Below are 56,115 nucleotides of genomic sequence, written 5' to 3'. Positions count from 1 at the left end.
ACGGGTACCGCCCCACCACCTGAGCGGACCGGGCAGGAACACCACCGACAGCGCCGAGATGATCGACACCACGATCAGGTAGGCGGCGATCGAATTGCTGGTCGAAGTCGAGTTGTACAGCGCCACTGCGATCGTCGGCGCGAAGGCCGCGCCCAACACCTGCGACAGGGTGTAGCCGACCGACACCGCGGTGTAGCGGACGTCGGTGTCGAACACCAACGCGAACAGTGATCCGGTGACGCCCGCGGCCGGTGCCATCGCCAGGCCGAACACCAGCACCAGGGCCACCAGGAACCAGACCGCCTCGCCCGTGTTGATCAGGGCGAAGGTCGGCAGCGTGGCCATCCCCATCGCCAGCACGCCCATGAGGAACACCGGCTTGCGCCCGATCCGGTCGGCAAGGGATCCGAACAGCGGGTAGGTGCACACCGCGACGACGGCCGCCACGAAGACGCCGAACAACGCGTCGGCGCGGTCGATCCCAGCGACGCTGGTGGCGTACGACACCAGGTAGGCCACGCAGATGTAGGCGAACACCCCCTGGGACAGGTACGCGCCGGCCACCAGCAGGATCTGCCTCCAGTGCCTGCGGAAGGCCTCGGTGAAGGGAACCCGCACCACCGCCGAGTGCTGTTGCACTGCAGTGAATTCTGGGCTCTCGGTCAGGGAAAGTCGGATCACCAGACCGATCGCGATGAGCGCGACGCTGGCCAGAAACGGGATGCGCCACCCCCAGCTGAGGAACGCCGCGTCGTCGAGCAGGGACACCGCGTAGAACGCGAGCGTGGCGAGTGCGGTCCCAGCGGGCGCACCCATCTGCGGGAAGGCGCCGTAGAACCCCTTGCGACCCGACGGGGCGTGCTCGACGGCCATCAGGGTGGCACCGCCCCATTCACCACCCACCGCGAAGCCCTGAAGGAGGCGCAGCGCGGTCAGCAGAAGCGGTGCCGCGAGGCCGATCTGGGCGTAGGTGGGCAGCAGTCCCATCGCGACCGTGGAGCCACCCATCAGCAGCAGCGAGTACACCAACATGCGTTTGCGGCCGACGCGGTCGCCGAAGTGCCCGAACACAATCCCGCCCAAGGGTCGGGCGACGAAGCCGACGCCGAAGGTCGCGAACGACAGCAGCATTCCCGTGGTGGGGGAAGTCCCGGGGAAGAACAGCTTCGGGAAGACCAGTGCCGCGGCGGTGCCATAGATGAGGAAGTCGTAGAACTCGACCGTCGTGCCGACGAAGCTCGCGACCGCGGCCCGGCGCGGTGTCACATGCGTGGCGATGCCTGCCTCCTCACGAGATGGTCACCCGTTCTGGCAGAGCTTAGCGGTGCGCGGACCACTGAATGTGCTTGCTCGCGAACAACTGCGGCCCTCCTGCCGAGGGCAGGGAGGGTCACAGTTGTCACGTAATTCTTGTCGCCCAGGCGGGGCATGTAAGTCCATACGGGGCCATTCCGGGTCCAATTGAAGTCCCTCGCTATTGACGTCAAATCGATATTTGGCGTACCTTGTCCTGGACATGAAAACGCGTTCCTATGTCATGCGGGAGCGTCAGCGGGCCAAGGACGCCACGCGCGACGCGATCCTGAGGGCTGCGATCGACATATTCATGGCGGAACGGTCGTTCGAGATCACCCTGCCCGCGGTCGCTCAACGCGCAGGCGTGACCGTCAAGACCGTGCTGCGGCATTTCGGTACCCGTGAGGCGCTGATCGATGCGGCGTGGGCTCAGGTATGCGACGAGGTGATGGCCGAGCGGACGCCACCGCCAGGTGACCCCTCGGCCGCACTGCGCGTATTGATCGCGCACTACGAGCGCAGGGGGGACATGGTCTTGGCGGCGCTGGCACAGGAGGCGGACCCGCGGGCCGAGCGCATGACCAGCGCCGGTCGGCGGGCGCACCGTGAGTGGGTCGAAGACGTCTTCGGCAACGCGCTGCCCGACGACGTGGCGGTCCGTGAACATCTGCTGGACGCGCTGGTGGTCGTCACGGACGTGTACTGCTGGAAGCTGCTCCGCCGCGATCGTGGACTGAGCGACGAGGAGGTCTTCGACCGGATGTCGTTGATGACCGAGGCACTGACCGGGACGACCTGATGAGAGCGCTGTTCGCGATGTTCGACGGCGGCGGCAACGTGCCGCCGCAGTTGGCGGTGGCGGCCGCGCTCCGGCGTCGCGGGGGCGACGTCGCTGTGATCGGCCATCGCGGACTCGGTGAGCGCGTCGAGGCCGCTGGCTTCCCGTTCGAACCATTCACCGCGGGAGGGCATTTCGACCCGACAGTGCGACGACCGTTGGCGGCGATGATGGCCGACTTCGTCCGGGTGGCCGCCGACCGCCAGATCGGGGGATGCGTCATTGACGCCGCGCGCCGTCACGGTGCCGACGTCGTGGTGGTCGACACGGTGCTGGTGGCCGCCACCGCCGACGTCATCGAATCGGGTCTTCGCACAGTGATTTTCGTGCACTGTTTCTATCGTGCGATGCAGGATCTGGCCGCCGGTCCGGCCGGATGGGCGCTGCGGATGCGGGGTGTCGATCCGTTGGCCGCACAACACCACGATGTCCTGCAGATAGTCTCGGCGCGTGCCGATCTGGACCCGGTGCGAGGAGCGCCGTCGTTGTGTCACACCGGCGTCGTGTGGCAGGGGCAGCCCCGAGAGTCGACACCATCGGTCCGGCCCCATGTGCTGATCAGCCTGAGCACCAACGCTTTCGCGGGGCAGGAGCGGATGTTGCAGCGCATCCTGGATGCCGTGGCGCCGCTACCGCTGGACGCCACGGTGACGGTCGGGCCCAGCATCGACGCGCGGGGGATCCGGGTGCCGGCCAACGCCGACCTCCACTCCTGGCTCGACCACGACGAGGTGCTGTCCACGGCATCGCTGGTGATCGGGCACGGAGGGCACAGCACCGCGATGCGAGCGCTGTCCTTCTCGGTCCCGCAGATCGTGCTTCCGGCCAATCCGTTCATCGATCAGAAGACCGTGGGCGCGGCACTGCGCGATGCCGGCGCGGGCCTGCTGCTGGGCAAACACGCTGGGGTGAAGCGCATCCGGTCCGCGGTGGAAACGGTGCTCGGAGACGGCAGTTATCGGCGTGCCGCAGAGCGTCTCGGAGACGACATCCGCCGTCGCGACGGGGCCGAGGTCGCGGCGTCCCTCTTATGAACGAGATCGGCGCGGTTCCCGGCGCTCACCGCCGGCAACCGCGCCGAAATCTGAAGAACTACTCGCCGAGGTGTCCGTTACGCTCCGGGCTCGTTCGCGCAAGCGCTCACTCGCCGTCGCGCACCTTGGCCATCGCGAGCACGTCGAGGCGCTTGTCCAACTCGGCCTCGGACAGCTTGTCGCCGATCAGCCCGCGGTCGATGACCGTCTGACGGATGGTCTTCTTCTCGGCCAGCGCCTGCTTGGCCACCTTGGCGGCCTCCTCGTAGCCGATCGCCGAGTTCAGCGGCGTCACGATCGACGGCGAGGACTCGGCCAGCTCGCGCAGGTGCTCCTCGTTGGCCACCAGGCCGTCGATGCACTTGGCCGCGAACAGCTTCGACACGTTGGCCAGCAGCGTGAACGACTCGAGCACATTGCGGGCCATCATCGGGATGTAGACGTTGAGCTCGAAGGCGCCGGACAGGCCGCCGACCGCGACGGCGGCGTCATTCCCGATCACCTGCGCGGCGACCTGAGTGACGGCCTCCGGGATCACCGGGTTGACCTTGCCGGGCATGATCGAGCTGCCGGGCTGCAGGTCGGGCAGCTGGATCTCGCCCAGGCCGGTCAGCGGGCCCGACCCCATCCAGCGGATGTCGTTGGCGATCTTGGTCAGCGACACCGCGATGGTCTTGAGCGCACCGGACGCCTCGACCAGGCCGTCGCGGGCCGCCTGGGCCTCGAACGAGTCGACCGCGGTCTGCAGTTCAGCAACGCCGGTCTGCGCCTTGAGCACCTCGACGACCTTGGGGCCGAACCCGTCGGGCGCGTTGAGGCCCGTACCGACGGCCGTGCCGCCGATCGCGAGTTCGCCCAGACGGGGCAGGGTCGCACGCACCCGCTCGATGCCGGCCTCGATCTGACGGGCGTAGCCGCCGAACTCCTGGCCCAGCGTCACCGGCACGGCGTCCATCAGGTGGGTCCGGCCGGACTTGACGACGGTCTTCCACTGCCGGGCCTTGGCGGCCAGCGACTCGTGCAGCACCTCGAGGGCCGGGATCAGCTGGCGCACGGCGGCTTCGGTGGCGGCGATGTGGGTCGCCGTCGGGAAGGTGTCGTTCGACGACTGCGACATGTTCACGTCGTCGTTGGGGTGCACGGTCACACCGTTGGCCGCCGCGATCGACGCGATGACCTCGTTGGTGTTCATGTTCGAGCTGGTGCCCGAACCGGTCTGGAAGACGTCGATCGGGAACTGGTCGTCGTGCTTGCCGTCGGCGATCTCGGCGGCCGCGGCGATGATCGCGTCGGCCTTCTCAGCGGACAGCAGACCGAGGTCCTTGTTGACCTGCGCGCACGCGCCCTTCAGCAGGCCGAGGGCCCGGATCTGGGTGCGCTCCAAGCCGCGGCCCGAGATCGGGAAGTTCTCCACGGCGCGCTGGGTCTGCGCCCGCCACAGCGCGTTCTTGGGCACCCGGACCTCGCCCATGGTGTCGTGCTCGATGCGGTATTCGACCTCGTTGTCGGCCATTGGCTTCCTCTTCGTTGGTGTGCGGGGTGGTTACGGCAGGGGATAGGCGGCCGAGCTGTCGCCGGTGAAGTTCACCGCCGAGTACTCGTTCAGCTTGGACAGCCGGTGGTAGGCCTCGATCATCCGGACCGTGCCGGACTTCGACCGCATCACGATCGACTGGGTGGTGCAGCCGCCGCCGAAGTAGCGGACCCCCTTGAGCAGGTCGCCGTCGGTGACGCCGGTGGCGCAGAAGAACACGTTCTCACCGGACACCAGGTCCTTGGTGGTCAGCACCCGATCCAGGTCGTAGCCGCGGTCGATGGCGCGCTGGCGCTCGTCGTCGTCGGTGGGCGCCAGGGTCGCCTGGATCTCGCCGCCCATACAGCGGATGGCGGCCGCGGCGATGATGCCCTCGGGGGTCCCGCCGATGCCGACCAGCAGATCGGTGCCGGACTCGGGCCGGCACGCCGAGATGGCGCCGGCGACGTCACCGTCGGAGATCAGCCGGATGCGGGCGCCGGCCGAGCGCACCTCTTCCATCAGCTTCGCGTGGCGGGGGCGATCGAGGATGCAGACCGTCACATCCGAGACCGAGGCCTTGCGGACCTTGGCGATGCGCTGGATGTTCGCCGCGATCGGCGAGGTGATGTCGATGAAGTCCGCGACGTCGGGTCCGCCGGCGATCTTGTTCATGTAGAACACTGCCGAGGGGTCGAACATGGCGCCGCGCTCGGCGACGGCCAGCACCGAGATGGCGTTGGGCATGCCCTTGCTCATCAGGGTGGTGCCGTCCACCGGGTCGACGGCGAAGTCGCATTCCGGACCGTCGCCGTTGCCGACCTCTTCGCCGTTGTAGAGCATCGGGGCGTTGTCCTTCTCGCCCTCGCCGATGACGACGACACCCTTCATCGACACCGAGTTCACCAGTTCGCGCATGGCGTCGACGGCGGCGCCATCGCCACCCTCTTTGTCGCCACGACCGACCCAGCGGCCGGCGGCCATGGCGCCGGCCTCGGTGACTCGAACGAGTTCGAGAGCCAGGTTGCGGTCAGGGGCCTCGCGGCGCTTGGTCTGGGCAGGGTCGACGACACCGTCACTCATGTGCAGGATTGTCCCAGAAGCGGGTCGGTCATCGGCAGCTGGGATACTGGTCTGGTGAGCACGCAGTCGCAGGAGCCGTCCGACCACCCGCCCGTCGCGGCCTCCAGCGAAGGACCGGCGCCCAAACCGGCAAAGCCCCGGGTGCTGCAGGACGGCCGGGACATGTTCTGGTCCATCGCCCCGCTGATCGCGGCGTGCATCGTCTTGGCCGGGCTGGTCGGCATGTGCTCGTTCCAGCCCAACGGACCCAAGGCCGGGCAGGTGCCCAGCTACGACGCGGTCGGCGCGCTGGGCTCCGATGCCGAGACGCTGGGCTTCCCGATCCGGCTGCCTGCCGTCCCCGACGACTGGCAGGCCAACTCGGGTCGCCGCGACGGGCTCGACGGCGCCCGCACCGATCCCGCGACGGGGCAGCCGACGCGGGCCCTGGTCTCGACGGTCGGCTACATCACCGGCAGCGGCATGTACCTGAGCCTGACCCAGAGCAACGCCGACGAGGACAAGCTCGTCCGCTCGATCCACCCCGACGTCGCTCCCACCGGTGTCGAGGACGTCGACGGCGTCCGCTGGGTCGTCTACGACGGCGGTGAGCGCGACGAACCGGTCTGGACCACCAGAATCGGTGAGACCCAATTGGCCATCACAGGTGCCGGAAGCACCGACGAGTTCCGTACGCTGGCCAGAGCGACACAGTCCCAGGAGCCGCTTCCGGCCAAGCGGTCCTGACCTGACGAGGGGGAAACGTGGGCGAAGCTCCGGAGGCGGACCTGACCGGGTGGACGTGTGAATCGTTCACCGGCGGCGGCTATACGCACGACGTGTACCGCAGGAGCCCGGAGGTTCCCGGCCCCGGCGTCGTCCTGATCCCGGAGATGCCCGGCATCCATCCCGGTGTCCTGGCGCTCGGCAATCACCTGGTCGACAACGGCTTCACGGTGGTGTCACCGTCGCTGTACGGGACGCCGGGGGCGGCGATCGGCCCGTCCGCGGTCGCCACCCTGGCACGGGGCTGCGTGGCCAAGGAGTTCGCCGCGTTCGCCACCAACAAGAAGCGTCCGGTCGCCGATTTCCTGCGGGCCCTGGCGCGCGACCTCAACGACAGGACACCCGGGAAGGGCGTCGGGGTGATCGGGCAGTGTTTCTCCGGCGGGTTCGCGCTGGCGGCCGCGGTCGACGACGCGGTGCTCGCGCCGGTGCTCAGCCAACCGTCGCTGCCGTTGCCCCTGACCCCGGCGCAGCGCCGTGATCCGGGGGTCTCCGACGAGGAGCTCCGGATCGTCGAGAAGCGTGCCGCCGACGAGGGGCTGTGCGCCCTGGGTCTGCGTTTCAGTGCGGACCCGATGTCTCCCTGCGCGCGGTTCGCCACCCTCAAACAGCGCCTCGGTGACGCATTCGAAGTCATCGAGATCAATTCGGGCCCCGGCAACCCCGACGGCTTCAACCGGATGGCGCACTCGGTGCTCACCGATCAGGTCAGAGAAGTCGACGGGCACCCCGCCTACGAGGCCCGCAAGCGGGTCGTGGAGTTCCTCAGGTCTGCGCTGGCTGTTCAGTAGGGTCCGGGCTGGTCGGCGTCGTCGCCGACTGTTTGACCCGCTGCCAGGGCCAGCGCCACTTCGCCTTCTTGGGCTCGTCGGCGGGATCCGGGCCGACCAGGGAGTCCAGTGGAGCGTCCTTGTAGACCGCCAGGTACACGCTGATGGTCGTCACGATGATGATCATCAGGACCGGGCCCAACACGATGCCCCAGAAGCCGAACATGCCCAACCCGGCGAACACCGCCAAAAGCATCAGCGCCGGGTTCAGGTGCGCGCTCTTGGGCACCAGGAACGGCCGCAGCACGTTGTCGATGCTGGTGACCACGATGACGTGGAACGCCACCACGAAGACGCCGCCGACCACGTTGCCGAACAGGGCCATCCCGATGCCCAGGGGGATCGTCACGATGCCGCTGCCCAGTGGGATGAACGACAGCGCGGTCAGGAAGATCACGAACATGAAGAACGCGTCGTGGATGCCCCCGATGTAGATCGACACCGCCCCCGCCACGCCCTGGCACACCGCGATGATGAACTGACCCCGCACCGTCGCACCCACCATCGCGCCGACCTTGGCGAGGTAGATGTCGGAAACCTCGTGCCCCAACGGATTCAGATCCCGAAACAGTTCCAGAACCTTCGGGCCGTTGACGATCAGCGCCAGGAACACGTACAGGAAGATGATGGCCGAGGTGACGATCGTCGCGATGCTGCCGACTGAGTCGCGCGCGACGTGCAGTGCGAACTCGCCCGCACTCTGGCCGACCTTGGCGATGGTCTCGCGCACCGACTGTGGCGTCAGTGTGGTGTCCACGAACGGAACACGGGACAGCAGGTCGTTGACCGAGGCCAGCAGGCGATGGCCGAGTGCGGTCAGATCGGTGTTCTGCACCCAGTGACTGATCCCGGTGACCATCTGACTGATCTGCAGCACCGCGAGAAAGACCACGCCGGACAACGGAATTGCCACGGTCGCGATCGCGGCCAGCAGTGTCACGGTGGCCGACAGGCCGACGTTCAACTTGGTGCGCACGCGGTTGTACAGCGGGGTGAACAGATAGGCCAGCACCGCGGCGACCGCGATCAGGATCAGATAGGTGCGCAGAAAATACGCACCGAACGCCAGCGCGATGATCGTCAGGACGGCCAGCGCGCGCTTCTGGGTCGGCGTGAATTCTGCGAGCATGGTGGCCGATCCTAGGGGTTGGTCATGTCTCGGCGAGCTTCATGATGTGGGTCTGAATGTCGGGGTAGCGCTTGAGATGTGCGCCGCCGTTGATGTCGAGGACCTCGCCCGTCATCCAGGACGACTTCGGCGAGCACAGGAAGGACACGGCGTCGGCGATGTCCTGGGGAGTTCCCGTGCGGCCCAGGACGGTGTTCTCGACGTATTCCTCGACGACCCCGGGCACCAGTGCGGCACCCTCGGTCAGCGGGGTGTGCACGAACCCGGGGGACACGGCGTTGACGCGAATGCCGCGCGACCCCAATTCCAGTGCCGCGACCTGAGTCAGCATCGCGAGACCGGCCTTGGCCGCGCAGTAGGCGCTCATCCCGATCGCCGGTTGGCGGGCGTTGAGCGACGCCAGCGACACGATGACGCTGCCCTCGCTCAGATACGGCGTGGCATGTTTGATGACAACGAAACCGCCCGTCAGACAGACGTCGACGACACTGCGGAAATCGGCCACCGCCAGATCGCTGATCACGCCGTACCCGCTGAACCCCGCGCAGTTCACCACGGCGGCCAGGCCGTCGCTGCCCGCGGCGTCGGCGAAAAGTCGCTGCACCGACTCCTCGTCGGTCACTTCGACCGCGGCCGCGGTGTGCGGGCCGCCCAGCTTCTCGGCGCCCGCCTGCGCCCCCTCGAGATTGCGGTCGGCCAACACCACGTCGAAGCCGTCCTCGGCGAGCGTGGTCGCGATGGCGGCACCCAGGCCTGAGGCGGCCCCGATGACCACCGCCCGCGCGCTCACAGGTCTTCCGCCTCTGGCCGCGGGTCAGCCCATTTCTCGGCGATCGCCCCCCACGGATCGGCGTAGATCCTCCCGGTCCCGTGATAGGGCGCCCGGCGGGTGAGCAGTTGATGTGCCAGCGGTGCGGCGGCCCGCAGCAGGTGTCGCTTCCAGCCCATCTTCTCGGCGGTCTCGGTCAGCATGTCCGGCCACGAATAGTGCTGGTGGCCAAGCACTTCCTGGGCGCGGCTGGAATCCATCCAGTCGGTGTTGAACCAGTCGTCGTCGCTGGCGGGGTTGCCCTTCAGGCCGGCCGGCACACCACCGACCAGACCCATGGCAGCGGCCATGGCCGACGCGACATCACCCTGCACGTGCCGGTGCGTGTCGTCACCGCCGATCAGCAGGGTCTCGCCGACCACCGGGGCCGTCGTCGCCGCACCGAACGCCCAGGCGACATCGCGGACGTCGACGGTCTGCAGCCGCCCGTCGGTGGGCAGCAGGCCCTCGAAATAGGCGTTGTCGAGTTTGAGGTAGGCGCCGAGGTCAATGGTCAGGACACCACCGAGGCGCAGGATCACCCAGTCCAGATCGGCGTCTCGGACCAACTTCTCGGCCTTGACCTTGTTGGCGCCGTAGATGTCGGCAGGATTGGTCGGCGTGTCGGGCGTGAGGACCCCTTCGACGGTGTGGGGATTGCGCGACCCGTACACCGCGATGCTGGAGGCCAATACGAACCGGGGTGGGGTGGACTGCTTCTCGGCGGCGCGCAGCAGGTTGGCCGTGCCGTCCACGTTGACCCTGCGGGCCAGGGGTTTGTTCATGTAGATGAAGGGCGGGATGACCGCCGCCAGGTGAACGATGGCCTCGGGTTTGACCGCGGTCACGAGGTTGTCGACGGCGGCCGCGTCGGTCAGGTCGGCGTACCGCGCCTCGACGCCTGCGGGCAGAGCCGCCGCGGCCTTGCGGTTGGCCGGGACGTCCAAGTCGGTCGCCACCACCGTGCGCCCGTCGGCGGCCAGGCGCTTCACCGTCGCCGAACCGACCAGCCCGAAAGCCCCCGTGACCAGTACCGTCATACGTCTCCCCTGTGGGTGTAAGTGGAACGTGTTCTAGGCATCTTGGCGTACCGGACGCGCAGACACCAGAGTTCCCCGGATGCGCGGGGCTCCGCCCCGCCGCGCCGAGATCGGCGTATCGGCGGGAGTCACTCGATCTTGGTCGCCGAAACGTTCGTTTGGGCGAGCAGGGGACGGGCCCTACCAGTGCTGCGCGCGGCAGCCGGCCGCCAGGTTGTGGCAGTGCTGACCGTTCTTGCAGCGACTGCAGTTGCACCGGCACTGGTGATCGGACTGGCCGCGGGATTGTGATCGCATGCCTCTCATCCTCCGCCGAGATCGACGGAATGGCGGCATTCACTCGCACTTTCTCACCCAAACGTTGTTATGGGCGAGAACCGAGGCGTGGTCAGGCGGGGACGGCCTTCATCTTCTCGAACAGCGACCTGTAGTAGGGCAGGCTCTCCTGCAGCGCCTGTTCGGTGGTGAACAGCGGTTGGTAGCCGAGGTCGCGGCGAGCCTTGTCGATCGAGAAGAAGTTGTTGCGGGTGATCCGTTCCACGCCCAGCGGTTCCAGCAGCGGCTTGGGCAGGCCGAACTTGAAGTGCAGCCACTGCCACACCGTCATCGCGACCCACACCAGGCGGCCGGGCACCCGGAACTTGGGCCACGGCTGACCGCATGCCTGGATCACGGGTCGGGCGAACTCGAACATGTTGATCGGTTCGCCGTCGTTGATGAAGTAGGCCTGACCGGGCGCCGTCCCGCCCGGCACCAGATGCTCGGCGGCCAGGATGAATCCGTGAATCAGGTTGTGCACGTAGGAGTTGTCGAGCTTGACCTTGCGGCTGCCCACCAGCACCTTGAGGTGGCCTGCGTGCACGCTCTCAAAGACCTTGCGGAACATCGTCTGATCGCCTTTCCCCCAGATGCCCGACGGCCGGATCGAACACGTCAGGACCCCGTGCTCTCCGTTCTGCCCGAGGACGAACTTCTCGGCGATCACCTTGGTTTCGGTGTAGAGGTCGTTGAATCGCTCTGTGTAGGGCAGGGTTTCATCACCGCCCACGATCTGCTGACCACCCATCACGACGCTGTTGGATGCGGTGTAGACGAAGCGGGCGACGCCGGCGGCCTGGGCCGCGTACAGCAGGTTCTTGGTCCCGTCGACGTTGACCGCGTAGCTGCGCTGGCGGTACTCCTCGGTGACCGACGCGCCGCCCATCAGGTCGATGATCGCCGCGGTGTGGAAGATCGTGTCGATGCCGTCGACCACGGTGGCCAACTGGTCGGTGTCGGTGATGTCGCCGACGACCGTCTCCAGCAGTGGATGGTCGGGCAGTGGCGAGGGGGCGCGGTCGAAGGAGCGCACCCGATGGCCCCGGTCGAGCAGTTCGGTCACCAGGTTGGCGCCGACGAAGCCGGAACCGCCCGTGACCAGCACGTGGCCCAGTTCAGTGGTCAGCGTTGAGTCACCCATGCTGGGCCACGCTACCTGAAACGTGTTCTAGTTTGAACCGCCGAAGCAGAATTCGGTGGCCGCCGGATCCGGTCAGTCCTCTTCGGCGGCCAGTGCGTCCTCGACGCGCTTGCGGGCGCCAGCTAAGTGCTCTTCGCAGCGTTTCGCCAGTCTCTCGCCGTATTCCCAGAGGTTCAGCGACGCATCGAGGTCGAGTCCGCCCTGCTCGAGGAGTTGCACCACGGTGATCAGCTCGTCGCGGCAGTCCTCATAGCCCACAGAACTAACATCTCTAGTCGGATCGATTCCATCAACGTCAGTCACTTGTACCTCCCTGACTTACAGCCGTCACAGCGCCGTCGGCGACCCGGATCCGCAGTTCGGTGCCCGCCGGAGCATCGGCCACCGTCCGCAGCACCCGCGAGCCGGCCTGGACCACCGCATAGCCGCGCGCCAACGTCGCGGCTGGACCCAGCGTCGAAAGCCGGGCCCGCAGATGTCCGATCCGGTCGGTCTCGCCGGTGATCAACCGGGTTATGTCGCGGCGGATCGCCGCCCGCGCGCGCGTCACCTCATCGGTGCGCGCGGTCAGCATTCGCATCGGCTCGGCGAGGACCGGGCGGCTGCGCAACTGCGTCAGGTGACGCTCCTCGCGGGACACCCAGTTGCGCAGCGCGCGGGCGCTGCGCTGCCGCAGGTCGTCCACGAGCGCCTGTTCGGCGCCGGTGTCGGGCACGACGCGCTTGGCCGCATCGGTGGGAGTGGCGGCACGCAGATCGGCGACCAGGTCGCACAGCGGATTGTCCGGTTCGTGACCGACCGCGCTGACCACGGGGGTCGTGCACGCCGCGATCGCCCGGCACAGCGTCTCGTCGGAGAACGGCAGCAGGTCCTCGACACTGCCGCCGCCGCGGGCCAGCACGATGACGTCGACGTCGGGGTCGGCGTCGAGTCCACGCAGTGCCTCGACGATCTGCGCCACCGCGTTGGGTCCCTGCACCGCGGTGTTGCGGATGGCGAACCGAACCGCGGGCCAGCGCGCCGCGGCCACCGAGGTGACGTCGTGTTCGGCCGCGCTCGCGCGTCCGGTGATCAGACCGACGGTGTTGGGCAGGAAGGGCAGCGGACGTTTGAGCCGGGGATGGAACAGCCCCTCGGCCTCCAGCAGGCGGCGCAGGCGCTCGATGCGGGCCAGCAGCTCGCCGACGCCGACCGCGCGAATCTCGTTGACCCGCAACGAGAACGTCCCACGACCGGTGTAGAAGTTCGGTTTGCCGAGCACCACCACCTGGGTGCCCTCGGTGAGCTTCACCGGCGCCGAGGCGACCAGGTCACGCGGACATGTCAGCGTCAGCGACATGTCGGCGGCCGGGTCGCGCAGCACCATGAACACCGTCGACGAACCCGAGCGGATGTTCATCTGCGCGATCTGACCCTCGACCCAGACCATGCCGAGTTTGTCGATCCACCCCGCGACCCGGATGGCCACGGCACGCACCGGGTAGGGGTTCTCCGGCGACTGGCCCTGCGCTGCCTGCGCCGGCTCGCTCACTTGGCGCTGGCGCGGGTGATCCTGTTGGCCAGCAGCGTCTGGAACGGTGCCCGGGCCTTCGTGGCCTCCTCGTAGGCCAACAACTCGCCGAGCTCGTCGACGGACAGCGACTGCAGCCGGGCCCGCAGCTGGGCCAGCGTCAGCGAGCCGTAGTCGATCCGGTCCGCCACGGCGGGCGCGCTCAGCTCGGAGCCGTTGTGAGCTTCGTCGCCACCGGCAGGCGCCGAGGCGGCCTCGATGTCCTCGCTGTCCACGGAGTACAGAGCGAAGCGGCCTTCGGTCATCCGCTCGCCGCTGCCCGCGTCGCCCCCCGCCGCGTCGGCTTCGTCCTCGTCGAAGGTCGCCCACTCGGGTTGTTCGTCCTTGGGCGGGAAGAGCGTCTCCAACGTCGCGTCACCCTTGATCACCAGGTCGGCGACGTCCTGCTGCATCTTCATCACCAGATGCGCGACCTGGCTGGCCACGGTCATCGGGTACATCATGATCGTCTGGGGCAGCTTTCGGGTCTCCTCGACCGCCGTCGCGGCCACCCCCACCAGCAACCGGACACCGTACGGAGCACTAGACATGGCTGCCAGACTACTTCCGGCTCGCGCATTCGCCGCAGGTTGCCCGAGAAAGTAACCTGATGTCATGCCGCCAACTGTCAACATGGGCATTCCCGGAACCACCAGCGCGGTGGTCGCGCCCCCGACGGGCAGGCGAGTGCTGCTGGCCGAGCCCCGCGGATACTGCGCCGGCGTCGATCGTGCGGTGGAAACCGTGGAGCGGGCCCTCGAGAAGCACGGCGCGCCGGTGTACGTGCGGCACGAGATCGTGCACAACCGCCACGTCGTCGAGACGCTGGCCAAGGCCGGCGCCATCTTCGTCGACGAGACCGACCAGGTGCCCGAGGGCGCGATCGTGGTGTTCTCCGCGCACGGCGTCGCACCGACGGTGCACCAGTCCGCCGCTGAGCGCGACCTCAAGGTCATCGACGCGACGTGCCCGCTGGTCACCAAGGTGCACAACGAGGCCAAGCGCTTCGCGCGCGACGACTACGACATCCTGCTCATCGGTCACGAGGGCCACGAGGAGGTGGTCGGCACCGCCGGCGAGGCGCCCGATCACGTGCAGCTGGTCGACGGCCCCGACGCGGTGGACGACGTCGTGGTGCGCGATCTGGACAAGGTGATCTGGCTGTCTCAGACCACTCTGAGCGTCGACGAGACCATGGAGACGGTCCGCCGCCTGCGTGAGCGCTTCCCGACGCTGCAGGATCCGCCCAGTGACGACATCTGCTATGCCACCCAGAACCGTCAGGTCGCGGTCAAGGCCATGGCGCCCGAGTGTGAACTGGTGATCGTCGTCGGGTCGCGCAACTCGTCGAACTCGGTGCGGTTGGTCGAGGTCGCGCTGAACGCGGGTTCGGATGCGTCGTACCTGGTGGACTACGCCGAGGACATCGACCCGACATGGCTCGACGGCGTCACCACTGTCGGCGTCACCTCTGGTGCCTCGGTGCCCGAGATTCTGGTCCGTGGAGTGCTCGAGCGGCTCGCCGACTTCGGGTTCGACACCGTTCAGCCCGTGACCACCGCCAACGAGACGTTGGTGTTCGCGCTGCCGCGCGAGATCCGGCCCGCGCGGCGCTAGTCCGCACGGGGCGGCGGGCGCCGCACCGGTGGCCTTTGAACAATGAAATCGCGCGTATCGTGCGCCACTCCCCTTACTGTGTGGAAGTGCCTGAGATCAATCGCCGCAGTGTGATGTTCATGATGGGCCTGGGGGTGGCAGCGACAGCACTGCCTGCCGGGATGGCCAGTGCCGAACCAGAAGTCCCGCCCGGGCCTCCCGGGTCGGCGTCCGGAGGGCCGACGCCGCCGTCGGCCGCCGCCACGCCGGCGTTCATCTTCCAGGACGAGTTCAACGGTCCGGCCGGCGCACCGCCGGACCCGGCATGGTGGCACATCGTGCCGGCGCGTGAGCTCATCCGGAATCCGAACGAGTGGGACAAGCCGTTCAACATGGGCCGGTACGTCACGGATCAGGACCATGTGTTCCAGGACGGCAACGGGAATCTGGTCATCCGGGCCACGCGGGGGCCGGGCACCACAATCCAGGAGAAGTACGCCAGCGGCAAGGTCGTCGGCCTGTGGCGAGGCGGGATCGGCACCACCTGGGAGGCGCGGATCAAGCTCAACTGCCTGACAGATGGAGCGTGGCCCGCGTTCTGGCTGCTCAACGACGATCCGGTCCGCGGCGGCGAGATCGACCTGGTGGAGTGGTACGGCAACCGAGACTGGCCGTCGGGCACGACGGTGCACGCCCGGCTCGACGGGGAGTCGTTCGCCACCAACCCACACCCAATCGACAGCGCATGGCACCGGTGGCGGATGACGTGGACGCCGGCGGGGATGTACTTCTGGAAGGACTACCAGCCCGGCATGGAGCCCTTCTTTGAGGTTCCGGCCAACTCCCTGCAGGACTGGCCGTTCAACGATCCGGGTTACACCCTGGTGCCGGTGTTCAACATCGCGATCGGCGGTTCCGGTGGCCGTGAGCCGGCCGGGGGCAGCTACCCCGCCGAGATGTTGATCGACTGGATCCGGGTCTTCCAGGGCTGAGATCCCCGACCCGGTGCGATGTCCCGGCCGGAGCAGCTGAGTCCTCTCGGCGGCGGGGCGCCCTGTCCTCCTGGCCGGGGCGCCTAGTCCTGGGCGTGGCGACGCGGTGCGCGCCGGTACTGCCGGTGCGCGTCGTCGTCCTCGGCTGACGGGCCGCGATAGCGAACGTTCGAGTACGGCAGATGGGTGCTGCCACCGGTCGCCGGTGGCCGGCGGCGCGGCGGAGGGCCGTAGTCGTAGGAGTCGCGTGGATACGGCTCGTCCAGGGGCGGATACCGGTCGGGCCGCGGACGGGGCCGGTCATACCGGTCATACGAATCTCGGGGCTCATACGGCGGCCGCGGCTGACGCGGTTCGCGGCGGCTTTCCGGCGGCGGGGGAGTGCGCCGTCCCGGTTCGCGCGGCGCCCGCCGGCGCGGGGCGGGGCCACCGTCGAGGTCGTCGGTCTCGCGGGCATGGGTCGGACGCCGACGCGACGGGCGCGCGGGTTCGGAGCCGTCGACCGCGGGCGGACGCACGTGCCGAGACTTCGACGGTGGCGTTCGCCTTGCGGCTGGGCGGCGGCGGGGCGGTTCGGCGACGGTGTCGCGGTCGATGGCGTGCTTGCGCGGTTCGGCGTCGGCGGCGCGTGCGGCCGCGAAGGAGGCGACCCGGGCCTTGAGCGCGGCCACCACCCCGAGCAGGCCCGCGCCGGCGGCGACCTTGGCGGCCACCGGGGCCTTCGCGTCGGGCGTGCGGTCGGCGGTGGTGGCGGCCTTGGCCGCCGCGCCGAAGTACCACCGGGCCATGCCGATCAGCAGCACGATCACCGACGTGGTGAACATCAGGAGGAATCGCTCGATCAGCGGATAACCGCAGTTGATCAGGATGTCCTTGAGGCCGTCGATGTTGGCGTGGTGGAACAGGTAGTACGTGGTGGGAACGGACACGAACAGGATCAGCGGCGGCTGGACCACCGCGGTGAACAGGCCGTCCTGGCGTACCGCGAGCACGGCGGCCACACAGCCGATCACGTACATCGCGGCGAACACGCCGCCGAGTTCCCGATTGCCCGACCCCGCGTCGAAGGCAAAGCCTATGGCGGTGCCCACGACGGCAATGACGACAGCCCCCCACCACGGCACACCGGCGATGTTCGGGTGCGCCGAGCGTTGTTCGGCGGGTACCGACGACCTCGCCCGCTGCGCTGACACACGTAGACCGTACCGGCTGATGCTGGACTGGCGCTGATGGCGGGCACCGCCCGCATGTTGTCCCGATCACTGAGTGGGAGTGTTTCGGCGAAGGCCACTGCCGTGCGGCCGGCTCACGTACCGGAATGGTCGCTGGTGGCAGTCGCGGGCTGTGCGGCGCCTAGACTTGTCATCCCGTGAGCCTCAACCTGGGAATCGTCGGTCTGCCCAACGTCGGAAAGTCGACGCTGTTCAACGCGTTGACGCACAATGACGTGCTGGCGGCCAACTATCCGTTCGCGACCATCGAACCCAACGAGGGCGTCGTCCCGCTGCCCGATCCCCGGCTCGACAAGCTGGCGGAGATCTTCGGGTCGGAGAAGACCGTGCCCGCGCCGGTGACGTTCGTCGACATCGCCGGCATCGTCAAGGGCGCCTCCGAGGGTGCCGGGCTGGGCAACAAGTTCCTGGCCAACATCCGGGAGTGCGACGCCATCTGTCAGGTGGTCCGGGCCTTCGCCGACGACGACGTCGTGCACGTCGACGGCCGGGTTGATCCCCGCGCGGACATCGAGGTCATCGAGACCGAATTGATCCTGGCCGACATGCAGACCTTGGAGAAGGCGCTGCCGCGGCTGGAGAAAGAGGCGCGCAACAACAAGGAGCGCAAGCCGGTTCTGGACGCGGCGGTGGCGGCGCAGGCCGTGCTCGACAGCGGCCGGACGCTGTTCTCGGCGGGCTCGGAGGTGCCCGACGCCGCGCTGCTCAAAGAGCTCAACCTGATGACCACCAAACCGTTCCTGTACGTCTTCAACGCCGACGAGTCAGTGCTGACCGACGAGGCGAAGAAGGCCGAACTGCGTGAGCTGGTGGCGCCGGCCGACGCGGTGTTCCTGGACGCCAAGATCGAGGCCGAGCTGCAGGAGCTCGACGACGAGTCGGCCGCCGAGCTGCTGGAGTCCATCGGGCAGACCGAGCGCGGCCTGGATGCGTTGGCGCGCGCCGGTTTCCACACCCTGAAGCTGCAGACCTACCTGACCGCTGGGCCCAAGGAGGCGCGGGCGTGGACGATCCACCAGGGCGACACAGCGCCCAAGGCGGCTGGGGTGATCCACACCGACTTCGAGAAGGGCTTCATCAAGGCCGAGATCGTCTCGTTCGATGATCTGGTCGAGGCCGGGTCGATGGCCGCGGCCAAGGCCGCGGGCAAGGTTCGGATGGAGGGCAAGGACTACGTCATGGCCGACGGGGACGTGGTGGAGTTCCGCTTCAACGTGTAGGCGGGTCCCGTTTGGACGTCCCTCGGTGGCGGCGAAGGCCGCGGTGGTGACTTCACGGTATCGGTGGCATTATGAAACGCATCATTGATGCGTACGGAGGTGCCACGTGCGGACGACTGTGACCATCGACGACGCGCTGCTTGCGAAGGCGGCAGAACTGACTGGGGTGACCGAGAGTGTGGCGTTGCTCCGCCAGGGATTGCAGACGTTGATCCGAGTGGAGAGTGGTCGTCGCCTCGCGGCTCTGGGCGGAACCGACCCGCACGCAACTGGCGCTCCTCGGAGGAGGGCGTCTGCCGGTGATTCTCGTTGACACGTCGATATGGATCGATCACCTGCACAACGCGGAGCCACGTCTTGTCAGGCTGTTGACAGAGGATGAGATCGGCTGCCACCACTTGGTGATCGAGGAGCTGGCCCTCGGTTCGATGAAACAACGGGACGTCGTACTCGATTTACTGTCCAATCTTCACCAGTTCCCGACAGTGACACACTCGGAGATACTTCATCTTGTCGAACGTCGTGGGCTGTGGGGAAAAGGACTCAGCGCTGTCGACGTCCATCTGCTCGGAGCTGTCACGCTGGTGGACGGTGCGCAGCTCTGGACGCGGGACAAGCGGCTGAAGTCTGTTTGCGCCGAAATCGGTGTTCCGCTTGCCGAGGAATGATGCCGTTGTTCGGGGGATCGTCGCCGGGTGGTCGTGGACGCATTCCCGACGCGTCGTCTCCGCCGAGGCTTAAACGTCTGCGAGACGGACCGGCGTGTCGTTGCGGAGGTTTAAGTGTCGCGGTGGCGGTGGCGTGTTCGCCGCGCATCGCACGGACTCAGTCAGCCCGCGGGCGCACCCGACCGCATCGAACCGGAGAAGTCGGGCGCGATCAGGCCGTCACCGGCCAGAGTTGACCGCGAAGGGAGCCCCGATGATCGAAGCGCTCAACCGTCTTGTCGATGAGATCGAATCCCACCTGGGCGACGACCTGGACATCGACGCGCTCGCCGCGACGGTGGGCACGACGGGTTATCACCTGCGCCGGATGTTCTCGTCCCTGGCGGGGATGCCGGTGTCGGAGTACGTGCGCCGGCGGCGGATGTCTGTCGCGGCGGCCGACGTGATCGGCGGCGAGGACTTCCTCACCATCGCGGTCCGGTACGGATACGGGTCCACCGAGGCGTTCGGACGGGCGTTCAAGGCTGTCCACGGTGTGAGCCACGGGCAGGTGCGACGCGATGGCGGCCCCCTTCGCAGCCAACCGCAACTCAGGTTCCGCCTGACCGTCGAAGGGAGCGCCCCAGTGGACGCCCGCATCGTTGACCGCCCCGACTTCCGCCTGATCGGCCACGCCGCGCGGGTACCGCTGATCCACGAGGGCATCAATCCGCACATCCAGGCGCACATCGCGGCGCTGCCGGCCGAGGAACATCAACGGCTCAAGCAGCTCAGCAATACGGACCCGGCCGGTCTGCTGCAGGTGAGCGCCGACGTCGACCCCGACTACCGCGAGGGCAGCGAGCTCACGTACCTGCACGGCGTCGCCGTCACGACGGACACGGCGGTGCCCGACGGTCTCGACGCCATCGACGTGCCGGCCGGGTCGTGGGTGGTGTTCCGCACCGCCGGCGCCCATCCCGCCGCCCTGCAGTCGGCGTATGCGGCGTCGGCGACGGAGTGGTTTCCGGCCAACCCCTGGCGGCTGCGCCCGGGTCCGTCGATCGTCGCGGTGCTCGACCGTGCACCGGACTTCAGCACCGCGACCTGCGACCTGTGGGTGCCCGTGGAACATGGCTGACACAATCATGGGTCAGCGGGGGCCACTCGAATCACTCCTGAAAGGTTCGACGACACTTGACGTTCCGCATCCGGCGCGCGACCGTTTCCGATCTGGACGGTGCGGTGCAGACCCTCGTCGCGGCATTCGACTCCTACGCTTGGACGCGGTGGTCGATCCCGCAGGACGACTACCGGAACCGGCTGGCGCGGTTACAGCGGATGTATCTGGGCTACGCGATTGACGAAGGTGTCGTCCTGGTCGACGACGAACTCCGTGGAGTGCTCGCCCTGCTGCCTCCGGACGTGTCCGCGCCGGACTTCGGGGACCAGGTCGCGCAACTGCACGGATCGCGATTGGAAGCGATTGCGGCCGTGGACATTCCGGCCCATCCCGACGGCGCCTGGAATCTGGCGACCGTCGGCGTGCACCCAGGCAGTCAGGGCCACGGTCTCGGTGCGGCGCTGGTGCACGCGGCGCTTGAGGTGGATCCAGCCGCCGGTGTGGCACTGGAGACATCCGATGAACGCAACGTGCGACTCTACGAGCGCGCGGGATTCGCCGTCACCGCCACGACATCCATACCGGACGGTCCGATGGTCTACTCGATGTACGCCGATCCCCGGCGGCCGCGGTGAGTGACCGAAAGGGACACGGTGCGGGAACCGGTTCTCGGCGGGGCCGTGTTCGCCCGACGACTCACCTCGCCGACACCTGAGGGTCGAACGCCGCCCGCAGCGATGTCGGCCAGGCCGCGACGAAGGTGCCCGTCGAACTCGACACCGTCAGACAGTCACCGCGATCTCCCGGCCCAGGGAGTATCCGGGTGTCAGCGGCAACACGTCACCACTCCAGAACGACCCCGGATCGAAGTAGTTCTCCCGTTTCTCGGTGACCAGCAGTCCCATCTCCTCATAGGTGATGGCGACGGTCTCCGCGCAGTAGGCCGTCTCCAGCCCGGCCGCTCGGCGCTGGCTCTTGTCCTGCTCGACGGACTTCGCAACCAACTTGTGCAGGAACGGGATTCCCCGCGTCCAGTCGGCCCGGGTGGGCAGCCGCCCGCGCATCCAGCGACCGGTCAACCGGGCCGTGCTGGGGAACGGTGTGCCGTCCATGCGGGCGATCACCTTCAGCAGCAGGTCCTCCTGCTCGCGACTGGCGTACGGATGCAGTTGGCGCAGCCAGCAGCGCTGCTGATACCTGCCCGTCCACTGCTCGACGGCCGCGCGCAGGTCGTTCAGCTGCACGCCACGGTGATTGGTCCCGGTCCAGTAGTCCAGCAGTTTGTCGCCCAGTTCGGCATGCCAGATCAACGGCGGCAGATCGTCGATCGCGACGGTCATCCCGACATGGTTCACCGGGCTGTTGGTCAGCGTCTGGATCGCGCGGTCCGGCCCGGATCCGCCGCGGAACAGCCAGATGTCCCCGGTGCGGGTGGATTCGAGCGCCTGCTCGAGCGTGGTGTGTCCTGCGCCTGTGCTCGCCATCACCTGCGCAGCTTAGGCACACTGTCGGCATGCGCAACGTCTGGAAGTGGATCGGCCTTGCCGGTGTCGTGGGTGTGACTGCTGGAGGCGTACTGGTCGCCCGTGACCAACGGCGGCGTGCGTCCTACACGCCCAATGACATTCGGGCGCGCCTGCACCAACGGCTCGCAGACGCCGAGCGCACTGCGCGCGACTGAGGCACTTCGGCGCTCAGGTGTTCTGCAGTGCGCGCTTCCACAGCTGAGTGAGCACGTCGGTGAGCACCTTGGGGTCGGCCGGCTTGTCCCCGTGCAGCGTCGCATCGATGATGGCCCTGTGCACCTGCGCCTCCACTCCGGAGACCAGCAGTTCGGCCACCAGCTCCCGCTGTTCGTGCGCGACGCCGACGCGCTCCAGATGCCAGGCGACCTCCTGGGCGATCAGGCCGTCGATCTGGTACTGCCTCTGCTCGAGATCCTCTGAGCGCGGGGCACTGTCGTAGAGCAGGTGGTGCAGATGGAACTGCTCGACGTGCATGCGCACGATCACGTCGATCACCATCCGCAACGACTCCTCCAGGTCGGGCTTGGTGTCCCGCATGCGTTGGAACGTGACCGTGATCAGGGTGGTGCCGCCGGCGAGGTGCTTTTCGGCCAAGGCGTAGAGCAGTGCGTCCTTGTCGGGAAAATAGTGGTACAGCGTGCCGATCGAGATGCCCGCGGCGTCGGCCACCTTGTTGGTCGTGGTGCCGGCGTAGCCAAGGTCGGAGAAGATCTCCTCGGCAACCGACAGGATCTTGTCGTAGGTGTCGCGCGATCTCTGTTGACGCGGTTCAACGCGTGGTTTTCCCATGCTGTGGACTCCACAACCGAAAAAGTGAATTCTGCTCGAAAACGATATCGCGGGAGCGCGACGAATGCGGGCAGTTCAGGACTTGCACAGAGCCTGTGGGCTGAAACTCCGCGTCACCGGGGAAGTTACCGGGTGACGAACTCGACCACAACTTCACTGAACGCGTCGTTGTCATCACCGGCCGCGGTGTGCCCGGCGTCGGCCAATTCGACGAACTCGGCCGCGGGCACCTTGGCGAGGAAGTCGCGGACACCCTCGGTGCTGACGACATCGGAGAGCTTGCCGCGAATCAACAGGATCGGGATCTGCAGTCCGGCCGCCGCAGCCTCGAGGCGGTCGGTGCGATCGAACGGGTTGTCGTCCGGTTTGGTCAGAAACGCCGGATCCCAGTGCCAGTACCACCGACCGTCGCGCAGCCGCAGGTTCTTCTTCAGTCCCTCGGGGCTGCGAGGTTTGGTGCGGTGCGGCAGATACTCGGCGACCGCGTCGGCGGCCTCCTCGAGCGAGTCGAACCCGTGCACGTGATTGAACATGAAGTCGCGGATCCGGGCGCTGCCCGATTTCTCGAAATTGGGCACGACGTCGACGAGCACCAGCTTCGCGACTCGGTCCGGGCCGCCGTCGCTGGCGACGAGGATTCCGGTCAGACCGCCCATGCTCGCGCCGATCAGCGTGACGGGCCGGCCGATGGCGTCGATGATGCGCAGGACGTCACCGCTGAGCTTGTCCAGGGAGTAGTCCGCACCCGGGGCACGGTCACTGTCGCCGTGTCCGCGCGTGTCCACCGCAACCACGTGAAAGCCCCGATCGGCGAGCACCTGGCCGGTGTTCTTCCAGGAGAAACGATTCTGTCCGCCGCCGTGCAGCATCAGGATCGACGGACGCTCGCCGGGGGCGTTCCACTCGTCGGCGACCAGCGTGAGGTCGTCGACGCCGGAGTACTCGACGGTCTGTGGTGTGCTCACCGACCTGACGTTACTTCGGTGGCCTGCTCAGTCCGCACGCGGAGGGCGTCGCGCCTCGTTAAGATCCGTGCCGTGCAGCCCGTGGACGGTGCAGACGGCACTCCTGAAGAGCGCAGCCTCATCATCGATGCCGCGTACGCGTGCCTGTCGGCGCCGCGGTCGGGGCCGGTGCCCGTCGCGGCGATCCTTGAGCGTGCCGGCGTCTCCACCCGCGCGTTCTATCGGCACTTCGAATCGAAGGACGCCCTGTTCATCGCGATGCTGGAGCGTGAGAGCGACGAACTCGTGAAACGCCTCGAACAGATTCCCGAGACCGTCGCGGGCGGACCCGTCGCGGAGCTGCGCGCGTGGGTGGAGCAGATGTTCGACCTCGCCAACGATCCGCGTCGGGCCACCAAGATGGACGTCATCGACTCCGACGAGGTGCGGGTGGCCAAGGGCTACTGCGCGGTGCGGGACCGGATCCGCGCCGAACGCGAGCGGTCGCTGATCGCGATCCTCGACCGTGGCCTGCGCGCCGGTGTGTTCCCCGACGCCGACCCGGCCGCTGACGCGACCGCCATCAGCGGAGCCGTCAGCCGCGTGCTGGCCGGGATGCTCGACCCCGCCGCACCGTCGAGCACGGAGGCGATCGAGAACATCCTGAGTTTCGCGCACCGCGCCCTCGGGGTGCACCGGACGGCGGGTACCGCGTGACGAAATCCGGGTATGCGCACGTGCTGACCGGGATTGTTGCGCCGGTTGTCGCGCCAGTGAGACCTGCGTCGCACACCACGGCTCATCGTGTGCAAAGATTCACTCGCCTACTCGCCAGTAGGTACCCGCGCGGTGTGCGGAAAGCGGCGCTGGACGGCAAAGCGGTGGTGTACGTTTTGCGTCAGTCCTGTGTCATGAGTCACAGTTGTCACGCAGGAAGCAGGTGTCGCATGTCGGGAGGATTCAGCCGCTGATGCAGTTGAGAAACACCCTCCTGGACCTGCGCCCAGACCACTGCGCGGCCCGGAAGTGCGGGGTCCTCTGATGGTCACCTCTGCGGCGCTCACCAAACCGGTCCGGTCCGTCGGCGGATTCTTCGCGATGGCCCTGGACACGTTCGTCGCGATGTTCAAGCCCCCGTTCGCGTGGCGCGAGTTCATCCTGCAGACCTGGTTCGTGGCCAGGGTCTCGATCGTCCCGACCCTGATGCTGTCGATCCCCTTCACGGTGCTGCTGGTCTTCACCTTCAACATCCTGTTGGTCGAATTCGGCGCCGCCGACTTCTCCGGCACAGGCGCCGCGATCGGCACCGTCACCCAGATCGGGCCGATCGTGACCGTGCTGGTGGTCGCCGGTGCCGGCGCCACCGCGATGTGCGCCGACCTGGGTGCCCGCACGATCCGCGAAGAACTCGACGCGCTGCGCGTGATGGGCATCGACCCGATCCAGGCGCTCGTCGTGCCCCGGGTGCTCGCGGCCACGGTCGTCGCGCTCATGCTGGCCTCGACCGTGGTGGTGGTCGGTATCGCGGGCGGCTTCTTCTTCTCGGTCTACCTGCAGCACGTCACGCCGGGTGCCTTCGTCGCCGGCCTCACGCTGCTCACCGGTCCGGCCGACGTCATCGTCGCGCTCGTGAAGGCCACCCTGTTCGGCCTCTCGGCGGGCCTGATCGCCTGCTACAAGGGGATCTCGGTCGGCGGCGGACCCGCGGGTGTCGGCAACGCCGTCAACGAGACCGTCGTGTTCACCTTCATCGCGCTGTTCGTCATCAACGTGCTGGCGACGGCCGTGGGAGTGCAGGCCACAACATGACCGCAGTGCACGACGGCCGTTTCGTCCAGTTCCGGCGCACCGTCCGGGAATGGGGTCAGGGCTGGAACCGGATCGGCCGGCAGACCAAGTTCTACGGCTACACACTGCGGGGTGTCTGGGCCGCAATCGTCTACTACAAGGGTGAGGTCATCCGCCTCATCGCGCAGATGGGACTCGGCGCGGGCGCGTTGGCGGTCATTGGCGGCACCATCGCGATCGTCGGGTTCCTGACCCTGTCGACCGGTGCCCTGGTGGCCGTGCAGGGCTACAACCAGTTCGAGTCCATCGGCGTCGAGGCCCTCACCGGCTTCGCGTCGGCCTTCTTCAACGTGCGCCTCATCGCGCCGCTGACCGCGGGCGTCGGCATGGCCGCGACCATCGGCGCGGGCGCGACCGCACAGTTGGGCGCCATGCGCATCAACGAGGAGATCGACGCCCTCGAGGTGATCGGCATCCGCACGATCGCCTACCTGGCGTCCTCCCGCGTGATCGCCGGCGTGATCGTCGTGATCCCGCTCTACTGCGTCGCGGTGCTGATGTCGTTCCTGGCCGCCCGAGTGGGCACCACCTTCATCTACGGCCAGTCCACCGGTGTGTACGACCACTACTTCCGGACGTTCCTCAACCCGGTCGACCTGATCTGGTCATTCCTGCAGGCCGTCGCGATGGCGTTGGTGATCATGCTCGTGCACACCTATTACGGCTTCACCGCCTCGGGCGGCCCGGCCGGGGTCGGCGAGGCCGTGGGCCGCGCCGTGCGCACGTCGCTGATCGTGGCTTCGCTTGTGACCGTGATGATCTCACTGGCCGTTTACGGTCAGTCCGGCAACTTCAACCTCTCCGGATAGCGGGAAACAGGATGGAAGAGGACGACAAGGGCCTGCATCCCGCCTGGTGGACGGCGATCTTGATCGCGTTCCTGGCGGCACTGGTGTGGATGACCTCGGCGCTGTTCACGGGGTCACTGAAGAACTACGTCAACGTCACTGTGACGTCGGACCGCTCCGGACTCGTGATGGAGTCCGGCGCCAAGGTCAAGATGCGCGGCGTGCAGGTCGGTCGCGTGACGACGATCAAGGGTGGCCAGGACCCGGTCCGGCTCAACCTCGAGATCTACCCCGACCAGGTCAAGTACATCCCGGCCAACGTCGGTGCGCAGATCCGTGCGACGACCGTGTTCGGCGCCAAGTTCGTCGACCTGATCTACCCGGACGACCCCGAGAGCGGGCGGTTGGCCGACGGTCAGGTGCTCATCTCGCGCAACGTCAGCACCGAGGTCAACACGGTGTTCCAGAACCTGGTCGGCGTGCTCGACCAGGTGGACAGCTCCAAGCTGAACGCGACGCTGGCCGCGCTGGCCGAGGGCGTCCGCGGGCAGGGGGAGCGGATCGGCGAGGCCACCACGGCCGCCAATCAGGTGCTGCTGGAACTCAACCCGCGCGCCGACACCATCCGGGCGGACTGGCAGGCGCTGCGCGGGTTCAACGAGACCTACAGCGCAGCGGCACAGAACATCGTCGGCACCCTCGACGCTCTGAGCACCACGAGCTCGACGATCACCGAGAACGCCAAGCCGTTGGATGCGCTGCTGCTCAACGTGATCGGCCTGTCCAACAGCGGTATCCGCCTGTTGGCGCCCAATCAGGAGAACCTGATCAAGGCGATCAACGTGCTCGAGCCGACGACCAATCTGTTGATGAAGTACAACCCCGGGTACACCTGCATGCTCGTCGGCGCGCACTGGCTGCTGGAGAACGGCGCCTACGAGGCCACCGGCGGCAACGGGAAGTCCTTCATCGTGGACGGCGGCGCACTGCTCGGCGACGATCAGTACCGCTACCCGGAGAACCTTCCGATCATCGGGGCCAAGGGCGGCCCGGGCGGCAAGCCCGGCTGTGGTTCGCTGCCGAACGTCGACGAGAACTGGCCAGTCCGGGCTCTGGTGACCAACACCGGCTGGGGCACCGGTGTCGACATCCGGCCGAACCCCGGCATCGCATTCCCGATGTGGGCCAACTACTTCCCGACCACGCGCGGCATCCCGCAGCCGCCCAGCATCCGGAACCTGTTCGGTGGTCCGGCGCCGGGTCCCAACGCGGGCAACCCGCCGAAGGTCATTCCGGAACCGGGCGACTACCCCTACGGGGCGCCGATGTACGGGCCGGACGGCACACCGCTGTGGAACAACCTGCCGCCCGCGCCGCCGCCGGGTGCGCCGAAGGATCCCGGCCCGCGGCCAGGGTCGGAGCCCTTCGTGGTGCCGAACCCCGGCCAGGTGCCCACGCCGTACCCGCCGAACGGCATCCCCGTCCCGGCAGCACCGTCGCCGTAACCACCACCGAGTCCGCAATGTCAGCAATTGAGAGGCAGTCGCAGTGAGAGACAACCTGGGAGGCGCCGCGTGGCGTCTGGCCGTGTTCCTCACGGTCTGCCTGCTGGGTATGTTCACGCTGTTCGCGGTGTTCGGACAGTTGCGGTTCGACAAGGCGCACGAGTACCGGGCGCACTTCGCGAACGTGACAGGTCTGGAGGTCGACGACTTCGTCCGCATCGCCGGCGTCGAGGTCGGCAAGGTCAAGAAGATCGGCTACAACGACGACGGCACGCTGACCGTCGACTTCACCGCCGACGAGTCGGTGGTGCTGACCGAGGGCAGTCGCGCCGTGATCCGGTTCGACGACCTGATCGGCGGCCGGTACCTGTCGCTGGTCGAGGGGGCGGGCGGCACCAAGCGGCTCAGCCCCGGGGACACCATCCCGCTGGCCCAGACCGAACCGGCGCTCGATCTCGACGCCCTGATCGGCGGATTCCGCCCCCTGTTCCGTGCGCTGGCGCCAGAGCAGATCAACGCACTGTCCGGTCAGTTGATCAGCGCGCTGCAGGGACAGGGCGGGACCATCAACTCGTTCCTGTCGCAGACCGCCGCGCTGACCAACACGCTGGCCGACCGCGACCAACTCATCGGAGAGGTCATCGTCAACCTGAACACGGTGCTGGGCTCGCTTGCCGGGCAGAGCGATCAGTTCGCCAAGGGCGTCGAGGCGCTGTCGGATCTGGTGGCCACCCTGTCGGACCGCCGCCAGGACATCGCCAACGGGCTGGCCTACAGCAGTGAGGCCGCGGGCACCATCGCCGACCTGCTGTCACAGGCGCGCCCGCCGCTGCAGAAGGTGATCACCGAGACCGATCGCAGCGCCGGGATCGTGCTCGCCGACCACGACTACTTCGACAACGTCATCAACACGCTGCCCGACGCCTACCAGGTGCTCAACCGGCAGGGTCTGTACGGCGACTTCTTCAGCTTCTACCTGTGCGACATCTCGCTGAAGCTCAACGGCAAGGGCGGTCAGCCCGTCTACGTCAAGGTGGCCGGACAGGACACCGGGAGGTGCACGCCGCGATGAAACCCTTCGCTGAACGCAATCCTCTCGTCATCGGCACGATCGGCATCGTCGGTCTGCTGGCGATCATCCTGACGGCGCTGAACTATCAGAAGCTGCCCTTCTTCAACCCGGGCAAGACGTACTCGGCGTACTTCGACGACGCGGGCGGCCTGGCCGACGGCGCCGCCGTGCAGGTCTCGGGCTTCCAGGCCGGCCAGGTCAGCAGCATCTCGCTGGAGAACCAGCAGGTGCTGGTGAAGTTCAAGGTCAACAAGAACATCCGCCTCGGCGACCGCGCCGAGGCGGCGATCAAGACCAAGAGCCTGTTGGGCACCAAGATCCTTGAGGTGACCCCGCGCGGCGACGGACAGCTGCGCGAGACCATCCCGCGGGATCGCACCACCTCGCCGTACCAGCTGCCCGACGCGCTGGGTGACCTGACGACCACCATCAGCGGCCTGAACACCGACCAGCTGTCGGATTCGCTGCGGGTGCTCTCCGAGACGTTCTCGCAGACTCCGCCGGATCTGCGCGTGGCCGTCGAGGGCGTGGCCCGGTTCTCCGACGTCCTCAATCAGAAGGACGCGCAACTGCGCGAACTGCTGGGCAACGCCAACGAGGCCACCACGGTGTTGTCGGAGCGCAGCGAACAGGTCGTCGGCCTGATCCGCAACACCAACGCGCTGATGGCCGAACTGATGAGCCAGAGCGCGGCGCTGGACCAGATCTCGGGCAACATCTCGGCGGTCAGCCGCCAGTTGCAGGGATTCATCGCCGAGAATCGCGCGACCATGAAGCCCGCGCTGGAGAAGCTCAACGGCGTGCTGGCCACGATCGACAACCGCAAGGACCGGGTGCGCAAGTCCATCAACATGCTCGGCACCTACAGCATGGCGCTGGGCGAGTCGGTGGGCTCGGGACCGTTCTTCAAGTCCTACATCTCCAACCTTCTGCCCGGTCAGTTCGTGCAGCCCTTCATCGACGCGGCGTTCTCGGATCTGGGTCTGGACCCGACGGTGCTGCTGCCGTCGGAGCTGACCGATCCGCAAGTCGGCCAGCCCGGCACGCCGGCGCTGCCGGTGCCGTTCCCGCGCACCGGGCAGGGTGGCGAGCCGCACCTGAACCTGCCCGACGCCATCACGGGCAACCCGGGCAACCAGCCCTGCGGCCCGCCGGGAATCCCGCTGTCCGGAACCAACTGCTACCCGCACCGCGCGCCGCTGCCCGTGCCGGAGCCCGGCGGTCCGCCGCCCGGTCCGCCCGCCGTGGCCCCGCCCGGGGTGGCCTCGACGCCGCAGCCGTCGTCGCCCCCGATGGCGGTCCCGGCTCCCGGGCAGGAGCCGGCCGTGACGCAGGCTGTCGTGCCGGTGCCGCTCGGTCCGGCGCCCGGACCCGCTGAAGGCAACGGGGAGGCCGGCCAATGACCCTGACCCGTAACTCTCGTGTGGGGCTGGCCGTGGTCCTGGTGCTCACGCTGCTGGCCGCGGGCGCGGTGCTGCTGCGCTCCGGCGGTGCCATGAACCGCACCAACGTCGTGGCGTACTTCGACAACAGCAACGGCATCTTCGTCGGCGACGACGTCCGCATCCTGGGCGTCAACGTCGGCAAGATCGACAAGATCGAGCCCGAGTTCGACCAGGTCAAGATCTCGTTCTGGGTCGACGGCACGCAGAAGGTGCCGGCCGACGCCAAGGCCGCCATCCTGTCGCCCGCACTGGTGACCGGACGAGCCATCCAGTTGACCCCGGTCTACTCCGGCGGCCCCGCGCTGGAGAACGACGCCGTGATTCCCCGCGACCGCACCGCGGTCCCGGTCGAGTGGGCGGAGTTCCGGGCGCAGCTGGAGCGACTGACCGACAACCTGCAGCCCACCGAACCCGGTGGCGTCAGCACGCTCGGCGCGCTGGTCAACACCACTGCGGACAACCTGCGTGGCCAGGGTGCCAACATCCGCGAGACCGTGGTCAAGCTGTCGCAGGCGTTCTCGGCGCTGGGAGACCACAGCACCGACATCTTCAGCACGGTCAAGAACCTGTCGATCCTGGTCGATGCGCTGCATGACAGCACCGACCTGATGCGTCAGCTCAACCAGAACCTGGCCAACGTCACGGGCCTGTTGGCCGATGATCCGGGTGAGGTGGCCGCGGCCGTCAGCGACCTGAACTCCGCGGTCGGTGAGGTGCAGATCTTCGTCGCCGAGAACCGCGAGACGCTGGGCACGACCTCGGACAAGTTGGCGTCGGTCAGCCAGATCCTGAACGACAGCCTGGACGACATCAAGCAGGTGCTGCACCTGGCGCCCAACACGCTGCAGAACTACATCAACATCTACCAACCCGCGCAGGGCGCGGCGACCAGCGTGCTGGCCCTGGCGAACTTCCAGAACCCGGTGTCGTTCCTGTGCGGTGCGGTCCAGGCCGCGTCGCGGCTGGGGGCCGAGCAGTCGGCGAAACTGTGCACGCAGTACCTGGCCCCGATCATCAAGAATCGGCAGTACAACTTCCTGCCGATCGGTCTGAACCAGGCCGTGGGCACTCAGGCCCGGCCGAATGAGATCACCTGGAGTGAGGACTGGCTGCGGCCGGACTACGTTCCGCCGGCCGGTTCGGTCCCGGCGCCGCCGGCGCCCGCGCCGAGCGCTCCGCTTCCCGCGGAGGCCGGTGAGCCGTTGGCGGCCGAGACCCCGGCGGCGACGGTCGCGACCAACCCGGCCGACGGACTGACCGGGATGATGGTTCCCGTGCCGGGAGAGGGACAGTGAGGCCGGCCATGCGTGCGAGACGATCGATTGCCGTCGCGGTGCTGGGTGTCTCGGCCACCGCGCTGACGGCGTGCGGCGACTGGCAGGGGCTGAACTCCCTGCCCATGCCGGGCACCGAGGGCCACGGGCCCGGCGCGTTCACGATCCAGGCGCAGATGCCCGACGTGGACAACATCGAGCAGAACTCACGGGTGCGGGTCGGCGACGTCACGGTCGGCAACGTCACCAAGATCGAGCGGCAGGGCTGGCATGCGCTGGTCACGATGCGGCTCAACGGCGACGTCGAACTGCCCGCCAACGCCACGGCGACGGTCGGCCAGACCAGCCTGCTGGGCTCGCTGCACATGGAGTTGGCCCCGCCCAGGGACGTCGAACCTGAAGGGCGGCTCAAGGACGGCGACCTGATCCCGTTGGAGCGCAGCGGCGCCTACCCGACCACGGAGCAGACCCTTGCCGCCGTGTCCCTGCTGCTCAACGGCGGCGGCGTGGGCCGGATCCAGGACATCACCATGGCCTTCTCGACCGCGTTCACCGGTCGCGAGGCCGATCTGCGCAGCCTGATCGAGCAGTTGGACAAGTTCATTGCGTACAACAATGAGCAGAAGGACGACATCATCGCGGCGACCGAGAGCCTCAACAGCCTCGTCGGTCAGTTCGCGGATCAGAAGCCCGTGATCGACAGGGCCGTCAAGACCATTCCCGACGCGCTCGAGGTGCTCAAGGATCAGCGCACCCAGTTGGCTGACGCGCTGACCCAGCTCGGACAGTTCAGCGCCTTGGCCGCCGACTCGGTGAACCAGACCAAGGAGGCCTTGGTCCAGGAGCTGCGCGACATCGGTCCCGTGCTGCAGTCGCTGGCCGACGCCGGTCCGGCGCTGACCCGCTCGCTGAGCTTCTTCCCGACGTTCCCGTGGCCCAAGGAGACCCTGGACAACTGGATGCGCGGTGACTACGGCAACCTGAGCCTGGTCTTCGATCTGACCCTGAGCCGCATTGACGCCGGGTTCTTCACCGGCACCCGCTGGGAGGGCGATCTGACCGAGCTCGAGCTGCAGTGGGGTCGCACCATCGGGCAGCTGCCGAGCCCGTACACCGCGGGTAACCCGCTGATTCAGCCCTACCACTGGGATCAGGGGCGGTAACGATGCATCTGACACGCAAGACGCTCATCCAGATGGCGGTGCTGACGCTTGTCGCGCTGGTCGCCGGCGCCGTCATGGTGTTCAACTTCATGGGACTGCCCGCCATGCTCTTCGGCGTCGGCCAGTACAAGGTGTCGGTGCAGCTGCCGGAGGCGGGCGGACTGTACCCGCGGGGCAACGTCACGTTCCGGGGCACCGAGGTGGGACGGGTCAAGGACGTCCGGCTGACCGACAACGGCGTGGTGGCCGACCTGGCGATGGACTCCAACTTCAAGATCCCCGCGGATCTCGACGCCGCCGTGGGCAGCGTCTCGGCCGTCGGTGAGCAGTACGTCGAATTGATGCCGCGCACGCCCAATCCGCCGTTCCTCAAAGAGGGTGACGTCATCCCGGTGGACCGCACGTTCGTCCCGCCGGACGTCAACTCGCTGTTGGACGCGACGAACCGTGGCCTGCAGGCGATTCCGCACGACAACCTCAAGACCGTCGTGGACGAGTCCTACACCGCGTTCGGTGGTCTGGGACCCGAGTTGTCCCGGCTGGTCAAGGGTTCGACGCAGATCGCGATCGACGCGCGGGCCAACCTCGATGAGCTGACGACGCTGATCGACAAGTCCAAGCCCGTGCTGGACTCGCAGACCGACACCTCCAGCGCCGTGCAGCGCTGGGCCGCGAACCTCGACGTCGTCACCGGCCAGCTCAAGGAGCAGGATCAGGCGGTCGCGGGCGTGCTCCAGAAGGGTGCTCCCGCAGCCGACGAGGTGCGCGCGCTGTTCGACCGGCTGCAGCCGTCCCTGCCGATCCTGCTGGCGAATCTGGTCAGTGTCGGCGAGGTCGCGGTCACCTATCAGCCCAACATCGAGCAGCTGCTTGTGCTGCTGCCGCAGGGCACGGCGGTCAGTTCGGCCACTGGTACGGCCAACCGGCACACCCGGCAGGACTACCGGGGCGCCTACCTGAGCTTCAACCTGAACCTGAACCTGCCGCCACCATGTGTGACGGGCTTCCTGCCCGCGCAGCAGAAGCGGGTGCCCGCCGATGTGGACCATCCGGACCGCCCGGCCGGTGACATCTACTGCCGCATTCCGCAGGACTCGGCGTTCAACGTGCGCGGTGCGCGCAACGTGCCGTGCGTGACCCGTCCCGGCAAACGTGCACCGACCGTGCGGATGTGTGAGAGCGACGAGTTCTACCGTCCGCTCAACGACGGCTTCGCGTGGAAGGGCGACCCGAACGCGACGCTGTCGGGGCAGGCTGTTCCGGCGACCGGCCCGGGTGCCTCACCTGCGCCGCCGGAGTTGCCGCCGCCGCCCGCGGTGCCCGCGATCGCAGCCGCTGAGTACGACCCCAGTACCGGCACGTACGTTGGACCTGACGGCCAGACGTATACACAATCCAACCTGGCCCGCAGTGCCGCAGAGGAGCAAACATGGCAGACGATGCTGCTGCCCCCGAAGGGGAACTGACCGAGTCGACCGGAACCGAGTTGACCGAGTCCCCCGCGGAGGCATCGGAATCGCCTCAGGACACCACACCGAAGACGGAGACCACCCCCGACGCCGCTGATGCGGACGCGGAGACCGAGGTGGCCGACTTCGACGCGGAGTCCAGCGAGTCCAGCGAGGGTGGCGAGGCGACGACGCCTGCTCCGAAACGGACCATCTCGCACGTCACGCTCGCGACCATCGTCGGCCTCGTCGTGGTGGTCGCCCTCGGCGGCGTGGTGGGCTGGCTGGGCTGGCGGGCCAACGAGTCACGGCACGCCGACCAGCAGCGCGACCTGTTCCTGCAGGTCGGCCGCCAGGCCGCGATCAACCTGACGACGATCGACTTCACCGACGCCGACGCGGCAGTGCAACGCATCCTCGACTCGGCGACCGACACCTTCTACGACGACTTCTCCAAGCGGTCGGCACCGTTCACCGAGGTGGTCAAGCAGGCGCAGTCGAAGTCCGCCGGTGAGGTCACCGCGGCCGGCATCGAGTCGGCCGACGATGAGTCGGCGCAGGTGCTCGTGGCCGTCACGGTGAAGACGTCGAACGCCGGTGCACCCGAGCAGTCGCCCCGGATGTGGCGGATGCGCATCACGGTCAAGAACACCGGTCCGGATGAGGCCAAGGTGTCCAACGTCGAGTTCGTGCCGTGACCGACAAGCCAAGCAACAAGGAACAGGAAACCGCCGAAGTGCCTGTCGACGCTGACGAGACCACCACGGGTGAGACCACCGACGAGACGACGGCCGACGACGCCGCCGAGCCCACGGAGTCGGACGAGACGTCGGTCGCCGAGGACGAGTCGGACAGCGACTCCGCCGAGGAGTCGGCGGACGGCGCCGCCGACGAGAGCGCGGCCGCCGAGTCGGGTTCCTCGACCTTCGGCAGGATCGTGGCCTTCGCTCTGCTGCCCGCGCTCGCGCTTCTGCTCGCCGCGGCCGCCGGTTTCCTGAAGTGGCAGGACGATTCGGTGCGTACGGCTGAGGTGGCCGCGATCGAGTCGACCCAGGTCGCCAAGGATTCGACCGTCAAGATGCTGTCCTACAAGCCCGACACCGTCGAGCAGGATCTCGGTTCCGCGCAGGACCTGTTGACCGGCGGGTTCAAGGAGTCCTACGCGTCGCTGATCAACGACACCGTGATCCCGGGCGCCAAGGAGCAGAAGATCTCCGCGGTGGCCAGCGTGCCCGCCGTCGCGTCGATCTCGGCCGATGCCGACCGTGCCGAGGCGCTGGTGTTCGTGAACCAGACAGTGATCATCGGTGACGGTGCGCCGACGGCGACCGCCTCGAGCGTCAAGGTGACGCTGGAGAAGGTCGGCGACCGCTGGCTGATCTCCGGTTTCGACCCGGTCTGACGCGCTTCAGTCCCGACGCTGAAGTCCTCACACTGACGTCTCAGCGCTGACGGGCTCCCGGGTGGGAGCGTGCCAGCATGCGGACCAGCGGCCGCCGCGGCATCAGGTGGTTCAGCGCGGCCGCGACCCGGTTCGCCGCTCCCGGAATGATCACCGCGCGGTCGGCGCGCAGTCCGTCGAGCGCGGCCGCGGCCACCTGTTCGGCGGACACCCACAGAAATCGGGGCAGCATCTTCTCGGCTTCGGCGTCCGGAAATCCTGCGCGTTCGCCGAACCCGGTGCGCACGGGTCCCGGGCACAGCGTCGCTGCCGTGACCCCGGTTCCGTGCAGTTCTCCGCGCAGCGCATGCGTGTACGACAGCACGAACGCCTTCGCGGCACCGTAGCCCGCCTGCCCCGGCACCGGCCCGAAAGCGCCGACTGACGCCACGTTGAGCACCGCGCCGGTGCCGCGCTCGACCATGCCCGGTACGAAGCGGCAGCACAGGTCCACCACGGCCGCGACGTCGAGTTCGACCAGCGCCAGTTCCGCGATCGGGTCGGCCTGGGCGATCGGCCCGAGTGTGGCCGCGCCCGCGTTGTTCACCAGGAGGCTGGGCGTGAGCCCCAGCGCCGCGATCCGCGCGGGCAGGACCGCCCGTTCGGCGGGTTGCGTCAGGTCGGCGGCCACGACATGCGCCGTGGCGCCGAGCGATTCGGCCACAGCGGTCAGCGGTTCGACTCGCCGCGCCACCAGCACCACCTCGTGTCCGCGGTCGACGAGAGCGGCGGCCAGGGCCGCGCCGATGCCCGAGGAGGCGCCCGTGATCACCGCGGCGTGGCCGGTCCGGGCGGTGGGTAGCATCAACCGATCCTAGGGTGGGATGAGGCCCCGTCAACGGTTCTGGAGGTCCGGTGCCCAGGTTGGAACCCGTCGACGCGCAGACGTACTGGCTGGCGGCGAAGCTCCCCAGCGACCAGTTCCCGCTGTACGCCTTCGCCGGCGCTGTCGACATCGGCGAGGAGCTCCTCGACGGCCTGGCTCGGCGCGCCGCGGCGTGTCCGGATCTGGGCGTGCGGATCGAGGACGACTGCGCCCTGCGGTACCCGCGATGGGTGCCCGCGCCGCCCACCCGTACGCAGTTCGTCGTGCATGACGGTGTCCGGGACTGGGCGGGCTGCCTGGACGCCGTCGGGGCGCTGGCCGACCGGCAGTTGGATCCGCGGCGATCAGCCTGGCGACTGCACCTGTTCACCGCGGGTGCGCCCACGGGCGACGGCGTGGTGACCGTCGCAGTGCTGCAGATTGCGCATGCACTGGCCGACGGCACCCGCGCGGGCCAACTGGCGGGCTGGCTGTTCGGCCGCGACGCGCCGGTTCCGGTGCTGCCGCAGCGCCGCCGCGGAGGCCTGGTGCGGCACGGTGTCGCCGCCGCGCGCACCCACCGTGCGTTGGTCGCCGACATCGAGGCCGGCCGGATCCCGGCCCCGCCGCCGCCCAGACCGGCGCTGCTGACCAACGCCGCACCGGCGGGGCCGCGTCGCATCCGCACCGTGGTGACCGACCGCGGCACGGTTGCCCACCGCGGCGGCACCGTCACCATCGGCGCCCTGGTGGCCATCGGTGCCGCCCTGGATGCCCATCTGCGCGCCCGCGGTGAGGACACCTCCACCCTCTGCGCCGAGGTGCCGATGGCCAAGCCGGGAATTCGATATTCGCGCAACCATTTCCGCAATGTCGGCGTGGGCCTGTACCCGGATCTGCCTGCCGAGCGGCGTGCCGAGGCCATTGCCGCAGATCTGCGCGCGGCTCACCTGCGGGCTGAACATCCGGCGACCGTCGCATCGGGCGAATCGTTCGCGGCAACGCCGGCGGTGCTGCTCCGGTGGGGCGTCGCCCAGTTCGACGCGGGCGTGCGCTCGCCGGTGGTCACGGGCAACACCGTGGTCTCGAGCGTGAACCGGGGGAGTGCCGACCTGCGGCTGGACGGTGCCCCGGTGGTGCTCACCGCGGGATACCCCGCGTTGTCGCCGATGATGGGCGTGACCCACGGTGTGCACGGCATCGGCGACACGATCGCGGTGAGCGTTCATGCGGCGGATTCAGTGATGACGCAGGCACAACTCGACGACTACGTCGGCATCCTGCAACGAGCGTTGGCGGTGGGGCAGTCCCACTAGGCAAGCGGTTAACAGATGACTTAAGTTCTGTTACATGACCTACGACTCGGCCATGGACTTCGGACTGCTGCTCCTGCGTGTGACGCTCGGCCTGACGATGGCCGCGCACGGATACAACAAGTTCTTCGGCGGCGGCCGCATCCCCGGCACCGCCGGGTGGTTCGACAGCATCGGGATGAAACCGGGCCTGTTTCACGCCCGGGTCGCGGCCAGCACCGAGATCGCTGCGGGCCTGGGCCTGGCGCTGGGCCTGCTGACGCCGATCCCCGCCGCGGGCTTCGTGGCCCTGATGCTCGTCGCCGCCTGGACGGTGCACCGCGCCAACGGCTTCTTCATCGTCAAGGAGGGCTGGGAGTACAACCTGATCCTCGCGGTCGCCGCGGTCTCGATCGCCGCGATCGGTGCGGGCCGCTACAGCCTCGACCATCTGCTGTTCTCGGGGTCGAGCGTCGATCACCTGCTGCACGGGTGGTGCGGCTTCCTGATCGCCGTCGGGCTGGGTCTGGCCGGTGGGATCGGCCAACTCGCGATCTTCTACCGGCCGCCGGCCAAGACGGGGCAGCCCTGAGTCGCCGAAGCCACTCCCGTTGATCTAGAACACGTTCTAGTCTGTCGGGCATGGGATTCCTCAAGCCTGAACTTCCCGTGGTCGACTTCGAGACCTGGAGCGCGGGTACCTGGTCGGAGAAGATTCGCCCGATGGCCCGGCACTGGGCCGAGGTCGGCTTCGGCACCCCCGTGGTGCTGCACCTGTTCTACGTCCTCAAGATCGGGCTCTACATCCTGGGCGCGTGGCTGGTGGTGCTCACCACCCGCGGCATCGACGGATTCACCGCGGTGGGGGACTGGTGGACCGAACCGATCGTGTTCGAGAAGGTCGTCCTCTACACGATGCTCTTCGAGGTCGTCGGCCTCGGATGCGGTTTCGGCCCGCTGAACAACCGGTTCCTGCCCCCGATGGGATCGATCCTCTACTGGTTGCGGCCCAACACCATTCGGCTGCCCCCATGGCCCGACAAGGTGCCGTTCACCCGCGGAGACAATCGGTCCCCGGTCGACGTGCTGCTCTACGGGGCACTGCTGGTCGTGCTCGTCATCGCGCTGTTCTCCGACGGCACCGGACCGGTCCAAGGACTGGGCACCGAGGTCGGGGTGCTGCCGATGTGGCAGATCTGGGCCGTGCTCGGTCTGCTCGCGGTGGCCGGCCTGCGGGACAAGGTCATCTTCCTGGCCGCCCGCGGCGAGGTCTACGCGTCCTTCACGGTGGCGTTCCTGCTCGCCGGGTACGGCGTGGACATGATCATCGCGGCCAAGCTGGTGTGCGTGGTGATCTGGATCGGTGCGGCCACCTCGAAGCTCAACAAGCACTTCCCGTTCGTGATCTCCACGATGATGTCCAACAGTCCGATCGTGCGCCCGCGCGCGCTCAAGCGGAAGTTCTTCGAACGCTTCCCCGACGACCTGCGACCCGGCCGGATCTCGCGCATCGTCGCGCATTTCAGCACCGCGGTCGAGATGCTGGTGCCGATCGCGCTGCTGTTGTCCCACGGCGGGTGGCCGACGGCGATCGCGGCGTTCGTCATGGTGGTGTTCCACCTCGGCATCCTTACCTCCATTCCGATGGGGGTGCCGCTGGAGTGGAACGTCTTCATGATCTTCTGCGTGCTGACCCTGTTCGTCGGGCACGCCGACGTCGGCCTCGGTGACCTGAGCACGCTGTGGCCCCTGCTGCTGTTCCTGCTGCTCGCCGGCACCGTGGCCACCGGAAACCTGTTTCCCCGCAAGGTTTCCTTCCTGCCCGGCATGCGCTATTACGCCGGCAACTGGGACAGCTCGCTGTGGTGTGTGAAACCGTCTGCGGCAGAGAAGATCACGCAGGGGCTGGTCGCGATCGCCAGCATGCCGCAGGCTCAGTTGGAGCGCGTCTACGGGAGCCCCGAGGCCGCGCAGATTCCGCTCTACCTGGGGTATGCGTTCCGCTCGTTCAACACCCACGGCCGGATGATGTTCACGCTCGTGCATCGGGCGCTGGCCGACAAGGACGAGGCCGACTACGTGCTGACCGACGGTGAGCGCATCTGCTCGACGGCCATCGGCTGGAACTTCGGCGACGGGCACATGCACAACGAGCAGTTGATCGCCGCGATGCAGAAGCGCTGCGGGTTCGAACCGGGAGAGGTCCGCGTCATCCTCATCGACGCCCAGCCCATCCACCGGCAGCGTCAGGAGTACCGCCTCGTCGACGCCGCGACAGGCGAATTCGAGCGCGGCTGGATCGACGTCGCCGACGCGGTGACGCGCCAACCCTGGGACGACGCGGTGCCGGTGCACGTGCAGACCAGCACGCGGACCCGGCAGGCCTAGCGAAGCGACGGGTCGATCAGCACCTTGGCCTGCTTGTCGGGATTGCCCAGCGCCTCGAACGCCGCGGCGACGTCCTGCAGGCCGACGGTGTCGGTGACCATGGGTGCGGCGTCGACCCTGCCATCGGCCAGCAGGTGCAGCGTGTCGCGGAACTCCAGCGGTGTGTAGGCGAAGACGAACCGCAGGTCGATCTCCTTGCTGTTGGCCAGTGTCGGCCGCAGCCGGTCGGCGCCCATGCACACCCCGGCCACCACCACCCGCGAATTGAACGGCGCCGCAGCCAGAATGGAGTCGATCATGCCGGGGTTTCCGACGCATTCGAAGATCACCGGACGCTTGGGCGCTCCGGCGCCCAGCTTGTCGGCGATGCGGTACAGGTGCACCCACCCGGGCACGCGGCGCATCTTCTCCATGGCACTCATACCCAGTTCGTACAGCTCGGTTCCCGACGTCACACCGGGTGCGGACGCGTAGGGCGACTCCTCGGTCGGGTCGACGGCCAGGGTGGCGCCGCACCGCCGGGCCAACTCCCGTCGTCCCGGTGAGGGGTCGCTGGCGATGATGTTCTCGACGCCCTGCGCCTTGAGGTGGCAGATGATCGCCAGACCCACAGGGCCGCAGCCGATCACGACGGCGGTGTCGCGGCGGGTGATGTCGCTGCGCCGGACGGCGTGCAGCGCGACGGCCATGGGTTCGGTCAACGCTGCGATGTCGGGGGACAGGCCGTTGGGCACCACGAAGCTCAGGGCGGCCTCGGCCAGCACCTGTTCGGCATAGCCGCCCGGTGCCGCGGGGGACAGCCCCGTCAGATGCACGCCGCCGCGGGCGCGCAGCAGCGGGAACGACACCACCCGAGCGCCGGTCCTGAACTGCCGGCCGGTGCCGCGGCCTCGTTCGGCGACCTCGCCGCAGAACTCGTGCCCGAACACCACCGGCACGTCGGAGGCGATGGCGTGCTCGACCCCGACGGCCGTCATCACCTCCGCCAGTTCGTCGGCGTGATCCTTGGCGTGCAGGTCCGATCCGCAGATGCCGCAACGCAACACGGTCAGCAGCAGTTGCCCCCTGGCCGGTTGCGGGGACGGGACATCGACCACCGACAGCGTCGCATGCTGGCAGCTGACGGCCTTCATCAGCGGCCTCCCTGAACCGGGATGTTCTCGTAGTACGGCACGACGATCGCGTCCTCGGCGGACAGGTCGCCGAGCATCATGGTGGTCAGCGGGTGCACGGCCGCACCGGACGCCGCGACGTTGATGCACGCCGGCAGGCCGGACGCGAATGCGCGCTCGATCGCCGGGGCGAGTTCGTCGAGCTCGGTCACCTTCTCGCCGTAACCGCCGAAAGCACGGGCGATCTCGTGGTAGTCGGTGTCGGTCAGACGGGTGATGACATCGCTGCCCGGGCCGTAGACCGCCTCCTGGCCGTGGATCGACATGCCCCAGCACGCGTTGTTCAGCACCACGGTGACGATCGGCAGCCCGTGCCGAACCATGGTGTCGAGTTCCTGGATGTGGAACCCGTACGCGCCGTCGCCCGTCACCTGCAGCACGCGCCGGTCGGGTTCGGCGATCTGCGCTCCGATCGCGAAGCCCTGCCCGATCCCGAGATAGCCCATGTACCCGAGGTTCAGGGCGCGATGCGGGGCCGCCGCGGCCAGGCTCATCCCGGCCCACAGCGGGGCCTCGCCGCCGTCGAGCACAAGCACCGATCCGGGGCCCGCGGCCTTCACGGCCTCGCGGCCGGCGTGGTAGGGGTGCAGTTGGCCGTCCTCGACCGGCGGCACCGCGGCGTACAACTGGTCCACGATGGTCTGCGCCGAGGTTGCCTGCGTGAGCCATTCGGTGCGGTCGGGCCACCGCGTGTCGGTGTCCAGCAGCGCCCGCAGGAACTCTCGGCAGTCCGCCACCACGGGCACCTCGACGGGACGCAGGCGGCCGAACTCGCCGGCCTCGAGGTCGACCTGGATCAGTGTCGCGTCGGCCGGGATCATCGAGTTGGCCCGGCCGCCGGTGAGCAGGCCCGTCCGCGCGCCCAGCAGCAGCGCGACGTCGGGTCCCTGTGCGCCCGTCATGGCGAGAACCGCGAGATTGTCGATGGCCCAGGCGTTACAGCGGTGGTCGGCGGGCAGCACGCCCGTGGCGCGGTTGTTGGCGAACACCGGAATGCCCGCGTGGTCGGCGAACTTCGCCAGTTCCTGGCCGCAGTCCGACCACAGCGTGCCGCCGCCGATGAGGATCGCCGGACGCGCCGCGGTGCGCAACTGCTCCAGCGCCGCGGCCACCGCGGACGGCGAGGGGGCGGGCCGGTCGCCGATGACGGCCGCGCCGCTCTGGGCGACGGCGGTCTCGTCGATGGGGGTGACCAGCACGTCGATCGGGATCTCGAGGAACACCGGTCCGGGCCGGCCCGACAGCGCCTTGCGGATCGCCAGCGCGACCAGGTCGGGGATGCGTTCGGTCGACACGATGCGGTGTGCCCACTTGGTGACGGCCGACGCCGCGGCCACCTGGTCCAGGCCGCCCTGCATCTCGTTGGTCTCCAGTTCGCGCAGCGGGGGAGCGCTGGCGATCATGAGCATCGGCACGCCGTCGGCCAGTGCATTGGGAAGCGCGGCGAAGCCGTTGGCGAATCCGGGACCGGAGGTGACGACGGCGACGCCGAGGCGGCCCGTGGTGCGGGCGTAGCCGTCGGCGGCGTTGCCCGCGGCGGCCTCGTGGCGGGTGTCGATCAGGCGCAGGTCGTTGTCGGCGCATGCGGCCCAGAACGAGTCCAGATGCCCGCCGTGCAGCGCGAAGACGTCCGTGACTCCAGCGGCATTCAGAGCGCGGGCGAGCAGTTCGCCTCCGTTGACTGTCATTTCGGCTCCTCGGTCGTGGCCGCGGCGGTCACGACTGCGACCCGGCCCTCCAACTGTGTCACGGCGTCTCCTGGGTCACACCAATAATGAGACTTGAGTATCAATTGGTATTTCAGTCTCTGTCAAGGGTGCGGGTCGCTTAAGCTGCGGTCATGGACGACGGGGCGGCGCTGACGCTGAGGGAGCGCAAGAGGGCGCGCACCCGGGCCGCGATCTACGAGGCCGCGATGGAGTTGTTCGAGGAGCGTCCCTATGCCGAGGTGACGGTCGAGGACATCTGTGAACGCGCCGAGATCGGGCGGGCCACGTTCTTCCGGTTCTACGGCGCCAAGGGCGCACTGCTGCTGGAGTTCAACCGTCGGCTGGCCGATCGGGCGCGTGCGGCGATCGACGCCGGCGCCCAGTCGGCGGAGAAGCTGCGCACCGTGGCGGCCGTCATCGCCGACGCCTGGGCCGACAGCAGTGCGGCCATGCGCGCCATGGCCTTCGACATGCTCAATCGGCCGGAGACGCCGGTCGGCGGTGAGACGCTGCATCCGGAACTGATCGCCCTGGTCGCCGAGGTCATCGCCGAGGGGCAGCGCAACGGAGATCTGCGCGGTGCGCAGTTGGGTGCGGAGTTCATCGCGACCATGGTGGTCACGGTCCTGGCCGGGTGCGTCGCGAACTGGTTCGACACCCCCGACATCGACCTGCGTGCCGCGGCGGGCCACACCGTCGAGTTGATGCTGACCGGTCTGCAGGACTAGGGCTTGAGCGCCTGCGCGATGGGCGTCGACCCGTTGTTGAACTCGATGGTGCGCTTGACGGTGTCGCGGTCCTCGAGGGCGGCGGCGGCGACGAGCGCCACGTCTTCGCGGGACACCGCGCCGTTGGCCGCGGCGTCACCGACGTCGATGAGGCCGGTCGCGCCGTCGAGCGTCAGCCGACCGGGGCCCAGGATGGTCCAGTCCAGCGTCGACGCCCGCAGTCGTGCGTCCGCCGCGGCCTTGGCCTCGGCGTAGGCGTGGAACGGATCCCCCTCGGGGACACCGTGATCGGGGCCCGCACCGAAGTAGGACACCATCACAAAGCGGCGGGTGCCCGCCTGGGCGGTGGCGTCGATGACCCGGATCGCGGCATCCCGGTCGACGGCGTACGTGCGGGCCGGGTCACCGCCCCCCGCGCCCGCGGAGAACACCACTGCGGCGTTGCCGGAGATCAGGCTGCTCAGTTCGCTCACGCCGAGGTTCTCGATGTCGGCGACGACAGGGCGCGCGCCCGTCGCGATCACGTCGTCGGTGTGGTCGGCGTTGCGGAACACCGACGTGACGCGATATCCCCGATCGCTCAGAATTCTGGCCAGATGCAGGGCAACCTTGCCGTGGCCCCCGAAGATGATGACGTCGGACATCAGAACTCCAGCCTCGTGACGAACATCCCCGACAGATCAGAGCGTACGGGCGTAACTGCGCCCCGGCGATGTGGCGGCGCTGCACTGGTGCTATGAACAGATGATCAACCAACTAGTTGAGAGGAGAGGTCCATGGCAGAAGCCGTGATCGTCGAGGCCGTCCGGTCCCCGGTCGGGAAGCGAAATGGCAGCTTGTCGGGGGTTCACCCCAGTGAGCTGTCGGCGCAGGTGCTCAATGGCCTGGTCGAGCGCGCGGGAGTCGACCCCGCACTCGTCGACGACGTCATCTGGGGCTGCGTCATGCAGGCCGGTGAGCAGGCTCTGGACATCGCGCGCACCGCGGTGCTGACCGCGGGCTGGCCGGAGACCGTTCCGGGCGTCACCGTGGACCGCCAGTGCGGTTCGAGCCAGCAGTCCCTGCACTTCGCCGTCGCGGGCGTGGTGGCCGGCCACTACGACGTCGTCGTCGCCGGTGGCGTCGAGTCGATGTCGCGGACCCCGATGGGCTCCTCGCTGGCCAACGGCGGGCACCCCTACCCGGAGGCCTTCCGTGAGCGCTACAACCATCAGACCCCGAACCAGGGCGTCGGTGCCGAGATGATCGCCGAGCAGTGGGGCTTCAACCGCACCCAGCTCGACGAGTTCTCCCTGCGGTCGCATGAGAAGGCCGCCGCCGCACAGGATTCCGGTGCCTTCAAGGATCAGATCGTCGGCATCAAGACCCAGGACGCGGACGGCAACGACACCGTCGTGCTCGAGGACGGCGGCATCCGTCGCGGCGGCACCGTCGAGTCGATGGCCAAGATCAAGCCCGCGTTCAAGGAGGACGGTGTGATCCACGCCGGAAACTCCAGCCAGATCTCGGACGGTTCGGCCGCGCTGCTGATCATGTCTGCGGAGAAGGCCAAGGACCTCGGTCTCAAGCCGCTGGCCAAGGTGCACACCGCGGTGCTGGCCGGGGCCGACCCGGTCATCATGCTGACCGCTCCGATCCCGGCCACGCAGAAGGCGCTGAAGAAGTCGGGCCTGAGCGTCGATCAGATCGGTGCGTTCGAGGTCAACGAGGCCTTCGCACCCGTCCCGCTGGCATGGCTCAAGGACATCGGCGCCGACGAGTCCAGGCTCAACCCCAACGGTGGCGCCATCGCCCTGGGCCACCCGCTGGGCGGTTCCGGTGCACGCATCCTGACCACGCTGCTGTACCACATGCGGGACAACAACATTCAGTACGGTCTGCAGACCATGTGTGAGGGCGGCGGCCAGGCCAACGCCACGATCCTCGAGCTGCTGTGACGGAGACGGCGCAGGAGGCCCCCGGCGCTCTCACCGAGCGTCGGGGCAACGTCCTGATCATCACCATCAACCGTCCCGAGGCCCGCAACGCGATCAACGCCGCGGTCAGCACCGCGGTCGGTGACGCTCTGGCACAGGCGCAGGCCGATCCCGAGGTGCGCGCCGTGGTCCTCACCGGCGCTGGCGACAAGTCGTTCTGCGCCGGCGCGGACCTCAAGGCGATCTCTCGCGGTGAGAACCTGTTCCACCCGGACCACCCGGAGTACGGATTCGCCGGCTACGTCAGTCATTTCATCGACAAGCCGACGATCGCCGCGGTCAACGGGACCGCGCTTGGCGGTGGCACCGAACTGGCCCTGGCCAGTGACCTCGTGGTGGCCGAGGAGCGGGCGCAGTTCGGGCTGCCCGAGGTCAAGCGGGGTCTCATCGCTGCCGCGGGCGGCGTGTTCCGCATCGTCGACCAGCTGCCGCGCAAGGTCGGCATGCAGCTGATCCTGACCGGCGAACCGCTGTCCGCCGCCGAGGCGCTGAAGTGGGGTCTGATCAACGACGTGGTGCCCGACGGCACGGTGGTCGATGCCGCCGTGGCGTTGGCCGAGCGCATCGCGGCCAATGCGCCGTTGGCCGTGCAGGCCAGCAAGCGGGTGGCCTACGGCGTCGATGACGGTGTGATCACCGGGGACAAGGGCGGCTGGGACCGCACCAAGCGGGAGATGAAGGTGGTGTTCTCCTCCGAGGACGCCATGGAGGGACCGCTGGCCTTCGCGCAGAAGCGCGCGCCGGTCTGGAAGGCCCGCTAGGCTCCGCAACCCAAACAGAAAGCGCCCCGGAATCTTTCGATTCCGGGGCGCTTTTCCTGTGTCTGCTACTCCGACTCGGCCGACGTGGTCGTCGTCGCCGGGGTCGCCTCGGTGCTCTCCGCGGCCCCCGTCGTGGTGGCCGTCGTCTCCGTGGTGCTGGTCGGCGAGGTCGTGGTGGTCGCGGTGCCCGGCAGTGCGCCCTCGGGCGACAGCACGGTGTCGATCATGTAGATCTTGGCGTTCTGCGCGGTGATGCCGCCGCACACCACCTTGGCGGTGTCGTCGAACTTCAGATCACCACCCTTGCCGGTGATGGTGATCTGAGAGCCCTCCTGCGTGGTGAGCTTGCCGTGGATGTCGTCGGGACCCAGCGTTCCCAGCGCGATGTGGTAGTAGACCAGGGCGGTGAGCTTGGCCGGATCGGCCTTGAGCGCCTCGAGCTCGGCGGGGTCGAGCTTGGCGAACGCCTCGTTGGTGGGCGCGAAGATGTTGTACGGGCCGTTGTCGATGACGCTGACGATGTTGACGGCCGGGTTCAGGCCGCCGGAGATGGCCGAGCTGAACGTGCTCAGGTCGGGAATGCTCGCGATGGCGTCGGTGCCGGACAGGTTGAGCAGGCCCTGCTGGCCCGCCGCCCCCAGCGACTTCTTGAAGTCATCGCACTTGGGGCCGTGCACATCGGGCACCGTGGCGGAGACGGTGGGAGTCGCGGTCGGGCTCGGGGTGGGCTCCGGGGCGGGCTCGGCATAGGCCGTCAGTGCGGTGGGGATGGAGATGGCGAAGGCTGCTGCGGCCGCGGCCACGCCAAGGGTCTTCAATCGAGTCGTCATATCGGCTCCTCTCGTCGCCTTTACGTCGTCGCGCCGTGTGCGGCCGTTACGGATCTGAGGCGCGCGTCTCATCATGCGAGACGCCAGATGGCGTCTGTCCAGCAGGAATCGTAAGCACACCGCGGCCGCGGCACCGACACGGCCCGTTGCCCGGTGACGGGTGGGGCGCGTGGGGAGACGCCGCCGCTGGACGCGTCCAGGATCAGCCGCAGGCCCCCTGCCAGCGGGAATGCGGCGTCGTGGGAGTCGTTGTGGCCGCGCGGCCGGCCCGCCCAGTGGCGCCGGTCTGATGCGGGCGTACCAGCGCGAATGTGCGCACGCCTTACGATGGCGCCCATGCCTGAGCCGCTCATCCTCTCCATCAAGGGCCGGACGCCCCGCCTGCACGCCGACAGCTGGGTCGCGCCCAACGCGAGCGTGATCGGGGACGTGATCCTGGCCGCGCGGGCCAGCGTCTGGTACTCCGCGACGCTGCGCGCCGAGATCGAACCCATCGAGATCGGCTACGGGTCCAACATCCAGGACGGTGTCACCGTGCACACCGACCCGGAGTTCCCCGTGACGGTCGGCGCCGGGGTCAGTGTCGGCCACAATGCGGTGCTGCACGGCTGCACGATCGAGGACGACGTGCTCATCGGGATGGGCGCCGTCGTGCTCAACGGTGCGGTCGTGGGGAAGGGGTCGTTGATCGCGGCCAGCGCCCTGGTGCCGCAGGGCATGGTGATCCCGCCGAAGTCACTGGTTGCGGGGGTGCCCGGCAAGGTCAGGCGTGAGCTGTCGGACGCCGAGGTGGCCGCCAACCACTACAACTCAGAGGTCTATCAACATCTGATTGAGGTGCATCGCGGCGCCAGTGGGTAACCGCAGGGGGTGAAATCGATGCGAATCCTGGTCACCGGGGCCTCGGGGTATGTCGGGTCGCGGCTCGTCACGGCCCTGCTCGACGCGGGGCATGAGGTCACGGTGGCCGGCCGGGATCCCGCCAAGTTCGGTGCCTACGGCTGGATCGACCGAGTCACCGCCGTCCTGCTCGATGCGGCCGACGCCGACGGCACGGCCGCCGCGGTGGCCGCGGCCGGTCCCGTCGACGTCCTCTACTACCTGCTCCACGGCATCGGAGAACCCGGCTTCCGGGATGCCGACAACGCCGCGGCCACCCACGTCGCGCAGGCCGCGAAGGCGGCCGGGGTGAAGCGCATCGTCTACCTCGGCGGCTTCGTGCCCGACGACGACTCCCTGTCGGAGCATCTGGCCAGCCGCGCCGAGGTGGCCGACGCACTGCATGTCGACGGCGGCCCCGAGGTGGTGTGGCTCGGGGCGGCGATGATCATCGGCGCCGGGTCCACCTCGTTCGAGATGCTGCGCTACACCGGGGACCGATTCGTGCTCATGCCGATGCCCAAGTGGGCCCGGCACCCGATGGACCCGATCTCGATTCGCGATGTGCTGCACTATCTTCTGGCCTCGGCCGACCCCGACCAGGTGCCGCCCGGCTCCTACGACATCTGCGGGCCGGCCACCACGACATACGGTGATCTGATGCGCACCTACGCACGGCTGGCCGGAAATCGGCGCGCGCGGATAGACGTGGGAGGCATCGACACCGCGGCACTGTCCTGGCTGACCGCCGTCGGCTTGCCGATCCCCGGCGGGCTGGCCGCGGATCTGGTTGCCTCCCTGGACTATCCGATGACGGCCTCGGCGCACCGTCTCAGCGACATCGTGCCGGACCCCGACGGCGGACTGGTCGGCATCGAGGACGCCATCAGTCGCTCGCTGGAGCCCGTCGAACCCAAACCCGTGGACCAGCTTTCGGATCCGCACCACCTGGCCGACACCGACGCGGAGTGGGCCGGCGGTGACGCGCTGCGAATCCAGCGGTTGGCGGCCATGGTCACACCGGCGTTCGCCCACCCAGCCCTTGGGCTGATCTCCGCGGTGCCCAAACCCGTTGCGGGTGCGGTGCGCGCGAGCCTGGACGCCCTCGACGCGATCTCCGGGAAGCTGGGAAAGCCCGGGCCGTTATGACCGGGGTGCTCGAGCAGATCACGGCCCTGGTGACCGGTGCGGCTGCCGCACCACGGGAGTCGCCGTCGGTGCTGCGACGGCGACGCATGATCGTCGTCGCGGTTCTTGTGCTCGGCGCGGTGCTGCTCAGCCTGTCGCTGACGCGCACCCCGGGTGATGCGAGCTTCTACTGGCTGACCATCGCGATGGCGATCGTGTGGGCGGGCGGGGCGCTGCTGTCCGGCCCGCTGCACCTGGGCTGGGTGACCGTCGCGGGCAGGCAGCGACGCCCCGTGCTCACGGGACTGGGCGTCGGTCTGGCGGTGGGCGCGGCGTTCGTCGTGGGGGCCTTGGTGGCGCGCGAGATCGAGGTCATCGCGGGGCCGATCACCCGCGTGCTGGCCTTCGCCAACCAGGGCAGCCTCGCGCTGGTCGTGGCCATCACGCTGGCCAATGGGCTGGCCGAGGAGCTGTTCTTCCGCGGCGCGCTCTACAGCGCGCTGGGAAACACTCGGCCAGTGTTGATCTCGACGCTGCTGTACATCGTGGCGACCTCGGCGTCGGGTAACCCGATGCTCGGTTTCGCAGCGGTGGTGCTCGGTCTGGTGTGTGTAGTCGAGCGCCGGGCGACGGGTGGTGTGCTGGCACCGATGCTGACGCATCTGGTCTGGGGTCTGATCATGGTGCTCGCGCTGCCGCCACTGTTCGGCGTCTAGTTCCCTTTCCAGCGCGCCTCCCTCTCCCGCGAGCAGACACAAACTCGCACGTTCTGGCTCGGTTTTATGCGAGTTTGTGTCTGCTCGCGGGGAATCAGGACAGCGGATGCGCGATCTCGTCGCGCGGCATCCGGGCGGCGGCCAACGCGATCAGCGCAAGGATGATCGGCAGGATGCCGGCCACCGCGAAGATCGTCTGCATCGAGACCACCTTCGACAACGGCCCCGCGATCGCCATCGAGACGGGCATGAACGCCAGCGAGACGAAGAAATCCAGGCTCGACACCCGGCCGAGCATCTCCGGCGGCACGCGGCGCTGCAGCAGCGTGCCCCAGATGACTGTGCCCGCACCGTCGGTCACCCCGACGAGGAACGACGCCACGACCATGAGCCAGAACGAACTCGTCCACCCGATCACGATCAACGGCAGCGACCCGGCGCCCCACATCAGCATCATCACCGTCAGATAGCGCCGCGGCAGACGCCGCGAGGACACCCCGAGCGCACCGAGGGCACCACCCATGCCGAACGCCGCGAGGACCAGTCCGTAACTGCGGGCACCGTCCTCGAAGCGTTCGGTCGCAATGAACGGCAGAAGCACCTCCAGCGGTCCGATCACGACCAGCACGAACACGCTCGCGAACAGCAGCGTCCACAGCAGCCAGGGTGTCTTCACCATGAACCGCACGCCGTCGGCCAAGTCGGTCAGGACGCGCGCCTTGACGCGTGCGGGTTCGATCACCACTTCGTTGCCCACGGGGCGGGTGGCCACCAGAAGCGCCAGCGCCAGCGCGAACAGGACTGCGACCGTGACCGACCCCAGCGTCGGAAACGTCGCTCCGACAAGGAGTCCCGCGACGGCTGGGCCGACGGCGCGCTGGAGCACGGGGCGCATGACGCCCTCGACTCCGTTGGCCGCCAGCAGCTGCTCGGGCGGAAGGATGCGCGGCAGGTAGGCGCTGTAGGCGGGGAAGAAGAACGCCGCCGCAATGCCCAGGACGCCCGCGGCCACGGCCATGTGCCAGACGCGCAGCAGACCCAGTGCGCCGAGGACCGCGACCACCGTGACGGCGGCCAGGTTGACCGCCTCGACCACGAGAATGATCGCGCGTTGCGGGAATCGGTCGGCGGCGATGCCGCCCACCAGCACGAAGCCCACCAGGCCCGCGCCCAGGCACGTCGCCACCAGCGACAGCGCCGCGGGGTCGTGGTCGAGTTCCATGACCTGCAGGGCCATCACGACGGCCCACATGCCCTCGGCGAAGATCGACAGAGAGACCGCAGCGATCAGCAGGCGGTATTCGCGGAACCGGAACGGGGCGAGCACGCGCCACCCGCCGGAGGCACCCGCCTCCGACTGCCGCTCCAGTTCAGTGCTCACCAGGCGATGGTCCTGGAGGGGCCTCCGCGGCGTCCACTGATTTTCCGCGCCGAGATCGACGAAATGGCGTGAATCACTCGCACTTTCCCGCCCAAACGTACGTTTGGGCGGCGGGAGGGTCAGATGTCGGTGAAGTTCGGTGCGCGCTTCTCCTGGAAGGCCGTGACGCCCTCGTGGAAGTCGGGCCCGCCGAGCAGGATGTGCTGACCCGCGGTCTCGTGGGCCAGCGTGGTGTCCAGATCGCCGAGGGTGGCGCCGTTGATGGCGCGCTTGGTCTTGGCGTAGGCCACCGCCGGGCCGGCGATCAGGCGTTTGATCACGGCATCGGCCTCGGCCTCAAGCTGCTCGGCCGGATACACGGCGCTGACCATGCCCCACTCCAGTGCCTCGGCGGCCGTCACGCGTTCCGCCAGCAGCGCCATCTTCATCGCACGCACGCGGCCGATGGCCGCGGCCACCAGGGCCGAGGCGCCGCCGTCGGGCATCAGTCCGATCTTGGTGAACGCCAACAGGAAGAACGCCTTCTCCGACGCCAGGATCAGGTCGGAGGCCAGCGCCAGCGAGACGCCGATACCGGCCGTCGGACCCTGGACCACCGCGACCACCGGACGCGGGAAGTCGACGATCGCGCGGATCGTGCGATTGCCCTGATGCAGCGTCTCCATCGGGTTGTGCCCGTTGCCGGTGTCGTCGGCGCTGATGCCCGCGCCGGCGCAGAATCCGCGTCCGGTGCCGCCGAGGCGCACGACCCGCACCCGGGGGTCGGTCGCGGCGCGCTCGAGGGCGTCGGCCATCCCCGCGAACACGCTCGGGTTCACCGAGTTGAGGCTGTCGGGCCGATCGATGGTGATCGACAGCACGCCGTCGGTCAGATCGACGACGAGCCCGTCGACGGGAGTGAGTGCGTCCAGGCCGGTTTCCGCGATCGTCATGAACACACCATAGGAACTCCACACCGCATCAGCACAGCCCACCCGTCAGTTGGTTGGGAGCCGGTGAGAAGATGCAGATCACACGTCAACGAAATTCGGGTGAAGGGTGGACAACGTGGCGGGACCGCTTCAGGGGTTGCGAGTTGTAGAGCTGGCCGGAATCGGACCGGGGCCGCATGCGGCGATGATCCTCGGCGACCTCGGTGCCGACGTCGTCCGGGTCGAGCGCCCGTCGAAGAGCTCCAACCCCAGCCGGGATGCGATGCTGCGCAACCGTCGTTCGGTGGCCGCCGACCTCAAGTCGGACGAGGGCAGGCAGCTGGTGCTGGACCTGATCAGCAGGGCCGACGTGCTGATCGAGGGTTTCCGTCCGGGCGTCACCGAGCGTCTGGGACTGGGGCCCGAGGACTGCGCCAAGGTCAACGAGCGCCTCATCTACGGCCGGATGACCGGCTGGGGCCAGGACGGCCCGCGCGCACTGCAGGCCGGTCACGACATCAACTACATCTCGCTCAACGGCGTGCTGCACGCCATCGGCCGCAAGGGTGAGCGTCCGGTGCCGCCGCTGAACCTCGCCGGTGACTTCGGCGGTGGATCGATGTTCCTGCTCGTCGGTATCCTCGCGGCGCTCTATGAGCGTCAGACCTCGGGCAAGGGCCAGGTGGTCGACGCCGCGATGATCGACGGTTCCAGCGTGCTGATCCAGATGATGTGGGCGTTCCGGGCCAGCGGCATGTGGTCCGATGAGCGCGGCACCAACATGCTCGACACCGGCGCGCCGTACTACGACACCTACGAAACCGCCGACGGTAAGTACGTCGCCGTGGGCCCCATCGAGCCGCAGTTCTACGCCGCGATGCTCGAAGGTCTCGGTCTTGACCCGGCCGACCTGCCGGCCCAGAACGACGTCGCCGGGTGGCCGAAGCTCAAAGAGATTTTCGCCGAGACCTTCGCCAAGCACGACCGCGACCACTGGGCCAAGGTTTTCAACGGCACCGACGCGTGCGTGACGCCGGTGCTGTCGTTCGGTGAGGTGCTCGATGAACCGCACGTGGCCGAACGTGACACCTTCTATGACGCCGGCAACGACGGCCTGCAGCCACGCCCGGCGCCGCGCTTCTCCCGGTCGCAGCCCGGCACCCCGACGCCGCCGCGGGTGCCCGGCGAGGACACCGAGGCCGTTCTGCGCGACTGGAGCTGACGCTCTAGGACGTTGACGTTCGAGGAGACGAGGACACCAGCTGGCGCTTGGGCGCCGGCTCGGTGTCCTCGGTGGGTGTCTGCGCCGACACCAGTTTCAGGCCGGCGACGGCCACGATGATGCCGGCGATGAAGACGAGTTTGACCGCCGACGCCGCCTCCTGGCCGGTCAGCAGCGCGAAACCGACCGTGAGCGCGGCGCCCACCCCGGTCCACACCGCGTACGCCGTGCCGATGGGGATGCGTCGAGCGGCCCAACCCAGGCCGGCCATGCTGAGCGCGAACGTGATGGCGAACACGACCGTCGGCCCCCACTGGGAGAAGCCGTTGGAGTGGCCCAGGGCGGTGGCCCAGGCCGCCTCCAGCACCGCACTCACCATCAGCACCAACCACGCCATCTCAGCTCACCGCCTTCAGGCCGCCCACGCTGCCGATGAGCAGCGTGAGCAGCAGCGCCTTCTTTGTCGTCATGTGCTCGTTGCCGACGAGGGTTGACCACAGCACCGTGACAGTGGCGCCGATGCCGATCCAGACCGCGTACGCGGTGCCCACGGGCAGCTCTGTCATCGCATACGCCAGGCCACCGAGGGCTGCCACGGTCCCGACGACGAACACGAGAACCGGGATCGGACGCCGAAATCCATTGGATGCACCCAGTGCGATGGCCCAGACGGCCTCAAACAACCCGGAGATCACCAACACCAGCCATGCCATGGCAAGACCTTCCTGAGTCAGTCTTGTCCGGTGCGGGTACTGCTCCCTCGTCCGCGAGCCCGAGAACAGGGCTCCATCAGCCAGGTTACCTCGTTGTTTCAGTGCCGTCATGGCGTTGAAACAGATGTCGCGTCGTGCCTTGGGGGAGGGCCGTGAGACCTGCGGCACAGCGGTCGGTATAGTCCCGACCAACCAGTAGGTCGAAGATGACGAAAGGATCATTGACGTGGAGATCAAGGACTCCGTGGCAGTTGTCACCGGCGGAGCGTCCGGGCTCGGCTTGGCCACCACCAAGCGCCTGCTCGATCGCGGAGCCTCGGTGGTGGTGATCGACCTCAAGGGTGAAGAGGTCGTCGCCGAACTCGGTGACCGCGCGAAGTTCGTCGCCGCCAACGTGACCGACGAGGCCGCGGTGAGTAGGGCCCTCGACGTCGCGGAGGAGATGGGTCCGCTGCGGATCAACGTCAACTGCGCCGGCATCGGCAATGCGATCAAGACGCTGAGCAAGAACGGCGCCTTCCCGCTCGATGCGTTCAACGCCGTCGTGCAGGTCAACCTGATCGGTACGTTCAACGTGCTGCGTCTGGCCGCCGAGCGGATCGCGAAGACCGAGCCGCTGGCGGGTGAAGAGCGCGGCGTCATCATCAACACCGCCTCGGTGGCGGCATTCGACGGTCAGATCGGCCAGGCCGCGTACTCGGCGTCCAAGGGCGGCGTGGTCGGAATGACGCTGCCGATCGCCCGCGACCTGTCGCGGGAACTGATCCGCGTGTGCACCATTGCGCCGGGCCTGTTCAAGACGCCGCTGCTGGGTTCGCTGCCCGAGGAGGCGCAGAAGTCGCTGGGTCAGCAGGTGCCGCACCCGGCGCGACTGGGCGATCCGGATGAGTACGGCGCACTGGCCGTGCATATCGTGGAGAACCCGATGCTCAACGGCGAGGTGATCCGCCTCGACGGGGCGATCCGTATGGCGCCTCGCTGACCAGGGGGAAGGAATCTGCATGGCAATCAAGACAAAGTTCACTGAGGCGTTCGGGGTCGAGCACCCCATCGCCCAGGGCGGTATGCAGTGGGTCGGACGCGCGGAACTGGTTGCGGCCGTGGCGAATGCGGGTGCGCTGGGTTTCATCACCGCGCTGACGCAGCCCACCCCAGCCGATCTGGCCAACGAGATCGCCCGGACGCGGGATCTGACGGACAAGCCGTTCGGCGTCAACCTGACGATCCTGCCGTCGATCAACCCGCCGCCGTACGACGAATACCGCCAGGTGATCGTCGACTCGGGGGTGAAGATCGTCGAGACCGCGGGCTCCAACCCGGCGCCGCATCTGCCGATGTTCCATGACAACGGCATCAAGGTGCTGCACAAGTGCACCTCGGTGCGCCATGCCGTGAAGGCCCAGAGCCTGGGCGTCGACGGCATCAGCATCGACGGGTTCGAGTGCGCGGGTCACCCGGGTGAGGACGACGTGCCCGGCCTGGTGCTGATCCCGGCGGCGGCCGCTCAGATCGAGATCCCGATGATCGCCTCGGGCGGCTTCGCCGATGCGCGTGGCCTGGTGGCGGCCCTGGCGTTGGGCGCCGACGGCATCAACATGGGTTCGCGGTTCATGTGCACCGTCGAGTCGTGCATCCACCAGAACGTCAAGGAGGCCATCGTCGCCGGTGACGAGCGGGGTACGGAACTGATCTTCCGCAGCCTGCACAACACCGCACGCGTGGCGTCCAACGCGGTGTCGCGCGAGGTCGTGCAGATCCTCAAAGACGGCGGTCAGTTCGAGGACGTCAAGGATCTGGTGGCGGGTGTGCGTGGCCGCAAGGTGTTCGACAACGGCGACATCGACGCCGGTATCTGGACCGTCGGCACCGCGATGGGCCTGATCAACGACATCCCGACCGTGGGCGACCTGGTGTCGCGCATCGTCGGCGAGGCCGAAGAGATCATCACCGGTCGCCTGGCCGACATGGTCGCCGACGACGCCGAGGAATCGGCCGCCTGATCTCCGCTTCGAGTGGGGGGGGGGGGGGGGGGGCCCGCCCCCCCCCCCCCCCCCCCCCCGGCGGCGGCCGCCAAAAACCCCCTCGCCCCCCCCCCCCGGGCGCGGGT

Annotated in this window: 59 protein-coding genes and 1 riboswitch (2 of these 60 cut by a window edge); of the genes, 36 read left to right on the top strand and 23 right to left on the bottom strand. The window is 68.1% G+C overall.

Annotation, left to right across the window (positions count from 1 at the left end; all coding sequences use genetic code 11):
• Positions 1–23, top strand: partial view of a DUF732 domain-containing protein gene (locus tag A5727_RS00555; protein WP_068242735.1) — the 3' portion only. It extends 331 nt beyond the left edge of the window; 23 of the gene's 354 nt are visible here — the last part of the coding sequence; its start codon lies beyond the left edge, outside the window; the stop codon is at positions 21–23.
• On the opposite strand, the gene A5727_RS00550 is transcribed toward A5727_RS00555, so the two are convergent.
• A protein-coding gene (locus A5727_RS00550) for an MFS transporter (RefSeq protein ID WP_231991898.1) crosses the window boundary here: on the bottom strand, positions 1–1,266 show its 5' portion. The gene continues 63 nt to the left of window position 1, outside the view; only the first 1,266 of its 1,329 coding nucleotides appear in the window; it begins with the start codon at positions 1,264–1,266; its stop codon lies beyond the left edge, outside the window. The genes A5727_RS00555 and A5727_RS00550 overlap by 86 nt on opposite strands.
• A gap of 250 nt (positions 1,267–1,516) precedes the next feature.
• Here A5727_RS00550 and A5727_RS00545 point away from each other — a divergent pair, with 250 nt between their 5' ends.
• Both A5727_RS00545 and A5727_RS00540 read left to right on the top strand, forming a co-directional pair.
• A complete protein-coding gene (locus A5727_RS00545; protein WP_082949507.1) occupies positions 1,517–2,095 on the top strand; it encodes a TetR/AcrR family transcriptional regulator in 579 nt (192 codons plus the stop codon).
• Positions 2,095–3,168: a glycosyltransferase gene (locus A5727_RS00540; protein WP_082949506.1), complete on the top strand. Its 1,074-nt coding sequence runs from the start codon at positions 2,095–2,097 to the stop codon at positions 3,166–3,168. The genes A5727_RS00545 and A5727_RS00540 overlap by 1 nt, the downstream gene beginning before the upstream one ends.
• Positions 3,169–3,274: 106 nt before the next feature.
• On the opposite strand, the gene A5727_RS00535 is transcribed toward A5727_RS00540, so the two are convergent.
• Both A5727_RS00535 and glpX read right to left on the bottom strand, forming a co-directional pair.
• On the bottom strand, positions 3,275–4,681 hold the full coding sequence (locus A5727_RS00535; protein ID WP_068242727.1) for a class II fumarate hydratase: 1,407 nt from the start codon (positions 4,679–4,681) through the stop codon (positions 3,275–3,277).
• A 30-nt stretch (positions 4,682–4,711) separates the two neighbouring features.
• Positions 4,712–5,764: a class II fructose-bisphosphatase gene (gene glpX, locus A5727_RS00530; RefSeq protein WP_068242724.1), complete on the bottom strand. Its 1,053-nt coding sequence runs from the start codon at positions 5,762–5,764 to the stop codon at positions 4,712–4,714.
• A 54-nt stretch (positions 5,765–5,818) separates the two neighbouring features.
• Between glpX and A5727_RS00525 the strand changes: the two genes are divergently transcribed.
• Both A5727_RS00525 and A5727_RS00520 read left to right on the top strand, forming a co-directional pair.
• Positions 5,819–6,490 (top strand): DUF4245 domain-containing protein, encoded by a 672-nt coding sequence (locus tag A5727_RS00525; protein ID WP_068242721.1) that lies wholly within the window; start codon positions 5,819–5,821, stop codon positions 6,488–6,490.
• A 17-nt stretch (positions 6,491–6,507) separates the two neighbouring features.
• Positions 6,508–7,320: a dienelactone hydrolase family protein gene (locus tag A5727_RS00520; protein WP_068242717.1), complete on the top strand. Its 813-nt coding sequence runs from the start codon at positions 6,508–6,510 to the stop codon at positions 7,318–7,320.
• Here the strand turns inward: A5727_RS00520 and A5727_RS00515 are convergent.
• The 7 genes from A5727_RS00515 to A5727_RS00485 form a co-directional block, all read right to left on the bottom strand.
• Positions 7,295–8,488: an AI-2E family transporter gene (locus A5727_RS00515; protein WP_068242715.1), complete on the bottom strand. Its 1,194-nt coding sequence runs from the start codon at positions 8,486–8,488 to the stop codon at positions 7,295–7,297. The two genes, A5727_RS00520 and A5727_RS00515, sit on opposite strands and share 26 nt — an antisense overlap.
• Positions 8,489–8,510: 22 nt before the next feature.
• A complete protein-coding gene (locus tag A5727_RS00510) occupies positions 8,511–9,278 on the bottom strand; it encodes an SDR family NAD(P)-dependent oxidoreductase (protein WP_068242712.1) in 768 nt (255 codons plus the stop codon).
• Complete coding sequence (locus A5727_RS00505) at positions 9,275–10,336, bottom strand: NAD-dependent epimerase/dehydratase family protein (protein WP_068242709.1); 1,062 nt, start codon at positions 10,334–10,336, stop codon at positions 9,275–9,277. The genes A5727_RS00510 and A5727_RS00505 overlap by 4 nt, the downstream gene beginning before the upstream one ends.
• Before the next feature lie 388 nt (positions 10,337–10,724).
• The gene (locus tag A5727_RS00500; protein ID WP_068242707.1) at positions 10,725–11,795 is read right to left on the bottom strand and encodes a 3-beta-hydroxysteroid dehydrogenase; all 1,071 of its coding nucleotides are present in this window, start codon (positions 11,793–11,795) and stop codon (positions 10,725–10,727) included.
• A gap of 72 nt (positions 11,796–11,867) precedes the next feature.
• Entirely contained in the window at positions 11,868–12,098 is a 231-nt protein-coding gene (locus tag A5727_RS00495; protein WP_068242704.1) for an exodeoxyribonuclease VII small subunit, read from the bottom strand.
• Entirely contained in the window at positions 12,091–13,326 is a 1,236-nt protein-coding gene (xseA, locus tag A5727_RS00490) for an exodeoxyribonuclease VII large subunit (protein WP_082949504.1), read from the bottom strand. Before xseA ends, A5727_RS00495 begins: the two co-directional genes overlap by 8 nt.
• Positions 13,323–13,895: a lipid droplet-associated protein gene (locus tag A5727_RS00485; protein WP_068242701.1), complete on the bottom strand. Its 573-nt coding sequence runs from the start codon at positions 13,893–13,895 to the stop codon at positions 13,323–13,325. Before A5727_RS00485 ends, xseA begins: the two co-directional genes overlap by 4 nt.
• Positions 13,896–13,959: 64 nt before the next feature.
• Between A5727_RS00485 and A5727_RS00480 the strand changes: the two genes are divergently transcribed.
• Positions 13,960–14,961: a 4-hydroxy-3-methylbut-2-enyl diphosphate reductase gene (locus tag A5727_RS00480; RefSeq protein WP_068242698.1), complete on the top strand. Its 1,002-nt coding sequence runs from the start codon at positions 13,960–13,962 to the stop codon at positions 14,959–14,961.
• A 95-nt stretch (positions 14,962–15,056) separates the two neighbouring features.
• Positions 15,057–15,932 carry a glycoside hydrolase family 16 protein gene (locus tag A5727_RS00475; RefSeq protein WP_068242776.1) on the top strand — a complete coding sequence of 292 codons (876 nt, stop codon included), beginning with the start codon at positions 15,057–15,059 and terminating at the stop codon, positions 15,930–15,932.
• Positions 15,933–16,015: 83 nt separating this feature from the next.
• On the opposite strand, the gene A5727_RS00470 is transcribed toward A5727_RS00475, so the two are convergent.
• Positions 16,016–17,125, bottom strand: coding sequence for a DUF6542 domain-containing protein (locus A5727_RS00470; protein ID WP_068242694.1), 1,110 nt, complete (start codon positions 17,123–17,125; stop codon positions 16,016–16,018).
• Positions 17,126–17,301: 176 nt separating this feature from the next.
• Here A5727_RS00470 and ychF point away from each other — a divergent pair, with 176 nt between their 5' ends.
• From ychF to A5727_RS00450, 5 genes are all read left to right on the top strand, one after another.
• A complete protein-coding gene (gene ychF / locus A5727_RS00465; protein WP_068242691.1) occupies positions 17,302–18,384 on the top strand; it encodes a redox-regulated ATPase YchF in 1,083 nt (360 codons plus the stop codon).
• 106 nt (positions 18,385–18,490) lie between these two features.
• Entirely contained in the window at positions 18,491–18,697 is a 207-nt protein-coding gene (locus A5727_RS26740) for a type II toxin-antitoxin system VapB family antitoxin (protein WP_082949503.1), read from the top strand.
• On the top strand, positions 18,684–19,052 hold the full coding sequence (locus tag A5727_RS00460; RefSeq protein WP_068242773.1) for a type II toxin-antitoxin system VapC family toxin: 369 nt from the start codon (positions 18,684–18,686) through the stop codon (positions 19,050–19,052). Before A5727_RS26740 ends, A5727_RS00460 begins: the two co-directional genes overlap by 14 nt.
• Positions 19,053–19,305: 253 nt before the next feature.
• A complete protein-coding gene (locus A5727_RS00455) occupies positions 19,306–20,172 on the top strand; it encodes an AraC family transcriptional regulator (protein ID WP_068242688.1) in 867 nt (288 codons plus the stop codon).
• A gap of 56 nt (positions 20,173–20,228) precedes the next feature.
• Positions 20,229–20,789, top strand: coding sequence for a GNAT family N-acetyltransferase (locus A5727_RS00450; protein WP_068242684.1), 561 nt, complete (start codon positions 20,229–20,231; stop codon positions 20,787–20,789).
• A gap of 147 nt (positions 20,790–20,936) precedes the next feature.
• Here the strand turns inward: A5727_RS00450 and A5727_RS00445 are convergent, their stop codons facing one another.
• Positions 20,937–21,638, bottom strand: a complete 702-nt coding sequence (locus A5727_RS00445) for a guanylate cyclase (RefSeq protein WP_068242770.1) — start codon at positions 21,636–21,638, stop codon at positions 20,937–20,939.
• A gap of 29 nt (positions 21,639–21,667) precedes the next feature.
• Here A5727_RS00445 and A5727_RS27260 point away from each other — a divergent pair, with 29 nt between their 5' ends.
• Positions 21,668–21,835 carry a hypothetical protein gene (locus A5727_RS27260; protein ID WP_157521140.1) on the top strand — a complete coding sequence of 56 codons (168 nt, stop codon included), beginning with the start codon at positions 21,668–21,670 and terminating at the stop codon, positions 21,833–21,835.
• A gap of 13 nt (positions 21,836–21,848) precedes the next feature.
• Here the strand turns inward: A5727_RS27260 and A5727_RS00440 are convergent, their stop codons facing one another.
• On the bottom strand, positions 21,849–22,469 hold the full coding sequence (locus A5727_RS00440) for a TetR/AcrR family transcriptional regulator (RefSeq protein ID WP_068242679.1): 621 nt from the start codon (positions 22,467–22,469) through the stop codon (positions 21,849–21,851).
• 125 nt (positions 22,470–22,594) lie between these two features.
• Positions 22,595–23,434: an alpha/beta fold hydrolase gene (locus A5727_RS00435; protein WP_068242676.1), complete on the bottom strand. Its 840-nt coding sequence runs from the start codon at positions 23,432–23,434 to the stop codon at positions 22,595–22,597.
• Between the two features lie 72 nt (positions 23,435–23,506).
• Here A5727_RS00435 and A5727_RS00430 point away from each other — a divergent pair, with 72 nt between their 5' ends.
• From A5727_RS00430 to A5727_RS00380, 11 genes are all read left to right on the top strand, one after another.
• A complete protein-coding gene (locus tag A5727_RS00430; protein WP_231991897.1) occupies positions 23,507–24,130 on the top strand; it encodes a TetR/AcrR family transcriptional regulator in 624 nt (207 codons plus the stop codon).
• Between the two features lie 324 nt (positions 24,131–24,454).
• Positions 24,455–25,222 (top strand): MlaE family ABC transporter permease, encoded by a 768-nt coding sequence (locus A5727_RS00425; protein WP_068242673.1) that lies wholly within the window; start codon positions 24,455–24,457, stop codon positions 25,220–25,222.
• Positions 25,219–26,070: an ABC transporter permease gene (locus tag A5727_RS00420; RefSeq protein WP_068242670.1), complete on the top strand. Its 852-nt coding sequence runs from the start codon at positions 25,219–25,221 to the stop codon at positions 26,068–26,070. Before A5727_RS00425 ends, A5727_RS00420 begins: the two co-directional genes overlap by 4 nt.
• An 11-nt stretch (positions 26,071–26,081) precedes the next feature.
• Complete coding sequence (locus A5727_RS00415) at positions 26,082–27,554, top strand: MCE family protein (RefSeq protein WP_068242667.1); 1,473 nt, start codon at positions 26,082–26,084, stop codon at positions 27,552–27,554.
• A 43-nt stretch (positions 27,555–27,597) separates the two neighbouring features.
• Entirely contained in the window at positions 27,598–28,626 is a 1,029-nt protein-coding gene (locus A5727_RS00410) for an MCE family protein (protein WP_068242664.1), read from the top strand.
• Positions 28,623–30,029 (top strand): MCE family protein, encoded by a 1,407-nt coding sequence (locus tag A5727_RS00405; RefSeq protein ID WP_068242764.1) that lies wholly within the window; start codon positions 28,623–28,625, stop codon positions 30,027–30,029. Before A5727_RS00410 ends, A5727_RS00405 begins: the two co-directional genes overlap by 4 nt.
• Entirely contained in the window at positions 30,026–31,366 is a 1,341-nt protein-coding gene (locus A5727_RS00400) for an MCE family protein (protein WP_068242661.1), read from the top strand. The genes A5727_RS00405 and A5727_RS00400 overlap by 4 nt, the downstream gene beginning before the upstream one ends.
• Before the next feature lie 8 nt (positions 31,367–31,374).
• On the top strand, positions 31,375–32,508 hold the full coding sequence (locus A5727_RS00395) for a virulence factor Mce family protein (protein ID WP_068242659.1): 1,134 nt from the start codon (positions 31,375–31,377) through the stop codon (positions 32,506–32,508).
• A 2-nt stretch (positions 32,509–32,510) separates the two neighbouring features.
• A complete protein-coding gene (locus tag A5727_RS00390; protein WP_068242656.1) occupies positions 32,511–33,974 on the top strand; it encodes an MCE family protein in 1,464 nt (487 codons plus the stop codon).
• Positions 33,938–34,654 carry an Rv1363c family protein gene (locus A5727_RS00385; protein ID WP_068242653.1) on the top strand — a complete coding sequence of 239 codons (717 nt, stop codon included), beginning with the start codon at positions 33,938–33,940 and terminating at the stop codon, positions 34,652–34,654. Before A5727_RS00390 ends, A5727_RS00385 begins: the two co-directional genes overlap by 37 nt.
• Positions 34,651–35,358, top strand: a complete 708-nt coding sequence (locus A5727_RS00380) for a hypothetical protein (RefSeq protein WP_068242650.1) — start codon at positions 34,651–34,653, stop codon at positions 35,356–35,358. Before A5727_RS00385 ends, A5727_RS00380 begins: the two co-directional genes overlap by 4 nt.
• 40 nt (positions 35,359–35,398) lie before the next feature.
• Here A5727_RS00380 and A5727_RS00375 read toward each other — a convergent pair whose 3' ends face one another.
• Positions 35,399–36,202, bottom strand: a complete 804-nt coding sequence (locus A5727_RS00375; RefSeq protein ID WP_068242647.1) for an SDR family NAD(P)-dependent oxidoreductase — start codon at positions 36,200–36,202, stop codon at positions 35,399–35,401.
• A 50-nt stretch (positions 36,203–36,252) separates the two neighbouring features.
• Between A5727_RS00375 and A5727_RS00370 the strand changes: the two genes are divergently transcribed.
• The 3 genes from A5727_RS00370 to A5727_RS00360 are packed head-to-tail and all read left to right on the top strand — an operon-like array spanning position 36,253 to position 39,882.
• Positions 36,253–37,518, top strand: a complete 1,266-nt coding sequence (locus A5727_RS00370; protein WP_068242644.1) for a DUF1298 domain-containing protein — start codon at positions 36,253–36,255, stop codon at positions 37,516–37,518.
• A 34-nt stretch (positions 37,519–37,552) separates the two neighbouring features.
• Positions 37,553–38,086, top strand: coding sequence for a DoxX family protein (locus A5727_RS00365; RefSeq protein ID WP_068242641.1), 534 nt, complete (start codon positions 37,553–37,555; stop codon positions 38,084–38,086).
• Between the two features lie 50 nt (positions 38,087–38,136).
• Entirely contained in the window at positions 38,137–39,882 is a 1,746-nt protein-coding gene (locus A5727_RS00360) for a DUF3556 domain-containing protein (RefSeq protein WP_068242638.1), read from the top strand.
• On the opposite strand, the gene A5727_RS00355 is transcribed toward A5727_RS00360, so the two are convergent.
• Both A5727_RS00355 and A5727_RS00350 read right to left on the bottom strand, forming a co-directional pair.
• Positions 39,879–41,015, bottom strand: coding sequence for a zinc-binding dehydrogenase (locus A5727_RS00355; protein ID WP_068242635.1), 1,137 nt, complete (start codon positions 41,013–41,015; stop codon positions 39,879–39,881). The genes A5727_RS00360 and A5727_RS00355 overlap by 4 nt on opposite strands.
• The gene (locus tag A5727_RS00350; protein WP_068242632.1) at positions 41,015–42,742 is read right to left on the bottom strand and encodes a thiamine pyrophosphate-binding protein; all 1,728 of its coding nucleotides are present in this window, start codon (positions 42,740–42,742) and stop codon (positions 41,015–41,017) included. Before A5727_RS00350 ends, A5727_RS00355 begins: the two co-directional genes overlap by 1 nt.
• Before the next feature lie 152 nt (positions 42,743–42,894).
• Between A5727_RS00350 and A5727_RS00345 the strand changes: the two genes are divergently transcribed.
• Positions 42,895–43,491 (top strand): TetR/AcrR family transcriptional regulator, encoded by a 597-nt coding sequence (locus A5727_RS00345; RefSeq protein ID WP_068242628.1) that lies wholly within the window; start codon positions 42,895–42,897, stop codon positions 43,489–43,491.
• Here A5727_RS00345 and A5727_RS00340 read toward each other — a convergent pair.
• Positions 43,488–44,135 (bottom strand): NAD(P)H-binding protein, encoded by a 648-nt coding sequence (locus tag A5727_RS00340; protein WP_068242625.1) that lies wholly within the window; start codon positions 44,133–44,135, stop codon positions 43,488–43,490. The two genes, A5727_RS00345 and A5727_RS00340, sit on opposite strands and share 4 nt — an antisense overlap.
• Before the next feature lie 132 nt (positions 44,136–44,267).
• Between A5727_RS00340 and A5727_RS00335 the strand changes: the two genes are divergently transcribed.
• Together A5727_RS00335 and A5727_RS00330 are read left to right on the top strand one after the other, a co-directional pair.
• Entirely contained in the window at positions 44,268–45,428 is a 1,161-nt protein-coding gene (locus A5727_RS00335; protein WP_068242623.1) for a thiolase family protein, read from the top strand.
• A complete protein-coding gene (locus A5727_RS00330) occupies positions 45,425–46,228 on the top strand; it encodes a crotonase/enoyl-CoA hydratase family protein (protein ID WP_068242619.1) in 804 nt (267 codons plus the stop codon). Before A5727_RS00335 ends, A5727_RS00330 begins: the two co-directional genes overlap by 4 nt.
• Positions 46,229–46,293: 65 nt before the next feature.
• Here the strand turns inward: A5727_RS00330 and A5727_RS00325 are convergent, their stop codons facing one another.
• Positions 46,294–47,058, bottom strand: coding sequence for a fasciclin domain-containing protein (locus A5727_RS00325; protein ID WP_068242616.1), 765 nt, complete (start codon positions 47,056–47,058; stop codon positions 46,294–46,296).
• 327 nt (positions 47,059–47,385) lie between these two features.
• Here A5727_RS00325 and A5727_RS00320 point away from each other — a divergent pair, with 327 nt between their 5' ends.
• The 3 genes from A5727_RS00320 to A5727_RS00310 are packed head-to-tail and all read left to right on the top strand — an operon-like array spanning position 47,386 to position 49,781.
• Positions 47,386–47,919 (top strand): gamma carbonic anhydrase family protein, encoded by a 534-nt coding sequence (locus A5727_RS00320; RefSeq protein ID WP_157521138.1) that lies wholly within the window; start codon positions 47,386–47,388, stop codon positions 47,917–47,919.
• A gap of 9 nt (positions 47,920–47,928) precedes the next feature.
• The gene (locus tag A5727_RS00315) at positions 47,929–49,086 is read left to right on the top strand and encodes an NAD(P)H-binding protein (protein WP_068242613.1); all 1,158 of its coding nucleotides are present in this window, start codon (positions 47,929–47,931) and stop codon (positions 49,084–49,086) included.
• The gene (locus tag A5727_RS00310) at positions 49,083–49,781 is read left to right on the top strand and encodes a CPBP family intramembrane glutamic endopeptidase (RefSeq protein ID WP_068242610.1); all 699 of its coding nucleotides are present in this window, start codon (positions 49,083–49,085) and stop codon (positions 49,779–49,781) included. Before A5727_RS00315 ends, A5727_RS00310 begins: the two co-directional genes overlap by 4 nt.
• A 94-nt stretch (positions 49,782–49,875) precedes the next feature.
• Here the strand turns inward: A5727_RS00310 and tet(V) are convergent, their stop codons facing one another.
• Together tet(V) and A5727_RS00300 are read right to left on the bottom strand one after the other, a co-directional pair.
• Positions 49,876–51,150, bottom strand: a complete 1,275-nt coding sequence (gene tet(V) / locus A5727_RS00305) for a tetracycline efflux MFS transporter Tet(V) (protein WP_231991900.1) — start codon at positions 51,148–51,150, stop codon at positions 49,876–49,878.
• A gap of 131 nt (positions 51,151–51,281) precedes the next feature.
• Entirely contained in the window at positions 51,282–52,094 is an 813-nt protein-coding gene (locus A5727_RS00300; protein ID WP_068242759.1) for an enoyl-CoA hydratase, read from the bottom strand.
• Positions 52,095–52,209: 115 nt separating this feature from the next.
• Here A5727_RS00300 and A5727_RS00295 point away from each other — a divergent pair, with 115 nt between their 5' ends.
• Positions 52,210–53,295 (top strand): CaiB/BaiF CoA transferase family protein, encoded by a 1,086-nt coding sequence (locus tag A5727_RS00295; RefSeq protein ID WP_068242756.1) that lies wholly within the window; start codon positions 52,210–52,212, stop codon positions 53,293–53,295.
• 4 nt (positions 53,296–53,299) lie between these two features.
• Here A5727_RS00295 and A5727_RS00290 read toward each other — a convergent pair whose 3' ends face one another.
• Together A5727_RS00290 and A5727_RS00285 are read right to left on the bottom strand one after the other, a co-directional pair.
• Positions 53,300–53,692: a DMT family transporter gene (locus A5727_RS00290; RefSeq protein WP_068242604.1), complete on the bottom strand. Its 393-nt coding sequence runs from the start codon at positions 53,690–53,692 to the stop codon at positions 53,300–53,302.
• Position 53,693: 1 nt separating this feature from the next.
• A complete protein-coding gene (locus A5727_RS00285) occupies positions 53,694–54,008 on the bottom strand; it encodes a DMT family transporter (protein ID WP_068242601.1) in 315 nt (104 codons plus the stop codon).
• Between the two features lie 11 nt (positions 54,009–54,019).
• Positions 54,020–54,085, bottom strand: a riboswitch (guanidine-III (ykkC-III) riboswitch).
• Between the two features lie 149 nt (positions 54,086–54,234).
• Here A5727_RS00285 and A5727_RS00280 point away from each other — a divergent pair.
• A complete protein-coding gene (locus tag A5727_RS00280) occupies positions 54,235–54,990 on the top strand; it encodes a 3-hydroxyacyl-CoA dehydrogenase (RefSeq protein WP_068242598.1) in 756 nt (251 codons plus the stop codon).
• 19 nt (positions 54,991–55,009) lie between these two features.
• The gene (locus A5727_RS00275) at positions 55,010–56,008 is read left to right on the top strand and encodes an NAD(P)H-dependent flavin oxidoreductase (protein ID WP_068242595.1); all 999 of its coding nucleotides are present in this window, start codon (positions 55,010–55,012) and stop codon (positions 56,006–56,008) included.
• Positions 56,009–56,115 lie beyond the last annotated feature (107 nt).

Origin of the sequence: Mycobacterium sp. ACS4331 (assembly GCF_001667265.1) — a bacterium.
In the GTDB taxonomy this organism is placed as follows: domain Bacteria; phylum Actinomycetota; class Actinomycetes; order Mycobacteriales; family Mycobacteriaceae; genus Mycobacterium.
The sequence above is the reverse complement of the archived record's forward strand: the minus strand, read 5'-3'. Positions and strand labels throughout refer to the sequence as shown.

What these genes read in the sequence shown, in the direction of transcription:
- A5727_RS00440 (WP_068242679.1), bottom strand. Translation starts at nt 22,469, where the DNA reads ATGGGAAAACCACGCGTTGAACCGCGTCAACAGAGATCGCGCGACACC.
- A5727_RS00390 (WP_068242656.1), top strand. Translation starts at nt 32,511, where the DNA reads ATGCATCTGACACGCAAGACGCTCATCCAGATGGCGGTGCTGACGCTT.
- A5727_RS00405 (WP_068242764.1), top strand. Translation starts at nt 28,623, where the DNA reads ATGAAACCCTTCGCTGAACGCAATCCTCTCGTCATCGGCACGATCGGC.
- A5727_RS00515 (WP_068242715.1), bottom strand. Translation starts at nt 8,488, where the DNA reads ATGCTCGCAGAATTCACGCCGACCCAGAAGCGCGCGCTGGCCGTCCTG.
- A5727_RS00425 (WP_068242673.1), top strand. Translation starts at nt 24,455, where the DNA reads ATGGTCACCTCTGCGGCGCTCACCAAACCGGTCCGGTCCGTCGGCGGA.
- A5727_RS00325 (WP_068242616.1), bottom strand. Translation starts at nt 47,058, where the DNA reads ATGACGACTCGATTGAAGACCCTTGGCGTGGCCGCGGCCGCAGCAGCC.
- A5727_RS00290 (WP_068242604.1), bottom strand. Translation starts at nt 53,692, where the DNA reads ATGGCGTGGTTGGTGCTGATGGTGAGTGCGGTGCTGGAGGCGGCCTGG.
- A5727_RS00375 (WP_068242647.1), bottom strand. Translation starts at nt 36,202, where the DNA reads ATGCTACCCACCGCCCGGACCGGCCACGCCGCGGTGATCACGGGCGCC.
- A5727_RS00350 (WP_068242632.1), bottom strand. Translation starts at nt 42,742, where the DNA reads ATGACAGTCAACGGAGGCGAACTGCTCGCCCGCGCTCTGAATGCCGCT.
- A5727_RS00535 (WP_068242727.1), bottom strand. Translation starts at nt 4,681, where the DNA reads ATGGCCGACAACGAGGTCGAATACCGCATCGAGCACGACACCATGGGC.
- A5727_RS00365 (WP_068242641.1), top strand. Translation starts at nt 37,553, where the DNA reads ATGACCTACGACTCGGCCATGGACTTCGGACTGCTGCTCCTGCGTGTG.
- A5727_RS00360 (WP_068242638.1), top strand. Translation starts at nt 38,137, where the DNA reads ATGGGATTCCTCAAGCCTGAACTTCCCGTGGTCGACTTCGAGACCTGG.
- A5727_RS00335 (WP_068242623.1), top strand. Translation starts at nt 44,268, where the DNA reads ATGGCAGAAGCCGTGATCGTCGAGGCCGTCCGGTCCCCGGTCGGGAAG.
- A5727_RS00320 (WP_157521138.1), top strand. Translation starts at nt 47,386, where the DNA reads ATGGCGCCCATGCCTGAGCCGCTCATCCTCTCCATCAAGGGCCGGACG.
- A5727_RS00505 (WP_068242709.1), bottom strand. Translation starts at nt 10,336, where the DNA reads ATGACGGTACTGGTCACGGGGGCTTTCGGGCTGGTCGGTTCGGCGACG.
- A5727_RS00285 (WP_068242601.1), bottom strand. Translation starts at nt 54,008, where the DNA reads ATGGCATGGCTGGTGTTGGTGATCTCCGGGTTGTTTGAGGCCGTCTGG.
- A5727_RS00480 (WP_068242698.1), top strand. Translation starts at nt 13,960, where the DNA reads ATGCCGCCAACTGTCAACATGGGCATTCCCGGAACCACCAGCGCGGTG.
- A5727_RS00300 (WP_068242759.1), bottom strand. Translation starts at nt 52,094, where the DNA reads ATGACGATCGCGGAAACCGGCCTGGACGCACTCACTCCCGTCGACGGG.
- A5727_RS00355 (WP_068242635.1), bottom strand. Translation starts at nt 41,015, where the DNA reads ATGAAGGCCGTCAGCTGCCAGCATGCGACGCTGTCGGTGGTCGATGTC.
- glpX (WP_068242724.1), bottom strand. Translation starts at nt 5,764, where the DNA reads ATGAGTGACGGTGTCGTCGACCCTGCCCAGACCAAGCGCCGCGAGGCC.
- A5727_RS00545 (WP_082949507.1), top strand. Translation starts at nt 1,517, where the DNA reads ATGAAAACGCGTTCCTATGTCATGCGGGAGCGTCAGCGGGCCAAGGAC.
- A5727_RS27260 (WP_157521140.1), top strand. Translation starts at nt 21,668, where the DNA reads ATGCGCAACGTCTGGAAGTGGATCGGCCTTGCCGGTGTCGTGGGTGTG.
- A5727_RS00310 (WP_068242610.1), top strand. Translation starts at nt 49,083, where the DNA reads ATGACCGGGGTGCTCGAGCAGATCACGGCCCTGGTGACCGGTGCGGCT.
- A5727_RS00500 (WP_068242707.1), bottom strand. Translation starts at nt 11,795, where the DNA reads ATGGGTGACTCAACGCTGACCACTGAACTGGGCCACGTGCTGGTCACG.
- A5727_RS00540 (WP_082949506.1), top strand. Translation starts at nt 2,095, where the DNA reads ATGAGAGCGCTGTTCGCGATGTTCGACGGCGGCGGCAACGTGCCGCCG.
- A5727_RS00415 (WP_068242667.1), top strand. Translation starts at nt 26,082, where the DNA reads ATGGAAGAGGACGACAAGGGCCTGCATCCCGCCTGGTGGACGGCGATC.
- A5727_RS00400 (WP_068242661.1), top strand. Translation starts at nt 30,026, where the DNA reads ATGACCCTGACCCGTAACTCTCGTGTGGGGCTGGCCGTGGTCCTGGTG.
- A5727_RS00275 (WP_068242595.1), top strand. Translation starts at nt 55,010, where the DNA reads ATGGCAATCAAGACAAAGTTCACTGAGGCGTTCGGGGTCGAGCACCCC.
- A5727_RS00420 (WP_068242670.1), top strand. Translation starts at nt 25,219, where the DNA reads ATGACCGCAGTGCACGACGGCCGTTTCGTCCAGTTCCGGCGCACCGTC.
- A5727_RS00485 (WP_068242701.1), bottom strand. Translation starts at nt 13,895, where the DNA reads ATGTCTAGTGCTCCGTACGGTGTCCGGTTGCTGGTGGGGGTGGCCGCG.
- A5727_RS00395 (WP_068242659.1), top strand. Translation starts at nt 31,375, where the DNA reads ATGCGTGCGAGACGATCGATTGCCGTCGCGGTGCTGGGTGTCTCGGCC.
- A5727_RS00385 (WP_068242653.1), top strand. Translation starts at nt 33,938, where the DNA reads ATGGCAGACGATGCTGCTGCCCCCGAAGGGGAACTGACCGAGTCGACC.
- A5727_RS00340 (WP_068242625.1), bottom strand. Translation starts at nt 44,135, where the DNA reads ATGTCCGACGTCATCATCTTCGGGGGCCACGGCAAGGTTGCCCTGCAT.
- A5727_RS00445 (WP_068242770.1), bottom strand. Translation starts at nt 21,638, where the DNA reads ATGGCGAGCACAGGCGCAGGACACACCACGCTCGAGCAGGCGCTCGAA.
- A5727_RS00455 (WP_068242688.1), top strand. Translation starts at nt 19,306, where the DNA reads ATGATCGAAGCGCTCAACCGTCTTGTCGATGAGATCGAATCCCACCTG.
- A5727_RS00345 (WP_068242628.1), top strand. Translation starts at nt 42,895, where the DNA reads ATGGACGACGGGGCGGCGCTGACGCTGAGGGAGCGCAAGAGGGCGCGC.